This is a genomic window from Methanolobus sp. ZRKC4 (assembly GCF_045291305.1).
In the GTDB taxonomy this organism is placed as follows: domain Archaea; phylum Halobacteriota; class Methanosarcinia; order Methanosarcinales; family Methanosarcinaceae; genus Methanolobus.
The window spans coordinates 2765589-2820567 of record NZ_CP146983.1 but is presented as its reverse complement, the minus strand read 5'-3'; the positions used below and the strand labels follow the sequence as shown (position 1 = coordinate 2820567).

The 54979-nt window shown below is 42.1% G+C and carries 68 protein-coding genes, 3 tRNA genes and 6 pseudogenes (2 of these 77 only partly in view); 57 read left to right on the top strand and 20 right to left on the bottom strand.

Translation table 11 applies throughout. From position 1 onward, the window contains the following. Positions 1 to 866: the 3' portion of an ADP-dependent glucokinase/phosphofructokinase gene (locus V7O67_RS13930; RefSeq protein WP_406670296.1), read on the top strand. 505 nt of this gene lie to the left of the window's left edge; 866 of the gene's 1371 nt are visible here — the last part of the coding sequence; the start codon falls outside the window, past its left edge; it ends in the stop codon at positions 864 to 866. Positions 867 to 868: 2 nt separating this feature from the next. Continuing rightward, positions 869 to 1705: a DNA-3-methyladenine glycosylase family protein gene (locus V7O67_RS13925; RefSeq protein ID WP_406670294.1), complete on the top strand. Its 837-nt coding sequence runs from the start codon at positions 869 to 871 to the stop codon at positions 1703 to 1705. A gap of 28 nt (positions 1706 to 1733) precedes the next feature. Here the strand turns inward: V7O67_RS13925 and cca are convergent, their stop codons facing one another. The 3 genes from cca to V7O67_RS13910 all read right to left on the bottom strand — a co-directional run bounded on the left by cca (position 1734) and on the right by V7O67_RS13910 (position 5708). Then, positions 1734 to 3080 (bottom strand): CCA tRNA nucleotidyltransferase, encoded by a 1347-nt coding sequence (gene cca / locus V7O67_RS13920; protein ID WP_342304278.1) that lies wholly within the window; start codon positions 3078 to 3080, stop codon positions 1734 to 1736. A 92-nt stretch (positions 3081 to 3172) separates the two neighbouring features. Continuing rightward, the gene (gene proB, locus V7O67_RS13915) at positions 3173 to 4297 is read right to left on the bottom strand and encodes a glutamate 5-kinase (RefSeq protein WP_406671488.1); all 1125 of its coding nucleotides are present in this window, start codon (positions 4295 to 4297) and stop codon (positions 3173 to 3175) included. A gap of 58 nt (positions 4298 to 4355) precedes the next feature. Beyond that, entirely contained in the window at positions 4356 to 5708 is a 1353-nt protein-coding gene (locus V7O67_RS13910) for a glutamate-5-semialdehyde dehydrogenase (RefSeq protein ID WP_406670293.1), read from the bottom strand. A 475-nt stretch (positions 5709 to 6183) separates the two neighbouring features. On the opposite strand from V7O67_RS13910, the gene iorA reads away from it, so the two are divergent. From iorA to V7O67_RS13880, 6 genes are all read left to right on the top strand, one after another. Further along, positions 6184 to 8013, top strand: coding sequence for an indolepyruvate ferredoxin oxidoreductase subunit alpha (gene iorA, locus V7O67_RS13905; protein ID WP_406670292.1), 1830 nt, complete (start codon positions 6184 to 6186; stop codon positions 8011 to 8013). Further along, positions 8010 to 8606 (top strand): indolepyruvate oxidoreductase subunit beta, encoded by a 597-nt coding sequence (locus tag V7O67_RS13900; protein ID WP_406658129.1) that lies wholly within the window; start codon positions 8010 to 8012, stop codon positions 8604 to 8606. Before iorA ends, V7O67_RS13900 begins: the two co-directional genes overlap by 4 nt. A 223-nt stretch (positions 8607 to 8829) precedes the next feature. Next, on the top strand, positions 8830 to 9441 hold the full coding sequence (locus tag V7O67_RS13895; protein WP_342304282.1) for a hypothetical protein: 612 nt from the start codon (positions 8830 to 8832) through the stop codon (positions 9439 to 9441). Between the two features lie 78 nt (positions 9442 to 9519). Continuing rightward, positions 9520 to 9927 (top strand): hypothetical protein, encoded by a 408-nt coding sequence (locus V7O67_RS13890; protein ID WP_342304283.1) that lies wholly within the window; start codon positions 9520 to 9522, stop codon positions 9925 to 9927. A 16-nt stretch (positions 9928 to 9943) separates the two neighbouring features. Next, positions 9944 to 11023, top strand: a complete 1080-nt coding sequence (locus V7O67_RS13885; protein ID WP_342304284.1) for a PASTA domain-containing protein — start codon at positions 9944 to 9946, stop codon at positions 11021 to 11023. A gap of 5 nt (positions 11024 to 11028) precedes the next feature. Next, positions 11029 to 11274, top strand: a complete 246-nt coding sequence (locus V7O67_RS13880; protein WP_342304286.1) for a hypothetical protein — start codon at positions 11029 to 11031, stop codon at positions 11272 to 11274. 51 nt (positions 11275 to 11325) lie between these two features. Here the strand turns inward: V7O67_RS13880 and galU are convergent, their stop codons facing one another. Beyond that, a complete protein-coding gene (gene galU, locus V7O67_RS13875; RefSeq protein WP_406670291.1) occupies positions 11326 to 12189 on the bottom strand; it encodes a UTP--glucose-1-phosphate uridylyltransferase GalU in 864 nt (287 codons plus the stop codon). Between the two features lie 466 nt (positions 12190 to 12655). On the opposite strand from galU, the gene V7O67_RS13870 reads away from it, so the two are divergent. From V7O67_RS13870 to V7O67_RS13685, 38 genes and pseudogenes are all read left to right on the top strand, one after another. After that, entirely contained in the window at positions 12656 to 12787 is a 132-nt protein-coding gene (locus tag V7O67_RS13870; RefSeq protein ID WP_406670289.1) for a hypothetical protein, read from the top strand. A 73-nt stretch (positions 12788 to 12860) separates the two neighbouring features. After that, positions 12861 to 13874 carry a 50S ribosomal protein L3 gene (rpl3p, locus tag V7O67_RS13865; protein ID WP_406670288.1) on the top strand — a complete coding sequence of 338 codons (1014 nt, stop codon included), beginning with the start codon at positions 12861 to 12863 and terminating at the stop codon, positions 13872 to 13874. Between the two features lie 5 nt (positions 13875 to 13879). Next, positions 13880 to 14641: a 50S ribosomal protein L4 gene (gene rpl4p, locus V7O67_RS13860; protein ID WP_406658126.1), complete on the top strand. Its 762-nt coding sequence runs from the start codon at positions 13880 to 13882 to the stop codon at positions 14639 to 14641. Further along, positions 14638 to 14886, top strand: coding sequence for a 50S ribosomal protein L23 (locus tag V7O67_RS13855; protein ID WP_406658125.1), 249 nt, complete (start codon positions 14638 to 14640; stop codon positions 14884 to 14886). Before rpl4p ends, V7O67_RS13855 begins: the two co-directional genes overlap by 4 nt. A gap of 11 nt (positions 14887 to 14897) precedes the next feature. Further along, positions 14898 to 15611 carry a 50S ribosomal protein L2 gene (locus tag V7O67_RS13850; protein WP_406658124.1) on the top strand — a complete coding sequence of 238 codons (714 nt, stop codon included), beginning with the start codon at positions 14898 to 14900 and terminating at the stop codon, positions 15609 to 15611. 16 nt (positions 15612 to 15627) lie between these two features. Next, positions 15628 to 16041 carry a 30S ribosomal protein S19 gene (locus tag V7O67_RS13845; RefSeq protein ID WP_406658123.1) on the top strand — a complete coding sequence of 138 codons (414 nt, stop codon included), beginning with the start codon at positions 15628 to 15630 and terminating at the stop codon, positions 16039 to 16041. Positions 16042 to 16051: 10 nt separating this feature from the next. Next, a complete protein-coding gene (locus V7O67_RS13840) occupies positions 16052 to 16507 on the top strand; it encodes a 50S ribosomal protein L22 (RefSeq protein ID WP_406658122.1) in 456 nt (151 codons plus the stop codon). After that, positions 16507 to 17430 (top strand): 30S ribosomal protein S3, encoded by a 924-nt coding sequence (locus tag V7O67_RS13835; RefSeq protein ID WP_406670287.1) that lies wholly within the window; start codon positions 16507 to 16509, stop codon positions 17428 to 17430. Before V7O67_RS13840 ends, V7O67_RS13835 begins: the two co-directional genes overlap by 1 nt. After that, positions 17430 to 17633 carry a 50S ribosomal protein L29 gene (gene rpmC / locus V7O67_RS13830; RefSeq protein WP_406658120.1) on the top strand — a complete coding sequence of 68 codons (204 nt, stop codon included), beginning with the start codon at positions 17430 to 17432 and terminating at the stop codon, positions 17631 to 17633. The genes V7O67_RS13835 and rpmC overlap by 1 nt, the downstream gene beginning before the upstream one ends. A 1-nt stretch (position 17634) precedes the next feature. Then, positions 17635 to 17946 (top strand): ribonuclease P protein component 1, encoded by a 312-nt coding sequence (gene rnp1, locus V7O67_RS13825; protein WP_406658119.1) that lies wholly within the window; start codon positions 17635 to 17637, stop codon positions 17944 to 17946. 5 nt (positions 17947 to 17951) lie between these two features. Continuing rightward, positions 17952 to 18281: a 30S ribosomal protein S17 gene (locus tag V7O67_RS13820; protein WP_406658118.1), complete on the top strand. Its 330-nt coding sequence runs from the start codon at positions 17952 to 17954 to the stop codon at positions 18279 to 18281. Then, positions 18278 to 18676, top strand: coding sequence for a 50S ribosomal protein L14 (locus V7O67_RS13815; protein WP_406658117.1), 399 nt, complete (start codon positions 18278 to 18280; stop codon positions 18674 to 18676). The genes V7O67_RS13820 and V7O67_RS13815 overlap by 4 nt, the downstream gene beginning before the upstream one ends. A gap of 10 nt (positions 18677 to 18686) precedes the next feature. Further along, a complete protein-coding gene (rplX, locus tag V7O67_RS13810; protein ID WP_406658116.1) occupies positions 18687 to 19040 on the top strand; it encodes a 50S ribosomal protein L24 in 354 nt (117 codons plus the stop codon). 8 nt (positions 19041 to 19048) lie between these two features. Continuing rightward, complete coding sequence (locus V7O67_RS13805; protein ID WP_406658115.1) at positions 19049 to 19759, top strand: 30S ribosomal protein S4e; 711 nt, start codon at positions 19049 to 19051, stop codon at positions 19757 to 19759. A gap of 4 nt (positions 19760 to 19763) precedes the next feature. Further along, positions 19764 to 20261, top strand: coding sequence for a 50S ribosomal protein L5 (locus tag V7O67_RS13800; protein WP_406658259.1), 498 nt, complete (start codon positions 19764 to 19766; stop codon positions 20259 to 20261). Continuing rightward, positions 20261 to 20413, top strand: coding sequence for a 30S ribosomal protein S14 (locus tag V7O67_RS13795; protein WP_135390009.1), 153 nt, complete (start codon positions 20261 to 20263; stop codon positions 20411 to 20413). Before V7O67_RS13800 ends, V7O67_RS13795 begins: the two co-directional genes overlap by 1 nt. Positions 20414 to 20423: 10 nt before the next feature. After that, the gene (locus V7O67_RS13790) at positions 20424 to 20816 is read left to right on the top strand and encodes a 30S ribosomal protein S8 (protein WP_406658114.1); all 393 of its coding nucleotides are present in this window, start codon (positions 20424 to 20426) and stop codon (positions 20814 to 20816) included. 15 nt (positions 20817 to 20831) lie between these two features. After that, positions 20832 to 21364 (top strand): annotated as a pseudogene (locus V7O67_RS13785) (50S ribosomal protein L6). Between the two features lie 9 nt (positions 21365 to 21373). Beyond that, the gene (locus V7O67_RS13780; RefSeq protein WP_406670285.1) at positions 21374 to 21763 is read left to right on the top strand and encodes a 50S ribosomal protein L32e; all 390 of its coding nucleotides are present in this window, start codon (positions 21374 to 21376) and stop codon (positions 21761 to 21763) included. Position 21764: 1 nt separating this feature from the next. Further along, a complete protein-coding gene (locus tag V7O67_RS13775; RefSeq protein WP_406670283.1) occupies positions 21765 to 22223 on the top strand; it encodes a 50S ribosomal protein L19e in 459 nt (152 codons plus the stop codon). 2 nt (positions 22224 to 22225) lie between these two features. Then, the gene (locus V7O67_RS13770) at positions 22226 to 22747 is read left to right on the top strand and encodes a 50S ribosomal protein L18 (RefSeq protein ID WP_406658110.1); all 522 of its coding nucleotides are present in this window, start codon (positions 22226 to 22228) and stop codon (positions 22745 to 22747) included. 8 nt (positions 22748 to 22755) lie between these two features. After that, on the top strand, positions 22756 to 23388 hold the full coding sequence (locus V7O67_RS13765; protein WP_406658109.1) for a 30S ribosomal protein S5: 633 nt from the start codon (positions 22756 to 22758) through the stop codon (positions 23386 to 23388). A gap of 2 nt (positions 23389 to 23390) precedes the next feature. Continuing rightward, positions 23391 to 23852, top strand: coding sequence for a 50S ribosomal protein L30 (locus V7O67_RS13760; RefSeq protein WP_406670281.1), 462 nt, complete (start codon positions 23391 to 23393; stop codon positions 23850 to 23852). 5 nt (positions 23853 to 23857) lie between these two features. Continuing rightward, a complete protein-coding gene (locus tag V7O67_RS13755; protein WP_406670280.1) occupies positions 23858 to 24295 on the top strand; it encodes an uL15m family ribosomal protein in 438 nt (145 codons plus the stop codon). Positions 24296 to 24430: 135 nt separating this feature from the next. Beyond that, positions 24431 to 25909 (top strand): preprotein translocase subunit SecY, encoded by a 1479-nt coding sequence (secY, locus tag V7O67_RS13750; protein ID WP_406670278.1) that lies wholly within the window; start codon positions 24431 to 24433, stop codon positions 25907 to 25909. Positions 25910 to 25933: 24 nt separating this feature from the next. Next, positions 25934 to 26581, top strand: coding sequence for an adenylate kinase (locus V7O67_RS13745; protein ID WP_406670276.1), 648 nt, complete (start codon positions 25934 to 25936; stop codon positions 26579 to 26581). 21 nt (positions 26582 to 26602) lie between these two features. Then, a complete protein-coding gene (locus V7O67_RS13740) occupies positions 26603 to 27229 on the top strand; it encodes a DUF106 domain-containing protein (protein ID WP_406670275.1) in 627 nt (208 codons plus the stop codon). Beyond that, positions 27230 to 27757 carry a (d)CMP kinase gene (gene cmk, locus V7O67_RS13735; protein WP_406670274.1) on the top strand — a complete coding sequence of 176 codons (528 nt, stop codon included), beginning with the start codon at positions 27230 to 27232 and terminating at the stop codon, positions 27755 to 27757. It begins immediately after the preceding gene. Positions 27758 to 27772: 15 nt separating this feature from the next. After that, positions 27773 to 28774, top strand: a complete 1002-nt coding sequence (locus tag V7O67_RS13730) for an RNA-guided pseudouridylation complex pseudouridine synthase subunit Cbf5 (RefSeq protein ID WP_406670272.1) — start codon at positions 27773 to 27775, stop codon at positions 28772 to 28774. A gap of 8 nt (positions 28775 to 28782) precedes the next feature. Continuing rightward, positions 28783 to 28866, top strand: a tRNA-Ser gene (locus V7O67_RS13725). A gap of 303 nt (positions 28867 to 29169) precedes the next feature. Continuing rightward, positions 29170 to 29451, top strand: a complete 282-nt coding sequence (locus tag V7O67_RS13720) for a hypothetical protein (protein WP_342304314.1) — start codon at positions 29170 to 29172, stop codon at positions 29449 to 29451. Between the two features lie 350 nt (positions 29452 to 29801). Then, positions 29802 to 30248 carry a 30S ribosomal protein S13 gene (locus tag V7O67_RS13715; protein WP_406658094.1) on the top strand — a complete coding sequence of 149 codons (447 nt, stop codon included), beginning with the start codon at positions 29802 to 29804 and terminating at the stop codon, positions 30246 to 30248. 15 nt (positions 30249 to 30263) lie between these two features. Continuing rightward, the gene (locus tag V7O67_RS13710; RefSeq protein WP_406658093.1) at positions 30264 to 30830 is read left to right on the top strand and encodes a 30S ribosomal protein S4; all 567 of its coding nucleotides are present in this window, start codon (positions 30264 to 30266) and stop codon (positions 30828 to 30830) included. Between the two features lie 4 nt (positions 30831 to 30834). Continuing rightward, positions 30835 to 31218, top strand: coding sequence for a 30S ribosomal protein S11 (locus V7O67_RS13705; protein WP_406658092.1), 384 nt, complete (start codon positions 30835 to 30837; stop codon positions 31216 to 31218). Between the two features lie 20 nt (positions 31219 to 31238). Beyond that, positions 31239 to 32036 (top strand): DNA-directed RNA polymerase subunit D, encoded by a 798-nt coding sequence (locus V7O67_RS13700; protein WP_406658091.1) that lies wholly within the window; start codon positions 31239 to 31241, stop codon positions 32034 to 32036. A gap of 48 nt (positions 32037 to 32084) precedes the next feature. Next, positions 32085 to 32172, top strand: a tRNA-Leu gene (locus V7O67_RS13695). Positions 32173 to 32243: 71 nt separating this feature from the next. Beyond that, a tRNA-Leu gene (locus V7O67_RS13690) sits at positions 32244 to 32331 on the top strand. Positions 32332 to 32972: 641 nt separating this feature from the next. Next, a pseudogene (locus tag V7O67_RS13685) lies at positions 32973 to 33311 on the top strand (ATP-binding protein); the annotation flags it as partial. Between the two features lie 84 nt (positions 33312 to 33395). Here V7O67_RS13685 and V7O67_RS13680 read toward each other — a convergent pair. Further along, positions 33396 to 34799 carry an ATP-binding protein gene (locus V7O67_RS13680; protein ID WP_406670270.1) on the bottom strand — a complete coding sequence of 468 codons (1404 nt, stop codon included), beginning with the start codon at positions 34797 to 34799 and terminating at the stop codon, positions 33396 to 33398. A gap of 208 nt (positions 34800 to 35007) precedes the next feature. Beyond that, positions 35008 to 35352, bottom strand: a complete 345-nt coding sequence (locus V7O67_RS13675; protein ID WP_406670269.1) for a hypothetical protein — start codon at positions 35350 to 35352, stop codon at positions 35008 to 35010. A gap of 67 nt (positions 35353 to 35419) precedes the next feature. On the opposite strand from V7O67_RS13675, the gene V7O67_RS13670 reads away from it, so the two are divergent. Further along, the gene (locus tag V7O67_RS13670) at positions 35420 to 35767 is read left to right on the top strand and encodes a hypothetical protein (RefSeq protein ID WP_342304321.1); all 348 of its coding nucleotides are present in this window, start codon (positions 35420 to 35422) and stop codon (positions 35765 to 35767) included. Positions 35768 to 35902: 135 nt separating this feature from the next. On the opposite strand, the pseudogene V7O67_RS13665 reads toward V7O67_RS13670, so the two are convergent. The 4 genes and pseudogenes from V7O67_RS13665 to V7O67_RS13650 all read right to left on the bottom strand — a co-directional run. Then, positions 35903 to 36487 (bottom strand): annotated as a pseudogene (locus V7O67_RS13665) (IS5 family transposase); the annotation flags it as partial. Next, positions 36483 to 37504: pseudogene (locus tag V7O67_RS13660) on the bottom strand (IS630 family transposase). The pseudogenes V7O67_RS13660 and V7O67_RS13665, both read right to left, overlap by 5 nt. A gap of 221 nt (positions 37505 to 37725) precedes the next feature. Continuing rightward, positions 37726 to 38670 carry an IS5 family transposase gene (locus tag V7O67_RS13655; RefSeq protein WP_342303665.1) on the bottom strand — a complete coding sequence of 315 codons (945 nt, stop codon included), beginning with the start codon at positions 38668 to 38670 and terminating at the stop codon, positions 37726 to 37728. A gap of 75 nt (positions 38671 to 38745) precedes the next feature. Continuing rightward, positions 38746 to 39087 (bottom strand): annotated as a pseudogene (locus V7O67_RS13650) (IS5/IS1182 family transposase); the annotation flags it as partial. A 43-nt stretch (positions 39088 to 39130) separates the two neighbouring features. Here V7O67_RS13650 and V7O67_RS13645 point away from each other — a divergent pair. After that, positions 39131 to 39451 carry a hypothetical protein gene (locus tag V7O67_RS13645; RefSeq protein ID WP_342304322.1) on the top strand — a complete coding sequence of 107 codons (321 nt, stop codon included), beginning with the start codon at positions 39131 to 39133 and terminating at the stop codon, positions 39449 to 39451. A 13-nt stretch (positions 39452 to 39464) separates the two neighbouring features. Here the strand turns inward: V7O67_RS13645 and V7O67_RS13640 are convergent, their stop codons facing one another. Continuing rightward, entirely contained in the window at positions 39465 to 39806 is a 342-nt protein-coding gene (locus tag V7O67_RS13640) for a hypothetical protein (protein ID WP_342304323.1), read from the bottom strand. A gap of 98 nt (positions 39807 to 39904) precedes the next feature. On the opposite strand from V7O67_RS13640, the gene V7O67_RS13635 reads away from it, so the two are divergent. Continuing rightward, positions 39905 to 40267, top strand: coding sequence for a hypothetical protein (locus tag V7O67_RS13635; RefSeq protein WP_342304324.1), 363 nt, complete (start codon positions 39905 to 39907; stop codon positions 40265 to 40267). 270 nt (positions 40268 to 40537) lie between these two features. Then, positions 40538 to 41002 carry a DUF2111 domain-containing protein gene (locus V7O67_RS13630; protein WP_342304325.1) on the top strand — a complete coding sequence of 155 codons (465 nt, stop codon included), beginning with the start codon at positions 40538 to 40540 and terminating at the stop codon, positions 41000 to 41002. Between the two features lie 211 nt (positions 41003 to 41213). Here the strand turns inward: V7O67_RS13630 and V7O67_RS13625 are convergent, their stop codons facing one another. The 7 genes from V7O67_RS13625 to fpoB form a co-directional block, all read right to left on the bottom strand. Beyond that, positions 41214 to 41597 carry a nuclear transport factor 2 family protein gene (locus tag V7O67_RS13625; protein ID WP_342304326.1) on the bottom strand — a complete coding sequence of 128 codons (384 nt, stop codon included), beginning with the start codon at positions 41595 to 41597 and terminating at the stop codon, positions 41214 to 41216. Positions 41598 to 41617: 20 nt separating this feature from the next. Beyond that, positions 41618 to 42217, bottom strand: coding sequence for a 4Fe-4S binding protein (locus V7O67_RS13620; protein WP_342304327.1), 600 nt, complete (start codon positions 42215 to 42217; stop codon positions 41618 to 41620). 127 nt (positions 42218 to 42344) lie between these two features. Continuing rightward, entirely contained in the window at positions 42345 to 43721 is a 1377-nt protein-coding gene (locus V7O67_RS13615; protein ID WP_406670265.1) for an MATE family efflux transporter, read from the bottom strand. Then, a complete protein-coding gene (locus tag V7O67_RS13610; protein WP_406670263.1) occupies positions 43646 to 44233 on the bottom strand; it encodes a MarR family winged helix-turn-helix transcriptional regulator in 588 nt (195 codons plus the stop codon). The genes V7O67_RS13615 and V7O67_RS13610 overlap by 76 nt, the downstream gene beginning before the upstream one ends. A gap of 371 nt (positions 44234 to 44604) precedes the next feature. Continuing rightward, on the bottom strand, positions 44605 to 45873 hold the full coding sequence (locus V7O67_RS13605; RefSeq protein WP_342304330.1) for an MFS transporter: 1269 nt from the start codon (positions 45871 to 45873) through the stop codon (positions 44605 to 44607). 42 nt (positions 45874 to 45915) lie between these two features. Next, positions 45916 to 46386: a MarR family winged helix-turn-helix transcriptional regulator gene (locus V7O67_RS13600; RefSeq protein ID WP_406670262.1), complete on the bottom strand. Its 471-nt coding sequence runs from the start codon at positions 46384 to 46386 to the stop codon at positions 45916 to 45918. A 103-nt stretch (positions 46387 to 46489) separates the two neighbouring features. After that, on the bottom strand, positions 46490 to 47035 hold the full coding sequence (gene fpoB, locus V7O67_RS13595) for a F(420)H(2) dehydrogenase subunit B (RefSeq protein WP_406670260.1): 546 nt from the start codon (positions 47033 to 47035) through the stop codon (positions 46490 to 46492). Between the two features lie 24 nt (positions 47036 to 47059). On the opposite strand from fpoB, the gene V7O67_RS13590 reads away from it, so the two are divergent. Together V7O67_RS13590 and V7O67_RS13585 are read left to right on the top strand one after the other, a co-directional pair. After that, positions 47060 to 47230, top strand: coding sequence for a hypothetical protein (locus V7O67_RS13590; protein ID WP_406670259.1), 171 nt, complete (start codon positions 47060 to 47062; stop codon positions 47228 to 47230). A gap of 268 nt (positions 47231 to 47498) precedes the next feature. Then, positions 47499 to 47870 (top strand): winged helix-turn-helix transcriptional regulator, encoded by a 372-nt coding sequence (locus tag V7O67_RS13585; RefSeq protein ID WP_406656372.1) that lies wholly within the window; start codon positions 47499 to 47501, stop codon positions 47868 to 47870. A gap of 44 nt (positions 47871 to 47914) precedes the next feature. Here V7O67_RS13585 and V7O67_RS13580 read toward each other — a convergent pair. Next, positions 47915 to 48097, bottom strand: a pseudogene (locus V7O67_RS13580) (integrase); the annotation flags it as partial. A gap of 293 nt (positions 48098 to 48390) precedes the next feature. Here V7O67_RS13580 and V7O67_RS13575 point away from each other — a divergent pair. The 5 genes from V7O67_RS13575 to V7O67_RS13555 all read left to right on the top strand — a co-directional run bounded on the left by V7O67_RS13575 (position 48391) and on the right by V7O67_RS13555 (position 54291). Then, entirely contained in the window at positions 48391 to 48720 is a 330-nt protein-coding gene (locus tag V7O67_RS13575) for a hypothetical protein (protein WP_342304334.1), read from the top strand. A gap of 239 nt (positions 48721 to 48959) precedes the next feature. After that, the gene (locus V7O67_RS13570) at positions 48960 to 51359 is read left to right on the top strand and encodes an adenosylcobalamin-dependent ribonucleoside-diphosphate reductase (protein WP_342304335.1); all 2400 of its coding nucleotides are present in this window, start codon (positions 48960 to 48962) and stop codon (positions 51357 to 51359) included. Between the two features lie 271 nt (positions 51360 to 51630). Beyond that, positions 51631 to 52209, top strand: coding sequence for a flavodoxin family protein (locus V7O67_RS13565; RefSeq protein ID WP_342304336.1), 579 nt, complete (start codon positions 51631 to 51633; stop codon positions 52207 to 52209). 266 nt (positions 52210 to 52475) lie between these two features. Continuing rightward, complete coding sequence (locus V7O67_RS13560; protein ID WP_342304337.1) at positions 52476 to 53345, top strand: DMT family transporter; 870 nt, start codon at positions 52476 to 52478, stop codon at positions 53343 to 53345. A gap of 82 nt (positions 53346 to 53427) precedes the next feature. Next, entirely contained in the window at positions 53428 to 54291 is an 864-nt protein-coding gene (locus tag V7O67_RS13555) for an HD domain-containing protein (protein ID WP_342304338.1), read from the top strand. A 190-nt stretch (positions 54292 to 54481) separates the two neighbouring features. Here V7O67_RS13555 and uppS read toward each other — a convergent pair whose 3' ends face one another. Beyond that, positions 54482 to 54979, bottom strand: partial view of a polyprenyl diphosphate synthase gene (gene uppS, locus V7O67_RS13550; protein WP_406670256.1) — the 3' portion only. It continues 384 nt past the right edge of the window; only the last 498 of its 882 coding nucleotides appear in the window; its start codon lies beyond the right edge, outside the window — the gene reads right to left on this strand; the stop codon is at positions 54482 to 54484.

Genomic DNA, 54979 nt, shown 5'->3' with positions numbered 1-54979 from the left:
ACACTGTTAATTTTTCAGGTGACATCATTTCAGTTCCAAGGGAAAACAGGTTCATAGCAACCTACGATCTTTTAAACTTCCAGCTTCACCTTAATGAACATTTCCGGGATTATTCCATGAAAAATACCGCAGAGATGGATGGAGCTATTATTTCCGGTTTCCACATGTTGCAGGAAGATGAAGAAGGTTCTGAAAAGAACGATTATAAGCTAAAACTGGATACATCCCTAAAGCAACTCCAGAGTTGGAAAGAAGCCAGAAAAGACCTGTATATTCATGTAGAATTCGGTCATTTTTCTTCCGGGAAAATAGCATCCTATGCATTTTCTATTCTGTCTCCTATAGTTGACCGCATAGGGATGAATGAAGATGAACTTGCCATGCTTGCCAGTATCAATGGAATGGACCCAAAACCGATACTCGCAATGGATTCGGTGGCAATTGCAGAATCGGCAATAAAACTTTGCAGTGATTTCGGGCTGTGTAGAATGCTTGTTCACACAAGGGAATTCGCACTTTCAGTATCATGCAGGACAGATGATGATCCAGAAAAAACAATTAATGCAATGGATTTTGGAGCCGGATGTGCTGCTGCTTTTGCATGTTCCGGGAAGCTTACTGACAGGGGAGAGCTGCTCACGATAGCATCCAATATACCGAAAAGTGAGTTTGGAAAAGCAGCATCTTCCAAACTTGCAAAACACATAGAAGAAGAGTGGAAGTGCAGCAACACATGCGGGATACACATGTCTTATCTGGTGACCATAGTTCCGACCCGTATTTGCGATGATCCTGTCTCCACCGTGGGACTTGGAGACACAATATCCTCCGCCATATTCTTAAGGGAACTTGAACTAAAATCCTGATCATGTACACACTTTTTTGTGAAAACTTCAACCTGGATTATACACTGGACTGCGGTCAGGTCTTTCGCTGGGACTACATAGATGACTGGTGGACAGGAGTCGTAAATGGTGAGGTTGCACGCTTGCAGCAGGATCCAAAAAGTGGCGAAGTTCTTGTGGATTCAAAACTTCCGGCCTCTTTATTTGAGAATTATTTCCGCTTCGATGATGATCTTGATACCATTCTGCGGGAGGTTAACAAGGACGAGTTTATGGACGAAGCCATAAAAAAGTACTGGGGACTACGTCTTATCAGGCAGGATCCCTGGGAATGCCTGATATCCTATATGCTTGCAACTGCCTGGAGCATTCCGAACATCAAAAGGGGTATTTCCATGATGTGCAGCAACTATGGGGAGAAAATTGAAGACGGTTACTACAGTTTTCCGAAGCCTTATTCACTAGTCCATGCATGTGACGATGACATGCGGGCCTGTAAGCTTGGTTTCAGAGGAGGTCGTGTTATCAAGGCAGCAAAGCATATAGAGGAAGGGAATCTTGTACTTGAAGATATCTTCGAACTGGATTACAATGTCGCAAAACAGAGATTGATGTTCCTTGAAGGCATCGGGGAAAAAGTCGCAGACTGTATACTTCTCTTTGCATTCGACAAAATGGAGGCTTTCCCTGTGGACACCCACGTGGAAAAAGTTGTAAGAACTGTCTATGGTCACGATGATTTTTTCAACGGCACGGTTACAAAGAACAAAATCGGTAACTGGGGACGCATGTATTTCGGAAGATATTGCGGCTATGCCCAGCAGTACTTTTTTTACCAGAAAAGACTGGAAGGGCTCTGAGCGTAAAAAGAAAAAGCTGTAAATATAATTACTTTTTCTGTTCCCATTTTCTCAGGAATATCCTGAATTCAGATTCCTTTATTTTTGCTATCTCGTTGCCTTCCAGAATTGTGAATCCTTCAGTCACTGCTTCTCCAAGGTGTTTCCCAAGTGAACAGGTTCTCATTCTCTTATTGAAGAGGTGCTTTGCAGTTGAGAACTTTCGTCTGATATCGGCAACGTAGAAGCCATCCTCTATGTAAAGTGAGAATAGTTCATCTGAATCCTGATATTTTTCCTTGAATCCTTGTGCATGTTCACTGACCCATACAGGTGGACCTCTATGTTTTTTAACATTTGGAAGTTCAGATGAGATAAGTTCTAAAAGGATAATTGCATCTTCTTTTGCCCAGTAGCCCGAATTCAATACCTTAAAATCATATTCATCAAGCAAGGCACGGACCGAGTGCTCCATTTTATCCAGTTGAGGATACAGTATGTCATCAACAAGGTCCGGAGCCTTGAAGACAATAGCAACAAACGAGCTTCCCCTTGAGTTCATCATATCGATGATCTCGTTTTCTTTCATAGGTGCCTTTTCTTTTGGGAAGAAGAAATCTTCAGAAGGTTCTTCCGTGTATAGTCTACAGACGTCGATGAATTGTGCAAATTGATTCAGGGAAAGTGCAGCAGCCACATTTCTCTTCGGGTCGGTGGGGTCTATGACAATAAGAGGGTCTTCGTGCTTGACTGTTCCATGTTCCAGCATGTCGATGGTGAGTCCCGGTTTCCAGTTGCATGCGTTTCGCATTGTGTTGCGGAATGAACCGTAGTGTACTATCAGAAGTTCAGTGAGATAACCTGAGAATCCCTGTGTCCGAAGCTCAGAGCCATAGGTTCCGGTGCCTTTCATAAACTGTTTCATGATCAGCACATCATCTTCGCGACCGGGAATGCTCATCTTGATGAATTCATTATGAAAAGGTGTTCTGTCAACGGCAGACTTGATCATGGAGGCGGAATCAACGGCAAAACAGGGGACAAGGTCAACGTCGAAACCTCTGTAATTCATGTTGAGGTAAGGATGTTCTGCATAGCGTTCCTCAATGTTCTTTCCATCCTTTGCAACTTCCCTGGCAATGAGAAGCCCGTTAACTTTCAGTTCTTCCCGACTGGTACTTTCCGGGAATGCAATAAAAATATCAAGATCATGTGTGCCTGATATCCAGGTATTTCTGGCAGCAGAACCAACAAGTTTAGGGATGATATTCTTTATTCCCAGTTGTTTTGCAGCAGTAATTACGTTTGATAGCAGTTCGGAAGCTACTTCCTGTAACTTCTCTTTTTCTTCAGGACTGGGTTTTATCCTGTCAAGTACCTGTTCTTCCAAAGTCATTTTAGATCTCAATTTGAAATATGTATATAGGGAATCAATTATTAAAGATTAATGAACATTTATGAAAAAATAAACAGGATTAGTAAATAGATTCAGCAAATCCCTATATTCTCCTTTTTTATGACATGGTTGTAGTTTTTATAGCCAAGAATATCGGCTATCATGTTCGTGTGCTGACCTTTGATTTTTTCCAGCTCTTCAGAAGTATAATCCGTGATTCCCTTGGCAAAGGTCTCTTCATTACATTTTATCTCTATGATGTCTCCCCTGTCAAAACTGCCTTCTACATTGAGCACGCCCGAGGGAAGAAGGCTCATGCTGTTAAGGATAGCATCCCTGGCACCTGCATCAACTTCCACTGAACCGCATGCTTTGGAGAGAAGTATCCATCTGATCCTGTTCCTGTGTACTTCCTGGTTTGCAACGAACAGGGTACCTATTTCCTCGGCATCCAGAACCTTTTTGATAATGTTCTCGACATTGCTGTTGGCAATTACCATATTGCAGCCGGCCATGTAACATATCTTGGCGGCTTCTATCTTTGTTCTCATCCCGCCAACTCCTTTCATGCTGGTCGGGCTGCCGCCGTAACTTTCTACTTCGGGAGTGATCTCATCTATGATACTTATGAAATTGGCATCGTTATTGCGTTTCGGATTCTTGTCATAGAGTCCGTCGATATCGGAAAGAACTATGAGAAGATCAGCTTCTATCTTGCTTGCAACCATTGCAGAGAGTTTGTCGTTGTCTCCGAAGGTGGCTTCTATTTCGTTGACAGAGGTTGGATCGTTCTCATTGATGATTGGAATGACACCGTAGCTGAGCAATGTGGATATGCTGTTTCTCAAGTTCAGGTATGTAAGCCTGTTAGAGAAAGATTCGTATGTCAGGAGAATCTGCGCAATTTTAAGGTTATGTTTGGCGAAGGAATTGCTCCACTCCTGCATAAGCACACTCTGTCCGACCGCAGCACAGGCCTGCCTGACCGGAATTTCCCTGGGTCTGCTGTCAAAGCTGAGCATATCGATACCTATGCCGATTGCACCTGAGCTTACGAGGATGACTCTCTTGCCTGTCTCGTGCAGTTCAGCCACTTGTTGCGCCATGCTCTCCATAAATTGACGGTTAAGCTTGCCGTCTTCGGTATTGATGGATGATGTGCCTACTTTTATGACGATCTTGTTCACATCATTGAAGAGCTCTTTCCTGTCGGTCAAAAGTGTTGCTCCTGTTTTTCTTACTGCCTTATTGATTTCTGTACGGCTCTTCTTCTTCTTATCTGGAAAGGGCATTTGATGCCGTCTTGTTGAGCCTGCGGTGGGTGAACTTCCTGGCTTCGGGGCCTGCATAGTCTGCTACTTTGTCACCGTTGCCAACAAGTATGTATTTGTATATCAGTAGTCCTTCCATGCCCACCGGACCCCTTGCATGAATCTTGTTAGTACTGATACCTACTTCCGCACCTTTTCCGTACCTGAAGCCATCTGCAAATCTTGTTGATGCGTTTATCATTACGCTGGAAGAGTCTACAAGGTCTGTGAAATCCTTTTTCTTGAATTTGTTTTCGGTGATGATGGCGTCTGTATGATGTGAACCATAGGTGTTGATGTGTTCTATTGCTTCGTCCATTGACCCGACTATCTTTATGGAAAGAACAAGATCGTTATATTCGGTACTCCAGTCTTCTTCGGTGGCCCTGAGAATGCTTTTCAGGAAATCGATCATTTCAAGGCTGTCATAGGACTGCTCGTCGCAGCGCATTTCCACACCTGCTTCGTCAAGCATCTTTGCCATTGTAGGAAGGAACTTTTCTGCAACTTTCTCATGCACAAGCAATGTCTCCATTGCGTTACACACTGCAGGGTACTGGACTTTGGAATCAAAGCAGACATCGTATGCCTTTGAAAGGTCTGCGTTGTCATCAACATAAACATGGCAGATACCGTCTGCATGTCCGAGGACAGGTATCTTTGTGTTGTCCTGCATGTATTTTACGAATGCATTGGAGCCCCTTGGAATAAGCAGGTCAATATATGCATCCATGCTGAGGATGTCGTTGACCTCTTCTCTTGTTTCCATCAACTGGAACGCACCTGCTGGCATACCTTTCACAGACTCAGCAGCTTCATTCAGAAGATCAAAGATTACACGGTTGGAATTGAGTGCTTCGCTGCCACCCTTGAATATAGTTGCATTCCCGCTTTTCAGGCAAAGAGACATAACCTGTGGAACTACATCGGGACGAGCTTCGAATATTACACCGATAAGCCCAATTGGGCAGCTTACCTGGTAGAGTTCAAGCCCCTGGTCGAGTTCAAGTGCTTCGATGGTTTCACCAACAGGGTCTGCCAGCTCAATAACATCACGGATTCCGTCTATCATTCCGCTGATCTTACTGTCACTGACCTTGAGCCTGTCCACAAGTGCCTGGGAAAGCTCGCCTTTTCTTTTCAGTTTTTCTGCTGTTTCGACGTCTTTCTGGTTTGCCGCCAGGATTTTTTCGCGATTATTGTCAAGTGCCTGTGCCATCGCTTCAAGAGCGGTATTCTTTGTTTCTGTATTGACACTTGCGAGGATGATGGATGCCTTCTTTGCCTCAATGACCTTTTCTTCAATTTCCGTAACCATGAAATAAACCACCTTGGGTTTTTAAAAGAGTGATGTAAGTATTAAGTGTCTCTATTATATAGTATAGTGATATTGCACATTGTTCTTTGGTTTTATAGTTATCGATTATAGTTGACTGCCTAGAGTTCGGTATTTTTGGATTTAATTTGTAACTATTCAGCCTGATAAAAACGCTATCAATAACAATCTTGACAAAAAGTTGAAACGTAAATTTCATTCGGATCATTTATTTTGATTGTTGCTATTGATTGCTTTTTTGATTGTTCGATTGTTAGTGAGCAGACATCTCTATTTCGATGAAATCAGTACCAATAGGCAAATCGTGCCAGGCTGAATAGTTACTTTAATTTTAATGTTCAGCGAATTTTTGTCTTTGTTTTATCAAATCACCATCTCCCTGCAGTATGTTAACACATAACATTCTCTTAGATATCTTTATCAATAATCGTTAAGTATACGCTGGCAGGAGATTCTTATGAGAAAACGCGAGTATATGCTGGGAAACGTTGCAATTGCACGCGGTATCGTTGAAGGGGGCGGACAGGTCATATCCGGCTATCCCGGAACCCCGTCGTCAGAAATCATCGGTACACTGGCAGGAATGAAAGAAAGGGACTTTTACGTAGAGTGGTCGGTCAATGAGAAGGTTGCCCTTGAGGTGGCAGCCGGTGCCGCGATGGCAGGTGTGCGTTCAGTTGCAACCATGAAACATGTTGGATTAAACGTTGCAGCAGACCCCCTGATGACTCTTGCATACACAGGTGTCAAGGGTAGTATGGTCATCATTGTTGCGGATGATCCTTCATGTCACTCATCACAGAACGAGCAGGACACCCGCAGGTATTCTCAATTCTCACTCATCCCCTGTCTGGACCCTTCCACGCCACAGGAAGCAAAAGATATGATGGTTTATGCACTGGAAATATCCGGTAAATTGCAGATGCCTGTGATCTTCAGGCCCACAACACGTATATCGCATGGTAAATCCGATGTGGAACTGGGACCTGTGAATGAGGACCGGCCTGAGGCTGGTTTCCAGAAAGATCTGGAGCGGTGGGTCATGGTTCCGAAAAATGCGAGGATACAGCACCCTCGTTTGCTTGAATTGCAAAAGGACATTCTCGGTGAACTCGAGGATTCTCCCTGGAATGAGCTGGATCTTCGTGAAGATGCCAAAACAGGTGTCATAGCATCGGGAATTGCTTCTGTTTACGCTGAAGAGGCCATTATAAAGCAGGGTATAAATGCATCATTCCTCAAGATCGGGACTTATCCGCTGCCTGACAAAAAGATACGCACCCTTATGGAAAACTCCGACCGCATAATCATTTTTGAGGAAATGGAGCCGGTCGTCGAGGAACAGGTAAGGATAATTGCACAGGAAACAGGTTCCTGTGTAGAGATTGTTGGCAAGATGCAGGGTCCTGTGCCAAGGATATTCGAACTGAACACTGATATCTGCGCAGACGTCCTTGCAGAAGTTCTCGGACTTGAAAGGAGTGACGTTCCGGCTGATGTCGGAGAGGATTTTGATTACGATGCTTGCAGGATCGAGCTTCCTATGCGTCCTCCTGTCATGTGTCCGGGCTGCTCTCACAGGTCAACTTTCCATGTCATGAAGAAAGTATATGGAAAAGATGCTATTTTCCCGAGTGATATCGGTTGCTATACACTTGGTATACAGAGCGGTACCGTTGATACCACTCTCTGTATGGGTGGAAGCATAACCGTTGCAAGCGGGATGTACCAGGCCGGGGAGAAAAAACCAATATGCTGTTCCATTGGTGATTCTACTTTCTTCCACACAGGTATGAACGGTCTTCTCAATGCTATCTATAATAAAGCTGACATTACGGTAACCATAGTAGATAATCGCACAACTGCCATGACCGGACACCAGCCAAATCCCGGAATGGGAAAGACGGCTACCGGTGAGGAAACCGTGGAAGTTTCAATTGAAGCTCTATGTCGGGGACTTGGTGCTGAATTTGTAGAAACCGTTGATCCATATGACCTTAAGCAGACAGAAGAAGTATTTAAAAGAGCAAAGGACTACAAGGGAACTTCTGTTGTAATCACAGAGCAGCTCTGTGTCATTGATGCAAAGCGTGCAGGAATTCGAAAGAATCCGTTTATCATTAATACGGAGGAATGTGTTGGATGCAGGATATGTGTTAACCTTGGTTGTCCGGCAATTGAATTTGATACGGAATCCAAAAAAGCATCTATTAATTCTATGTGCACTGGCTGTGGAGTATGTGCTCGCTTGTGTAAGTTTAATGCAATTACGGAGGTGAAGAAATGAGTGCTGAAGGAATCTCGCAATTTGATCTTGTCATTGCCGGTGTGGGCGGACAGGGTACTATCCTTGCATCTGATATAATCGGTAAAGCTGCAGTGAGGGAAAATCTGTCAGTACGTGCAGCAGAAACTCATGGTATGGCACAACGTGGTGGTTCAGTAGTCAATCATGTCAGAATCGGATGTGAGTTTGGTTCCATGATTCCCGTAAAGGGTGCTGACGTATTGCTGGCTCTTGAACCAAGTGAATCTCTCAGGTATCTGGAATACCTTTCCGATGATGGCGTGATCATAGTCAACACCGAACCGATACTTCCGGTGACAGTTACCTCAGGACTTTGTACATATCCTGATGTTGATTCTATCATCGCAAGACTCAAGCAAAACCATGAAGTCAAGGAATTCAATGCAACAAAACTTGCAAAAGAAGCGGGAAATCTGCAATCCATGAACGTTGTAATGGTTGGTGCAGTCTCAAATTACCTGCCGATACCTGTTGAAACTATGCTGGAATGTGTAAGGGAACTTGTCCCCCCGAAAACTATCGATATCAATGCCAAGGCCTTTGAGATGGGAAGGTCTGTAATACAGGGATAATCTAAGATTATCCTGTCTTCATTTTCTTTTTTAGGTCTTTATTGGATCTCATATTTTCTACTCATGTTTTATTTGTAAATTTATTTGTCTTTTGTACATAGTTCTATCGATTTATGGGCCAAAAGTTAAGAATTATATTTTTATAATAACATTAATATTTTTGACAAAGTCTATATGGTATACTGTTCCATTATATATTGTATAAAAAATTTGGAGGGATTTTATGGCATCTGTTGGTCAAAAACTATTAGATGTTCCATTTGGGGACATGATAAAAGAAATGGCTTTTGCTATTGCAGAGGGGCAAACTGCTCTGGACATTAATTCGATTAATGTTGCGCAGGCCCTTGCAGAGACTGAACTGGAAGCTGGGAGTGTAATTCTCTATATAGAGGAGACGGTAGATGAGGATGGGAACGTAACTGCTACTGATGTAGTTACCAATGATCAACCCATGTCCTTACTTACATATGGTCTTGAACCTCGTTTCTATGAATTCACCGAATCTGTTATTGAAGTCAAAATGACTATATCAATGAAGAAGGAGTATTCAACAGAAAGGAAATATGGTAGAGAGTTCAAGTTCACCAACCAGTCGAAAATAAGTGGAAGCTACAAGTCCGGTGGTCTTGCAGGTCTTCTATTCGGTAAATCTAAGGTAAGCTACGAAAACACAACTAATGTTGCATACACATCGACTTATGATGCAACATATAAGTCAAAGTATACCTTCAGTGAATCAGGTACCAGTCTTCTGCGTACAACACTCAAACCAGTGCCACCACCAGAGAGAGCTATCCCAACCGTCAGGGTCAAAGAGAGTTCCTCAGAGTAAGGCAGGTATATGTGAATCAATGCAGTGATATCTGCATTGACAATTTATTTTTAACAGAATATTGAAGGAGATTATACTTTGCCATCCAACAGTAGCGAAAGTATTGAAGAGGTTCTTGTCAGTCCGCTTTCAACCATATTAAGTGAAATGGGTAAATCCATTGCACAGACACAAAGGGCACTTGACCGTAATTCCATTGACACACAAATAGAACTTTCAACTGATGAAGCGCTTCAGGAGTTCGATCTTGAAGCCACCTGGTATCACATACCTGAAGTTGATATCGAACTTAAAATGGCCCTGTCCATGAAGTATGAGGAAGAAAGGGATTCAAAAAACCGTATACGTGGGTACAAACGGGTCCTTAATGCAGCACCTTTGAATGCTTCTTACAAATCACTAAACTCATATGATGTAGAGGGTTCAAGCGTTCTTAAGGCGAAAATAGTATCAGTTCCTTCTTCTTCAAGGATAGTGGAAGAGTAATGAGTGGAGGGGTGGAATGAGCGATATTACGGAATTAAGGCAGAATATTGAACGGTTAAATAAGTCAACAACTGCTGCATTAAAAAAACAGAGCTATACTCTGCTCCAGAAGAATATTGTCGGTATAGAATCTGAACTGGGGGCTGTCCAGAGGGAACTGGTGTCTAAAACAGATGTAGTGGATGAGTTGAAAAAAGAAAACCTGGTCCTGAAACAGGATTATGCTATCCTTGACAACAGGGTTCAGGAAATTCTTAAAGAAAAAGCTGAAAGTGATAAGAAACTGGAACAACTTTCACGTACAAGGCCTGAGTTATCTTCTGCAAACCTCGTTAAAGCTTTTCGTGATTCCCTTGTGCAGATGGATGAGTCTATAAATTCAGAGTCCTCAAGGGTGGATTATAACGTAAGTTCTATGAACATCAAACTCAGGACCAATATAGCTGTGAAGGACGATGAACTACGTTTCCAGCTTCCAAAGGCAGACGATGTTATTCCTGCAGACAACCTGAGTGAGGTCGAATTCACTATAAATTCATCATCAAAAGAACGCATATTCTCTGATTATATTGATGTGCCTGATGTTGTAGGGTTGGATATGGACCTTGCAGTATCTATAATAAAGGCTGCTGGTTTTGTACAGGGCGAGGTAATTGAAAAAGACAGTTCTCTTGGACAGGCAACAGTACTCTCTCAGATACCCTCTGGCAGTTCGGTTGCAAAAGCTGGGGATGCTGTGGATCTGGTCATCTCAAAGATCACTTCAGTTGAGGTGCCAAATATTGTAGGTATGAATCTGGCTTCTGCTCAAAAAGCATTGGAAGCTGGCAAGCTTCATTCCGGAAAGGTGACTGAACAAACTGATGCTTTTAATGTCGGTAAGGTTCTCAGTCAGTCCGTAGCTGCCGGGGAGTATGCAGATATTGGAAGTGCAATTGATCTTGTGGTAGCCACTTCTAAGGTAGAGTTCACTGCGGTTTCAGGTATAACTGCAAAGCCTGTAGTCACAGGGACTGTGAGGAATGTCAGAGCGGTGTTATCCGACAGGCAGGCCGCCAGAATATCGTCAGTCAGGAAGTCCACTTCCGGGAACTAAGTTGCATGCCTGTGGAAACACATATTATAAGGGTTGCCGATAATGCAACCCCTTCTCAGGTAGAAGGTATTCTAAAAGCCCTTGTTGGTGTGGGTGGGCGTGTTGAGGTTGTTGCAAACAAGAGCATAATTGCCACTTTCAATGGTGACTATGCAGGTTTGATAAAGGGAAAACCCGGTGTCCAGCTTGTTGGAGGGGTTAATTTCGGGGGCAGAACTATCAGGAAAGTTGTGAAACGCAGCTCTACATAATTGTATGCTTCATTTTGCAATGAAGTTATCAAAGGCAGTGGGAAAATATGATCACAGATTTATATCTGTGATATGTTCTTCGATTTGCTCTCTCATATCTTCATTGTTGAGGGCGAAATCAATGATGGCCTTTACATATTCTACCTTGTCACCGGTATCGTATCTTTTACCCCTGAACCTGTAAGCATATATCATCTGTTCTTCATTCAAAAGACGTATGGCATCTGTGAGTTGTATTTCGTTGCCAACTCCCTTTGCTGTCTCTTTTATGCAGTCAAGTATCTCGGGTGTGAATACATATCTTCCGATAGCGCCGATATTGGATGGAGCTTCTTCAGGCTTTGGTTTTTCTACGATGTCATCAAGAGTATATAGCGAGTCATCAAGTGCTTTGCCTTTAATAATGCCATAACTGCTGATTTTTTCTTGAGGAACCTCTTCTACAGCCAATGTGGAACGTCCGTATTTAAGGAAGTTGTCAATCAGTTGCTTGGTGCATGGCTCCTTGTTAACGATAATATCATCACCAAGCAGTACGGCGAAAGGTTCGTCATTGATGTGTTTTTTCGCTGTGTAGATTGCGTCACCAAGTCCTCTTGGTTCCTTCTGTCGTATGTAGTGGATGTCAACCATGGAAGAGATATCCTGCACAATCTTCAACATGCTCTCTTTATTCTTTTCCCGTAGATGGTGCTCCAGTTCAGGTGAATCATCAAAGTAGTCCTCTATGGATCTTTTGCTTCTACCGGTAATGAATACTATATCATCTATCCCTGATGCTATGGCTTCCTCTACTACATAGTGAATTACCGGTTTATCTATTATCGGAAGCATTTCCTTTGGCATTGACTTTGTCGCCGGAAGGAATCTTGTTCCAAGCCCTGCAACGGGTATTACAGCTTTTTTGACTTCCACTTTTAAACTCCTTTTACTGTCTATATGATCTGGTTTTTGTCCGTTTCTTAAAGTTTTTCCGGGAACTTTCTGTATATATCCCTTTTATACTTTTAATAATCTTCTTAACTTTTCATATGGGTTTGATCTCATTGGGTAGTATTATATTGTAGTTTGTAGTTGTTGTGTAGTATATTATCATAATACGGTCCTATGCTTTTCCTTTGCATTTGGATTATGGTTTTCTGATGCTTTATATTGGTTTATTTTCTACCATTTGCTTGCAAAGGATTTATATACAATATGTCCGTTTAAAGGCGCACGTTAGATTCCATTGAAATATGGATATTTGGCTGAATTAAACTTACAGTGCGAAAAAGTCGGATTTAACATGAAGTATAGGGCCTCTTCAAGAATGCCCGCCGTGCATAATATAGTGCACAAGAATGCAGAGATGTTTAAATCTTTTCGAGATGACCACTCAGTAATGCCTTTGGGCATACTAAGGTCCGTTGATGACTGGAAGGGCATAAGGGTTGGCGTTGAATGCGTACCATGTGGGTACGTGGAGTCCGCTAATATCATATCTACTTCTTTTTCATTAGTGGTTCCTGCCTGACTTTCTCGCGTAATAGGTCTTGCAAAATTGCATTGACCTGTCAAGAAGAAAATGTATAATCAGGAGAATAAGAATGGCAAAAGGACATAGACCAAGACGAGGATCACTCGCTTTCAGTCCGCGCAAAAGAGCAAAAAGCCACATCCCAAGATTCAACTCATGGCCAGAGTCAGCAGGAGAACCTAAACTCCAGGACTTTGCCGGGTACAAGGTGGGCATGACTCACGTGCTATTGGTTGATGATGTGAAGAACAGCCTGACAGAAGGCATGGAGATCTCTGTACCTGTCACAGTTGTGGAGACACCTGCTATTCATGTCGCTGCTATCCGCGCTTATAATAATACTGTTGACGGTGAGAAAGCTGTTGCAGAGGCTTGGAGCTCCGAACTCGATGAAAGTCTTGGAAAGACCATCAAGTTACCAAAGGAATCCAATACAGATGCGGCTCTGGAAAAAATTGGCAGCCTGATAGAAGAAGGCAATGTTTCTGATATCAAGGTTATAACCTACACTTTACCAAAGAACCTTACCGGTGTTCCTAAGAAGAACGCAGATATCATGGAAACCGCAGTTAGTGGATCTGATATAAAGGCAAAGTTCGAGTATGCAAAGTCCTTACTCGGCTCAGAAATAAAGCTCAGTGACGTTTTTGATGAAGGTACATTTGTGGACGTGGCAGCTATTACCACAGGTAAAGGTACACAGGGACCTGTCAAAAGATGGGGCATCAACCTTGCAAAGAACAAGCATTCCCGTCAGGGAAGTCTCAGGCAGGTAGGAACTCTTGGTCCTTTCCATCCGGCACGTGTTAGCTGGAGAGTACCACAGATGGGTCAGATGGGTTACCACCAGAGAACAGAATACAACAAGCGTATCCTTAAAGTGTCCACCGATGGTCAGGAGATCAATCCTGAAGGTGGTTTCCTGAATTACGGACTTGTTAGGGGAGATTATATCCTGCTCAAAGGGAGCATCCCCGGACCCTCCAAGAGGCTTGTAAGGCTCAGAGATCCGATGAGGTCTAAGGCAACTGCAATGGGTGAACCACAGCTCCTTCATGTGAGCACACAGTCCAAACAGGGGTGAAGTGAATGGCCACAGTAAATATTATAGATTTATCCGGTAACAGCAAAGGCGATGTACAGTTGCCTGCAGTATTCGATGAGGCATACAGGCCTGATCTTATCAAGAGAGCTGTTCTTGCAGCACAGGCAAACAGGCTGCAGCCCTACGGTACCAAGCTGTATGCAGGTATGGAGACTTCCGCTCATTCATGGGGTTCAGGCAGAGGTGTCGCGCAGATCCCAAGGATAGTAAATGGCAGTCGTGCAGCAAGAGTTCCTCAGGCTGTCGGTGGTAGAAGGGCACATCCTCCTAAGACCGAAACAGACAGGACTGAGAAAGTAAACAAAAAAGAAAGGCGTATGGCAATCCGTTCAGCAATAGCATCAACAGCTAATGCAGATGTTGTCAGAGGACGTGGTCACCAGTTCGATGCCCAGCTTCCACTGATTGCTGAAGATGCACTTGAAGGTCTTGAAAAGACAAAAGATGTTGTCAGTTTCCTGCAGGCTGCAGGTGTATATGATGATGTCCTTCGTGCAAAGGAAGGCAAGAACATCAGGGCAGGAAGAGGAAAGCTTCGTGGCAGGAGATACAAACACAAGAAGAGTATCTTGATCGTAGCGGCAAATGATACTCCACTTTTCAGGTCAGCAAGGAATCTTGCAGGCGTGGATGTAGTATCAGTTGATTCCCTGAATGCAGAGGTCCTTGCACCCGGAACTCATGCCGGCAGGTTGACCATATGGACAGAATCCGCATTATCCAACCTGGAGGGAATGTTCGAATGAACGTTGTCAAATATCCATTCATTACTGAAAAAGCAATGATGCTTCTGGAAGATAACAAACTCCAGTTTATTGTTGATTCCCGCGCAAACAAGAATCAGATCAAAGCCGAGGTCATGAAGATGTATGGCTTCCCCGTTGCTTCGGTATGTACTATGAGCACAATGAAAGGCATGAAGAAAGCCATAGTGACCTTTGAAGGCACAGAAGCTGCCCACGAGATCGCTACAAGGATAGGTCTGATGTGAGGTGAAATAATATGGCAAAAAGACTCATATCACAGAACAGGGGTCGCGGTTCTCCTACTTACAGGGCACCTTCACACAGGTTTAAGGCCTCAATGAAACATCCTCGTGTAGACGAGAATGATACCGTATACGGTACTGTGCTTGAGGTTACACACGATCCGGCCCGTTCCGCACCTGTGGTGAAAGTTTCCTTTGATAATGGTGAGGAGCGCCTGATCCTTGCACCCGAAGGTATTGCAGTGGGTGAAAAGATCGCATGCGGAATTTCCGCTGAAGTAAAACCAGGAAACATCCTGCCATTGGCAGAAATCCCTGAAGGTGTTCCTGTCTGTAACATAGAAGGCAAGCCCAACGATGGCGGACAGTTCGCACGTGCTTCCGGGACATACGCAACAGTGGTATCTCACGAGCGTGGAAAGACTATCATACAGATGCCTTCTGGTGAGATGAAATGGCTGAATCCAAGATGCCGCGCAACTATTGGTATAGTCGCAGGTGGCGGCAGAATTGACAGGCCTTTCCTCAAGGCAGGTAAGAAGTATCACAAGATGAAGACAAGAGCTGCAAAATATCCCCGCGTAAGCGGAGTCGCCATGAACGTAATCGACCACCCCTTCGGTGGAGGTAACAGGCAGCACCCCGGAAGACCAACAACGGTCAGCAGAAATGCACCTCCGGGACGTAAGGTGGGCCAGATTGCAGCACGCAGGACCGGAAAGCGTTAAACCGGAGGCTTAAAGCATGGCAAGAAAATCATCATCCAAATTACCAAAACGAAAAGGTGAATATACATTCCGTGGCAAAACGGTTGAACAACTTAAGTCCTTGAGTATTGAGGAGTTCGCTGAGCTTTTGCCTTCCCGTGAACGCCGTACTATCAAGAAAGGATTCACAGAAGGCAGAAAGCAGGTCCTTCAGAACCTTAAGGACGGCAAGGATAACGTACGTACCCATTACAGGGACCTTATCATATTCCCTGATATGGTGGGTAAACACATCGAAGTATACAACGGTAAAACATTTGTGGCAGTAGAGATACAGCCGGAAATGATCGGACACAGGTTCGGAGAATTCGCACCAACTCGCTCAAGAGTCAGTCACGGAAGTGCAGGTGTCGGAGCGACCCGTTCAAGCAAGTTCGTTCCACTGAAGTAAGGTGATCTGTATGGCAAGAATTGGATACTCAATAGAATTTGACCCGAAGACCTCTGCCAAAGCAATGGGTGCAGAGCTTCACATATCACCTAAGAAATCCCGCGAGGTTGGAAGCGCAATCAAAGGAATGCGTACCGAAGTTGCCCAAAGGTACCTCGAAGATGTTATCGAAATGAAACAGGCAGTTCCCTTCAAGAGACACCACGACGGTGCAGGACACAGAAAAGGTCCTATGGCAACAGGCAGATACCCTGTTAAAGTTGCAGAGGCCTACCTTAAGATCTTGGAGAACGCAAAGAGCAATGCTGAGTATAAAGGGCTTGAACCTTCGCAGATGTATATAGTACATGTTGCTTCAAAGCGTGGACGTGTCATACACGGAATGAGGCCAAGGGCTCGCGGACGCGGAAGTCCCAAGAATACGGAAACTGTAAACATCGAGATTATTTTGAACGAGGTGCGCTAATGGCAATAGAGAAGAAGTTTGTCCAAGAAGGCTACGTGAAAGCCTCAATGGATGAATATTTCGCAAAACAACTCAGCAGGGCAGGTTACGGTGGCATGGAGATCAACCGTACTCCAATGGGTACACAGATAACAATATACGCCGAAAAGCCCGGAATGGTTATCGGTAAGGCTGGTAAGGTCATTCGTAAACTTACCAGGGATATTGACAGGATGTACAACATCGACAATCCTCAGATCGATGCACAGGAGGTCAGAAAGCCTGAACTCAATGCTCAGATGATGGCTTCACGTCTTGCTTCCTCTATAGAGAGAGGCTGGTACTTCAGAAAAGCAGGCCACAATACCATGAGAGCTATCATGAACTCTGGAGCACTGGGTTGTGAAATTGTCATCTCCGGAAAACTGACCGGTGCAAGGTCAAGGGTCGAAAAACTCGTAAATGGCTATATCAAACACGCAGGAAAACCTGTAGACGATATTGTTGATGAGGGTTTTGCGACTGCTGTAAGGAAGCTCGGAACCCTTGGCTGCAAAGTAAGAATTATTCCTCCTGGCGCAGTACTACCCGACTCTTTTGATATTAGAGAAGTCGTAGAGGCCGATGTGGTCGAAGCTGTTGCACCGGAAGCTGCAAAGGCTGACATCGCTGAACTCGTAGGCAAGGAATCAGAAGGTGAGGTTGCTGACGAGGAGGAAGTAGTAGAAGTTGCCGAAGTCGCGGAAACAGGAGTCACTGAAGAAGCTTCAGCTGAGAAAGTTGAAGAAGAATCCTGTGCAGATGAGGCATCTGAATCTGATGATTCAATCCCTGACGAAAATCCCGGGGCAGAACAAAGGCTGGTTGATGGTGTATGGCAACACAAACATGAAGGTTACGATTACTGGCATCCTATCGCACGTGTTCATAAGGAGGAGAAGTAATGGCAGTTCTTCGGTTGAACGAGATAAGGGACATGTCCCCTGACGAAAGGATGGACGAACTTGACAAGATGAGAGACGAACTCATTCGTGAACGTGCTCTTTCATCTGCAGGAGGAGCTCCTGATAATCCCGGAAGAATCGGGGAACTGAGGAGAACCATTGCCAGGATCAAGACCATCCAGAGAGAAATGAAGGAGATCTGAAGTGGAAATCACTCCTTCAAAACTAATATTCCACGAATTAATTGGATTAGTAGTTGAAGTTGTAGAAGCTACTAACCCAACACTGAGCAATATACGCGGCAAAGTGGTTGACGAAACAAAGAACATGATAATTGTTCAAACAGAGGCAGGTCTTGAAAAAATGGTTCCAAAAATGGGCACGACCTTTGTGTTTCGGATACCCGCCCAAATTTCGGGCAAGCATGCTGAGAGGCATGTAAAAATAGAAGGGAACCTTCTGCTCTCACAACCCGAGAACAGAACGAAGAACATTAGGAAAATACGCATGAGGTAATAATCATGGCAAAAGATATTGGATTGGATGTCCCGACTCCGGAAAAGGAGTGTAATGACATTAATTGTCCATTCCATGGAGAACTGCCCGTTCGCGGACAGGTCCTTGTAGGGACCGTTGTAAGCGATGATATGGACAGGACCGTGGTCATCCAGCGCAAGCATGAGATGCTTATCAAGAAATATCAGAGATATGAGAAAAGGCAATCTAAGATCCATGCACACAATCCTTCCTGCATAGATGCAAAGGTAGGAGATGTTGTGACGATCGCAGAATGCAGACCGTTGAGCAAGACTAAATCATATGTGGTGATCAAGGCGGAGGCTCAGGCATGAGGGGTATCAGGTCAAGTATCCCCCGTGCTTTGAATGCCGGAGCACAGATCGACTGCGTGGACAATACAGGTGCCCGTGTGGTTGAAATCGTATCTGTCAAGGGATACCGTGGTGTCAAGAACAGGCACCCAAAGGCTGGTATCGGTGACATGTGCGTTGTGTCTGTGAAAAAAGGTACTCCTGAGATGCGCAAGCAGATCCTTCTGGCTGTTGTAGTCCGCCAAAAGCAGGAATTCCGTCGTCCTGATGGCCTGAGAGTCTCATTTGAAGACAATGCAGTTGTTATTGTTGACAAAGATGGTGTCCCAAAAGGAACCGACTTCAAGGGTCCTGTGGCAAGAGAAGCAGCTGAAAGGTACCCAAAAATTGGTACGACGGCATCTATAGTTGCATGAGGTGTGAACAATGGTATCAAATCAGCCAAGAAAGCAGAGGAAAGCAAGATACAACGCTCCTCTTCATGTAAGGCAGAAGTACATGGGTGCTTCCCTTTCAAAGGAACTACGTGAGAAGTACGGTTGCAGATCTGCAAACGTAATAGTAGGCGATACTGTAAAGGTAATGCGTGGAGACCACGCAGGTAGTACAGGTAAAGTAGAGGCTATTTCCCTGAAACATGGAACGATTGTTGTTGAAGGGGTCAGCGTGTCCAAGGCAGACGGAACAGAAGTTGCAAGACCTGTGTATCCTTCAAACGTGATGATCACATCCCTTGAGATGAAGGATGACCGCAGAGAAGCAGTTATCAGCAGGAAGTAGGTGATTCTGTGGGTAAACATCAAAAGAGAATATCTGTACCAAACAGCTGGCAGATATCAAAGAAATCTAATAAGTGGATCACTGCTACAAGGCCTGGTCCACATCATAAAGAACAGAGTATCCCTTTGGCTATAGTACTAAGGGATATGCTGGGTGTAGTTGACAATCGTGCAGAGGCAAAGCGCGTACTCTCAGAGGGCAAGATACTCGTCGACGGTGTAGTCAGGAAAGACCTGAGATTCCCTATAGGGTTACTGGACGTAGTATCCATCCCGGATGAGAATGTATCTTATCGTGTCTTGTTGGATCGTAAGGGAAGGCTTGAACTCCACAAGCTCGAAGACTCCGATGTAGACAAGCTTTGCAGGATCAACGGCAAGACGGTTATCAAGGGTGGAGCCATACAGCTCAACCTCAGTGACGGTTCAAACGTCCTCGGATCCAACGATTACAATACAAAGGATTCAATTATCCTTTCACTACCTGATAAGAAAGTAGTTAAACACATCAAGTACGAAGTCGGCAATCTCGCAATGATCGTCGGTGGTAAACACACCGGTGAGATCGGTACTATTAAAGAGATCAACACTGTCCGCAGTTCAAGGAATAACACGGTTTCAATATCCGGTGACTATGACTTTGAGACAATTGAGGATTATGTGGTAGTTATCGGCGAGAACGAGCCTGAGATCAAACTCGGTGGTGAGGTAGTTGAGTAACGTAATGAGGACGCCTGTTGTCGAAAAGGTTGTAGTCCATATGGGTGTTGGAGAAAGTGGTCAGCATCTTGTGGATGCTGAAGGTATACTTGGAGAGGTTACAGGACAGAAGGTCATCAGAACTTACTCCAAGAGAACCCTCCCTGCTTTCAGCATTAAGAAAAATGAACCTATCGGATGTAAGGTGACTCTCAGAGGCGAAAGTGCTGAAAAATTCCTTACTATTGCACTCGGGATCATCGAGAACAGACTTCGTGCTTCACAGTTTGACATAAATGGCAATGTGGCTTTTGGTATAGAAGAACACACCGACTTCCCCGGAATGAGATACGACCCTAACATCGGTATCTTTGGAATGGATGTCAATGTAGTTGTTAACCGCCCGGGCTACAGGATCAGTAAAAGAAGGATTGTAAAAACCAAAATCCCTACGTCACACAGGATAACAAAGGATGACACAATTGCCTTCTTCAAAGACAAATATTCAGTGGAGGTTATCTAATGGTTCAGACCACAAAGAACTTCGGCCGGGGCGCACACGAATGCAAAAGATGCGGCAGGAAACAGGGACTTGTCAGGAAATATGATATTTACCTTTGCAGGCACTGCTTCCGTGAGATTGCCCACGATATGGGATTCGAGAAATATACGTGAGGTGAGATAAATGGTATTATTAGATCCGCTTGCTGATGCTTTATCCACTATTAAGAACGCTGAGGCTATAGGTAAGAGTTCCTGTACGATCCAGCCTGCTTCAAAGCTCATCGGAACTGTACTGAAGGTCATGCAGTCCCGCGGATATGTCGGCGAGTTTGAATTTATAGAAGATGGTAAGGCAGGTATTTATAAAGTAGAACTTGTTGGTAGGATCAACAAATGTGGTGCTATCAAGCCACGTTATTCAGTAGGTGCTGCAGATTTCGAAAGATGGGAAAAGCAGTATCTTCCCGCAAAGAACTTCGGTACACTTATATTGACCACATCGATTGGTGTAATATCACAGTACGAGGCTCGTGAGAATAACGTTGGTGGACAGTTACTTGCTTATGTGTACTGATGGAGATGGGATATCATGGCAAAAGAGATCAAAAAAGAGATCCCTATTCCCGATGACGTCACTGTTACGTTCGTGGGCCAGCTCCTGACAACATCAGGGCCAAAAGGCAAAAACGAAAGGACTTTTTGGTACCCAGGCATCAATATCGAGGTTGCAGGTTCTGAGGTTATTGTGGACTCATCAGTCACAAAAAGACCCAGAAAGCGATGGTAGGTACCTTTGCTTCGCATATCTCCAACATGCTGAAGGGTGTAACAGAAGGTTTTGAATACCGTATGAAAGTTGTTTACTCTCACTTCCCTATGCAGGTGAAGGTAGAAGGAAAGAGGCTTTCAATAGGTAACTTCCTTGGTGAGAAGAAAGCAAGGTCTGCAAATATCCTTGGTGAGACAACTGTCAAGGCAAGTGCTGATGAAGTAATTGTCTCAGGCATCAACAAGGAAGATGTTGGCCAGACTGCCGCCAATATTGAACAGGCAACAAAGATCAAAAGGTTTGATCCGCGTATATTCCAGGATGGAATTTACATAGTGGAGAAGATAGTGTAGGTGATTTGAATGGAAGGAAAAATCAAACGCCTCTTTAAGGCAAGAAAAGTCCAGAAGGGTAAAAAACCCGTATTCAAAAGGACGGACTCCCACAAGTACAAGCGCTTGGATTCAAACTGGAGACGCCCAAGGGGTCTTCGGGGAAAACAGCGCAGGCATTACAAGGCAAAGGGTGCCCTTGCACAGGTAGGCTACGGTAGCCCAGTTGCTGTAAAAGGCCTGCATCCATCAGGATATGCAGAAGTCCTTGTATTCACAGTTGGACAACTTGATGTTGTGAATGCAGCTGAGGAAGCTGTCAGGATATCTGGAAAGGTTGGCGGAAGGAAGAAATCAATTATTCAGGCAAAGGCTTCTGAGCTTGGTATCAAAATCCTGAATCCTCTGAGGAGTGAGTGAGATGACCGATCTGACTAATCAGAAAAGGATAGCTTCCGAAGTACTTGGTTGCGGTGTTCACAGGGTATGGCTTAACCCTGAAGCTGCAGGTGATATTGCAGTTGCTATCACAAGGGCTGACATACGTGAGCAGGTTGAACTCGGTAACATCAAGGCAGAACCTGTAAAGGGTGTAAGCCGTGGTCGTGCAAGAGCAAGGGATGCCAAGCGTAAGTACGGACACCGTAAAGGACACGGTAAGAGAAAAGGTAAGCAGGGTGCACGTAATCCAAGCAAAGAACAGTGGATGAAAAAGATCCGTGCTCTTAGAAAGAGACTCAAAGAGCTACGTGCAGACGGTTCACTGGACAAATCCACCTATTGTAAGGTATACCGCAAGGCAAAAGGTGGCGAATACCGTAGTGTTGCTCACTTGGAAGCACACCTGGAGTCCGAGAAGCTCATTAAGCACGAGGAATAATCATGGCGACAGGACCCCGATATAAAGTCGCCTTCAGAAGGCGAAGAGAAGGTCGCACAGACTACCACTTAAGGCTAAGGCTTCTTCTTTCAAAGGAAGATCGTGTAGTTGTGCGCAAGAGCTCAAGACATATGCAGATCCAGCTCGTTGCTCCAAAGCCTGAAGGGGATGTTACCCTTTCATCTGCTGTTTCGACTGAACTCAAGAAGTACGGATATGACGCATCCACAGGTAATACAACGGCTGCGTATCTTGCCGGCCTTCTGTTTGGTTACAGGGCACAGAGCAAGGGATTCGAATACGGTGTTCTTGACCTGGGACTCCAGGCAGCATCTCCCGGATCACGTGTATATGCAACCCTGAAAGGCATTGTAGATTCCGGATTTGAGATTCCTCACAATCCGTCAATATTGCCTTCAGACGAGCGCATAAGAGGAGAACATGTAGCAGAGTATGTGGAAGGATCAAATCTGCCTGAACTGTTCGATGCAGTTAAGGAAAAAATCTCTGCTGACTTCAATTAGGTGATTATATGGCATATGAATATGAAGAAGAATGGGTTCCGCAGACAAGGCTCGGAAAACTCGTTCATGAAGGGCAGATTACTTCCATGAATGAGGCAATCGATTCCGGTCTTCCGGTAAGGGAATCCAAAATAATCGATATTCTGTTACCTGATCTCGAAGACGAGGTGCTCGATATAAACATGGTCCAGAGGATGACTGACTCCGGACGTCGTGTTAAGTTCAGAGCAACTGTCATCGTAGGAAATGGTGATGGTTTTGTAGGTCTTGGACAGGCAAAGGATGTTCAGGTTGGTCCTGCTATCAGAAAAGCAATCGACAATGCCAAGATCAATATCATAAAGGTCAGGCGTGGTTGCGGTTCATGGGAATGTGCATGTGGCCGCGCACACACAGTACCATCTGAGGTAAGAGGAAAGGCAGGCAGTGTTATTGTAGAACTCAAGCCTGCTCCACGTGGACTTGGTCTTGCTGCAGGTGACACTGCAAGAAAAGTACTTGAGAAAGCAGGTATCAAGGATGTGTGGACCCGAACTGAAGGTACGACCAGAACTACCCTGAACTTCGCAAAGGCAACTTTTAATGCACTTCACAATACCGGTACTGTAAGGCAACCTATCCAGCTTGAGGAGGAGGCTTGAAAATGTACGCTCTGATAAGAGTACGTGGTAACGTGAATGTCAGGGGATCTATTGAAGATACCCTGAAAATGCTCCGTTTGCACAGGGTAAATCATTGCGTCCTTCTCAGTGACAACCCTCACAACAAGGGAATGATCCAGAAGGTCAAGGACTATGTGGCATATGGTGTTATTGATGCTGCTACTCTTGAAGAGATGCTCACAAACCGTGGCAGACTTGAAGGTGATTTAAAACTTACCGAAGAGTATGTAGCTGAGAATACAGACTATGATTCCATCAAGGCATTGGCACAGGCTATCCATGACGGCGATGTCACAGTGAAAGATGTTCCAGCTCTGAAGCCGGTATTCAGACTTCATCCTCCAAGAAAAGGCCATTCAGGCATAAAAAGGACTGCACAGCAGGGTGGTATACTCGGTAACAACGGTGAGGATATCAATCTCTTGTTGAAGAAAATGAGGTGATCTGGATGAAAAAATGTAACACCAAGAAATTCAGAGGTTCACGCACCTGCGGTGGAGGTACCAGTAAGAACAGACGTGGTGCCGGAAACCGTGGTGGAAGAGGTAAAAGTGGTGAAAATAAGCACCATGCAACTCTTGCACAAAAAATGGGATACCAGCGTGGTCACCAGAAGGGATTCAGCCGTCCGCTGAAGATCATCCGTGATACTTCCATTGTTAATGTGGGAGAGCTGGATGAACTTGCAGATCAGCTTGTTGAGGATGGTTTTGCGGAACTCAAGGATGGCGCATATGTCATTGACCTTGCTGTTCTTGATATAGACAAGGTACTTGGTACCGGTAAGGTGTCAAAGAAGTTTTCCATCACTGCGGCTGAATTCTCTGCAAGTGCAAAGGAAAAGATCGAAAGTGCAGGTGGATCCTGCACTGAACCTGAAGAGTAATGCCTTTTGGCATTACATATTTATTCTTATATTTTGTGCAATTAAAGGGTGCATATTTATTAATGTTAAAATCTATTAAGGTGTACTTTATAACCTAATAATTGCATGGATTTTTCCATTCAAAGGGTGGAATTAATGAGTCTTAAGGAAAGTTTAAAACCAATTTTTAACAGATTGCCTGCGGTTTCAAGCCCAGAAGGGCATGTGCACTTTAAAAACAAGCTGACATGGACGCTTGGTATACTTGTGCTCTATTTTGCGCTGGCTAATGTGCCGTTGTTTGGATTGTCCCCGGATTCGATCGATCTGTTCGAGTCCTATCGAGCATTCTTTGCGGGAGCGTCGGGTTCTTTGATGCTTCTTGGTATAGGTCCTATAGTCACTGCTTCCATCGTACTGCAATTGCTTGTCGGTGCTGATGTTATCAAGCTCGATATGTCCAATCCGGAAGACCAGGCATTTTTCCAGGGTGCTCAGAAGGCGCTAGTTTTTGTTATGATAGTCCTTGAGGCTCTACCACAGATAGCCGGTGGCTACATACAGCCGGATGCAGCACTTGCGGCTACATTAGGTGTTAGTGCAAGCCTTATTACAGCCATTATATTCATTCAGATCTGTATCGGAGGTGTCTTGGTTCTCTTCATGGATGAAGTGGTTTCCAAATGGGGCATCGGTTCCGGTGTGGGTTTATTCATTGTTGCAGGTGTGTCCCAGCAGATCGTAACGGGTCTGTTTAATTGGACATCTGATTCAAGCGGTTTACCTACCGGATTCTTCTTTAAGTGGATATACATCGTGCAGAATGTGGAAGCAGATTTCTTATTCTCAGGCGATGGTATAATGTTCATGCTGGTAAGTGGTGGTATACTTGCATTGCTAAGTACTATAGCTATCTTCCTTCTCGTAGTATATGTGGAGAGTACTCGTATTGAGATACCTCTGGCCCACAGTGCTGTAAGGGGTGCAAGGGGCAAATTCCCTGTAAAGCTGATCTACGCTTCAGTCCTTCCGATGATTCTTGTCAGGGCACTTCAGGCCAACATACAATTAATCGGAATCGTACTGAGCAGCAGAGGAATTACAATCTTCGGGGAATATGTAGGTTCAACTCCTGTTAATGGTATTATGTATTATCTTTCTCCTATTCAAAGCCCGTATGACTGGGTACCCTCGCTTGTAACAGCGACCTTCTCTTCATATGGAGTCGCTGCTCCTGCAACCTGGCAGATTGCCCTTCATGTGCTGGTTGATGCCGTGTTTTTGATAGTAGGTGGTATCATATTCGCTCTCTTCTGGATCGAGACTACTGGAATGGGTGCAAAGCCTACTGCAAAGAAGATATTTAATTCCGGGATGCAAATTCCCGGTTTCAGGAGAAATATAGGAAGCATCGAGAAGGTGATGCTAAGATATATCCCGAAGGTAACGGTTATCGGTGGTGCTTTCATTGGTTTCCTGACACTGGTTGCCAGTATGCTCGGTACGCTTGGAGGTGCAGGAGGTACCGGTCTTCTGCTTGCTGTCAGTATAGTATACCGCCTCTATGAGGATATAGCATCCGAGCAGATGATGGAGATGCATCCGATGGTGAGGTCTTTCTTCGGGCAGGAATAATTCATAATTTAGGTGTTGATAATAATGAATGTTGTATTGTTTGGTCCTCCGGGTGCAGGAAAAGGCACCCAGGCCAAGGAATTGTCACAGAAATATGACATTCCTCATATTTCTACAGGTGACATTCTCAGGGCAAATGTCCGTGAAGGTACCGAACTTGGTCTCAAAGCAAAAGAGTATATGGACAAGGGTGAACTTGTTCCTGATCAGGTTCTTATAGGTCTCATAAAGGACAGGCTGGAAGAGCCTGACTGTGCGAACGGTTATCTTCTGGACGGTTATCCAAGAACTATTCCTCAGGCGGATGCGCTTACAGGAATTCTCAATGAAATTAACAAACCTCTTGATTCTGTTATCAATATGGGGGTAGGCGATGAAGAGCTCGTAAAAAGACTGAGTGGACGTCGCAGTTGCAAATGTGGTGAAAGTTACCACATTATGTTCAACTCTCCAAAAGAGGAGGGTGTCTGTAATGCATGTGGTGGGCAACTCTACCAGCGTGATGATGACAGGGAAGATGTTATCAGGCAGAGGCTTGCTGTTTATAATGATAAAACTAAACCTTTGATCGAGTATTATGATAATGCCGGGCTTCTTGTTAATGTGGATGGCGCAGGATTAGTTGATTCTGTTCTTGCTGACATCTGTAAGATTATGGACCAATACAAATAAACCATCAAAAGAGGCTATCCCTTGGTTACAGAAACATTCAAGAAACAGCTGAATAAATTTTTGCTGGCATTTGGTATTTCATTGATGCTGGGTATTGTTATCCTGGGCGAGGATTTCAGGAATTCCCTCGGACAATCCGTTGGTTTTCTTATGGATCCTCTTGTGAATCTTCTGGGAGCAAGTAATTTTCATATTGTCCTTTTCATAATGGCATCGATAACTGCACTTTATGCATCACTGATTCAGAAATACACCATGGACTGGGAACTGATGCGCTCTACCCAGGAAAAGATGCGTGTGTTCCAGAAGCAGTTCAGGGAAGCCCAGCTTTCAAATAACACTTCACTTATGAAGAAGATGGAATCTGAGCGTACCGCGATGATGTCCGAACAGATGGAGATGTCGAAGCAGCAGTTCAAACCCATGGCATATATCAGTATAATATCGCTCCCCTTGTTCATGTGGGCGTATTATTTTATTACATTGCCAGAGCACGGAGGTGCTTCATTCGTATTTCCGTTCTGGGGTGAACAGCTTTTGACAGATACCATCATCGGTCCTTTCCAATACTGGATATTCTGGTATTTCATCGCTTCTCTTGCGGTAAGTCAGTTGATCAGAAAAGCATTGGATGTCGGTGGAATTTAATTGCTGCTGACTATCAGTGGTCTTCCGGGCAGTGGTACTACCACTGTTTCCCGTATCCTTTCGGAGAAGCATGGGCTCGAGATGATATCAGCAGGAGAGGTATTTCGTTCACTTGCAAATGAATACGGAATGACTCTTGCTGAGTTTGGTGAACTGGCGGAATCCGACGATTCAATTGACCTCAAAATAGATGAGCGCCAGAAAGAAATTGCCAATACAAGAGACAACGTGATCCTTGAAGGACGGCTTGCGGGCCATATGGCGAACAAGGCACTCAAGATCTGGATAAAGGCTTCAGTTGATGTTCGTGTAGGGAGGATTGTCGCAAGGGAAAGTGGTTCTTTTGAATACAAGCTCAGCGAAACAATTGAACGTGAGGCCTCAGAGTCTGTCCGGTATAAAACAATTTATGATATTGACATAAGAGATTTGTCTATTTATGATCTTGTGATTGATTCTGAAAAATGGGATCAGTATGGAATCGCAGATATTATTTCCTGTGCAATCGACAACAATTCTTATTTCTGATATTTGGCGGGTTCTATGAATTCTGGTATCTTACCTTCGGAATATAAACGTGAATTAGTACTTAAGGCAGAAGCGAAAACCAGTCCTTTCTATGGTTGTTCTCCTTACGATCGACCGATTAGGCAACACATCGAGATGGGAGTTGTGAACCTTGACAAGCCACGAGGTCCTACCAGTCATGAGGTTACTGCCTGGGTCAAGGATATCCTTGAGTTAAGTAAGGCCGGACATTCAGGCTCCCTGGACCCTGGTGTGACCGGTGTCCAGCCTATCATGCTCGGAAAGGCTACAAAGGTTGTTTCTGCCCTGCGTCTTTCGGGCAAGGAGTATATCTGCCTGATGCGTATGCATGAGCCTGTCCCGGAGAAGAAGGTGCGTCGCATCTGTAAGCAATTCACCGGGCCAATTTTCCAGATGCCACCTGTGATTTCTGCTGTTAAGCGTGAGGTACGTGTTCGGATGATTTACTACCTCGAGGTGATAGAGGTAAAAGACAGGTCTGTGCTGATGAGGGTCGGATGCGAAGCAGGAACATATCTTCGTAAACTCTGTCATGATATCGGTAATGCACTTGGTTGTGGAGCTCACATGCAGCAATTGCGCAGAACAAAAACGGGTCCTTTCGGGGAAGATTCCCTCGTAACCCTGCACCAATTGAAAGATGCCTATGTTTTCTGGAAAGAAGACGAAGATGAATCCTACTTGCGTAAATATATAAGGCCTATGGAAGAGGGTCTCAGTCATCTTCCGAAGATTATTGTCCGTGACAGTGCTGTTGACGCAGTATGTCAGGGTGCGGCATTTGCAGTTCCGGGTATAGTAAGCCTTGACAAGAATATCAGCAAAGGTGATGATATTTGTCTTTTCACCTTAAAAGGAGAGGCTGTGGCATTATGTACTGCATTTATGGATACTGGGGAAATGCTTGAAAATGAGCATGGGATTGCAGCAGTGACCGAAAGAGTAATAATGGATGCTGGCACTTATCCGCAAGGCTGGCACAGCAAGCCAGAATAATCACGCGTGCCGAGGTAGTCTAGCGGTAGGGCGCAAGCCTGGAAAGCTTGTGGGGCATCCGCCCCTCGGGAGTTCGAATCCCCCCCTCGGCGCATAATTCTTTTTTGATTTTTAATTACTCTATGTTTCATTTCAACTATATGTGGATAAGTGAAGGTATGTGACATGGGATATTGTGCAATTGCAGCAGAAGATTACTAATCCCGGGCAACAAATTTACGATTCACGTCATTCTCAAAGAATGAGCTGTCATTTTTTTATTCAGTCTATGTTTTCAGCAGACATAATTTCCAAAGGATGTTTTTAAGCAACTACCTCAATTGAATCTATAACAATATAATTGGACATTACTTGAGCAACTGTCCTATGGATATGTGTGCGAATAAGGTGATACGATGGATGATCAAAAAGTATTCAATCTGAAATCAAATATGGATGTAAATTACGATGGGGATGCGTTAGTGATGTGTCCTGAGTGCGATAGTGAAATCAATGTGGCTTTTTCCAATATAGTTGATGAAAGCCTGGTGCTTGGTGAATGTATAATATGTCTTCTTTGTGGCGCTAGTTTGGATCAGGTGCATCCATCTAAAGCGACAACTAAAAAAATAGCTGATTATGTAGAAAAAGAAATGCTCAAAGATCTGGAAAAGGAACTTGGTCAGATTTTCAAATGATCGCTATTTATGAAGCGGCAAAAAGTGCAAATGTTTAAACATAAATGTTGGGTGGGTCTTATCGCAAACAATTACTTGAAACAGGTATTTGCATTGATTAAGGGGGCATAATGTGGGATTTCACGCATGATCTTCAAATTCACTTCACAGGAAAGTATTTATATAATTAGTCTATAGGATGTGTTCACTTGTATTGCTATTTTCTGTTGCATGGATTGTGCAAATAAGAGCAATAGTATATGCGGGTAAATTATTCTATTAATCTTTAGAATTGCCTAGCCCTTTACAGGGTGTGTCGAAACTTTGTTTCGAGGCTACAGGACGATTTACGTCCTTAAGGAGGAAATTTAATGGCAGACGAAGAAATAAGACATCTTGTCCGTATCATGAATACTGACCTTCAGGGTAGTCAGCCTGTAATAAATGCGCTGACTGGCATTCGTGGTATAGGGATGAGGACATCAAAGGTTATTGTAGAAAGCACCGGCATTGACCCGAAAGCGGTCATAGGATATCTCTCAGATGAAGACATTGCGAAGCTCGATGAAGCTATCGGCAACTTTGAGACGAAAATGCCAAAATGGATGCTTAACAGGCAGATGGACCCACTGACAGGGGATGACAAGCACCTCCTTGGACAGGACATTCTCCTTACTTTCAGGGAAGACATAAACACTCTCAAGAAGATCAGGGCATACCGTGGTCTCAGGCATGAGAGAGGTCTTAAGTGCAGAGGTCAGAGGACAAAATCCACCGGCAGGCGTGGTTCAACCATTGGCGTAAGCAAGAAGAAGTAATACTAAGGTGATTTTATGGGATATCCAGGTAAAAAAAGAAAGAGTTATGATACTCCAAAGCACCCCTGGCAGGCAGCCAGGATGGCCGGTGAACTTGAGCTTGTTAAAAAGTATGGTCTCCGTAACAAGAAGGAACTCTGGAAGGCACACAGTGTCCTGAGAAGGTACAGGGCGGATGCCCGCAGGCTTCTTGCAGAATCTGCAGAAGGAGAACTCACAGGTCACTTGAAGACCGAATCTGACCAGATCCTTGCAAGGCTCATTCGCTACTCAATACTTCACGGCGATTCCAATGTTGATGATATTCTTGGTCTGCAGACCGATTCCATTCTGGAGCGCAGGTTGCAGACACAGGTCCACAGGCTCGGACTAGCACGTACTCCAAAACAGGCCAGGCAGTTCATTACTCACGGTCACATTGCGATTGATGGTAAGAGGGTTACAGTTCCCGGTATGCTTATATCAAAGGACGAAGAAATGCGCATAGACTATTATGGCAAATCACCGCTTACCAGCGAAGGGCATGCAGAAAGGCCTGCACAGGTTGCTTCATCTGTAGCAGGAGTAGCAAAGGAGGAATAAATTCATGGCTACAAACGGAATCTGGGGCGTTGCTCACATCAAATGCTCATTCAATAACACTATCATCACAGTGACAGACATCACCGGTGCGGAAACATTAGCCAAGTCTTCCGGTGGAATGGTTGTAAAAGCTGCACGTGATGAAAGTTCACCTTATACTGCCATGCAGATGGCAAGCCAGCTTGCAGATATACTCAAGGACAAGGGAATCGAAGGAGTTCACATCAAGGTGCGTGCACCTGGTGGGAACAAGCAGAGAAGTCCGGGTCCTGGAGCACAGGCTGCAATCAGGTCATTTGCAAGGGCAGGTATCAAAATTGGAAGGATACAGGATGTAACTCCTGTGCCACATGACGGAACCCGTCCAAAAGGCGGAAGAAGAGTATAATCTAAAGCGGATACTGACTCATGACAATGGAAATAGACGTACTGGAGATATCTGAGAGGTCTGCAAAATTCGTATTGTCTAATGTAAGTGCGGCCTTTGCGAACGGTATAAGGAGAGCTGCTCTCTCCGATGTACCTACACTTGCAATTGACGATGTCAATATATACAACAATACGTCTGTCCTCTTTGACGAACAGCTTGCATTAAGACTTGCTCTTATTCCTTTAACTGCAAACATGGATGACTTCGTGCCCATGCAGGAATGTAGCTGCGGTGGTTCTGAATGTCCTGGATGTAAAGTTTCCCTGACGCTCAGCGCTGAAGGACCAAAAATGGTATACTCGGGTGACCTTATTTCCTCTGATGAAACAGTGCGCCCTGCAGATCTCAATGTACCCATAATTGATCTGAAGGAGGGCCAGAAGGTCGTGCTTGAAGCTATAGCTCATGTGGGTTATGGTTACGATCATGCCAAATGGCAGGCAGGTGTTGCTTGTGGATATAAGAACATGCCTGTTGTTACATTCACAAACTGTGACAAATGTGGTGCATGCATTCAGGAATGTCCTCAGGATATCATTAAAATGGGACCTGAAAAGGCTGAAATCTCAGACGAAGATATTCTGAAATGTATACTCTGCAAACTCTGTCAGGAAAAATGTGAGATCAATGCGATTAAAGTTTCCCAGGATGAAACTTCTTTCATTCTGACTATGGAATCGGACGGCTCTTACACTATTCAGGAGTTAATTATAAATGCAGGGACGAACATTAAGGACAAAGCCGCCCGGATGGGGGAAATCTTAGATTCCCTGTGATCCGGCCAGGAGATTTTTCTCCTGAATATTTATTTGATCTGCACTTGTGCGGGGGTTGCCCAGCCAGGCCAAAGGCGCTAGGTTGAGGGCCTAGTCTCGTAGGAGTTCGTGTGTTCGAATCACACCTCCCGCACCAAACTTTTCAACATGTATATCTTTAGTGAATGTTCTTTCACTTAAATCGACAATTCCATCAGCAATTCTTGTGCGGGGGTTGCCCAGCCAGGCCAAAGGCGCTAGGTTGAGGGCCTAGTCTCGTAGGAGTTCGTGTGTTCGAATCACACCTCCCGCACCATACGTTTTTTACGTTAATTGTTTGATCAGTGGTTACTTTTTTGGTTAATGTTGGTATTTATTGTTATATCTTTTGTGAGGGTTTTGCTCAGCCAGATTAGAGATGTTAGATTTCGGACTTGGTTTGCTGAAGGTTTTTGTATTCGAATCAAACCTCTTGCGCTAGTATTTTGGGATCTGGGTAACTGTAAAACACCGAACTTTAATCAATAGTCTATAAAGTATTTTAATTCGAAAGAACAAAACTATTATTTTATTCATTATATCTGTTCTTTAAAAATTATTTAAACTGATTAATTGAATAAACATTAAATTGTAAAAAGACAATAATCTGTAAAATAGTATATAGAAGTTGAAACAATTGGCTCTGTAGAAAGCCTATTGAAATCACTATCTGTAGCTAATATTAGACAAAACGATCACCATTCAGAAAAATATACAGAAGTTTTATTGACTTCTACTATTGTTTGAATTTTAGAGGATTTCTACAGAGTCATAAGTCGGAAAAATGATTTTTTGCTATTTTTTGAGTATCAAGATCTACTGTACTACATCAACCAGCAGAAATGTATATAATATAGACTCCTGATACTTAGGATTATGAGTCTATTTATCAATCGCACCGAATAATTAGAATTTCTTGAATCCGAATATTCCCGTGATTCTTCATCACTGATCGTAATATATGGAAGAAGGCGTGTTGGTAAAACAGAACTTGTGCTGAAATTCATGGCTGGAAAATCTTCTGTCTATTATTTGTCCCAGAAACTTGACCTTGAGCATCAGGTAGAGGACTTTCTTGAAAAGACATCCGAACAACTTGGTATTTACCAGCCAAAGATCACTAAATGGGATGCTGCATTGAAATTCATTGCAGAGCAGACCAATGAAAAACCTGTAATTATTATCGATGAAGTACCATACCTTATAGAAGGCAACAAAGCTTCAATGTCTGCATTTCAGGCTGCATGGGATTATTGACGGTAGTTCCAACAGGGGACGTAATTCATCCACCGTTTGAAAACGGTGGTCTTCTTACTCCAACATGATAAAAAATATGTGACCTTACAGGAGATCCTCCAGTTCCCATACAAGAAATCCTTCATCTTCAAGCAACTTCCTGTCCTCTATGTTTCTTGCAGCGATCCCTACATTGAAATTCATGCCAGATACATCGGTAATCAGTTCTATTTTCTCTGAAGTAGAGTTGAGGATGCGTCTTGCTTCATCCCTGGTAAGCTCCTTATTCTTTATCTCAATTGCCATAACCTCACTTTTTTCACGGTTTATTGCCAGTATATCTATCTCATCTCCTTTCCTGTTCCACCAGCTTCCAATTTCAGGATATTCGGAAATTAGCCTGCTACTTATCAGCTCTCGGATCATATCCTCAAATAATTTCCCGGTGTAGCTCTGCCACTGCTGTAGAACATTTTCCATTATAGGGTCATATTTACCACCCATGTACTGGCTCAATGCAGAATATATGAAACGGCCATAGAACCTGAAAAAATTATCCTTGAGGAAATATCTCCCTCTCTTACTCTTTTTTGGGCTGTCTGTAACGGGTATCCTATACTCAACTATCCCGAGCAGGTCCGCAAGGTCATAGAAATAATGTGAAAGAGAGTTTGAAGATACGTGTGTCATCTCCGATATTTCGCTTTTGGAACATTTACCTTGAGATATAGCAGATATTATCTCATAATAGGTAGAGTGTTCCTTGCCGAATTCTTCGATAAGGATATCCCTAACCTCATCTTTGAGCGGTGCAAATTCGTTGAACACGAGCTTTTCGAGTGCATCAAGGAACCCGGTACACTGATATTTTTCAAAAAGGCGGTAATAGTAGATCGTTCCTCCAAAAAGGAAATACAGGTCCAGTTTTTCCTGCATATCCGTGATCTCTATTTCATCAAGCATGGCAAAGGTCTCGTGAACCGTGAAAGGACGAAGTGTCAGTATGTTGTCCGCCCGCTTAAAGAGTGGAGCTTTCTCCTCAATGAATATCTTTCTTATCATACCGATGGAAGAACCCGATACGATGAGAAAGACCTTGCAATCATCAGACTTCATATCCCAGTATCTCTGGAGCTGGGTAATAAAGGAAGGATATATCTTAAGGAATCTCTGGAACTCATCGATGGCTATCACTATATCCCTGTCATAGGATGTAATGAACCTGAGAAAATTCTCAGGTTCCTTAACATTTATGTAATCAGGTAGTTCAAGTTCTTCCCTGAGCATCCTGTCGAACTCGTCCATGAGTATATCTATGCTCTTGTTACTGTCCACAAACAGGTAGAGTGCTTTCCTGTCCCTGCTGAACTGTTTGATAAGCTCGGTCTTCCCGACCCTTCTTTTGCCGGTTATTACGAGGAAGGACGGTTTGCTTTTGTCGAGGAGGGACATTAGGGAGAGTTCTTTCTCCCGGTTGTAGAATTCCACAATGATTATTTTTGTAATCATTATATTTATAACCATTGATGATCGAGTGCGATATGAGAGCAAAGCCCTCAGCATCCTTCTGGTCAATGGTTACACTTTAAATTTCATGCAGGATTGTTTAAAATATGATCGATTTTGAATCAATGCGATTTAACGCAGTGCAACCAACACGCCGCAAGCGGCGCTTTGCTGTTGAAATAGTAAAAGATAGTGATGACGTAAAAATAGATCACCTCAATAACCACTTCCACAGAGGCACGAAACTGATGCCATCTTCTTCCTTTTCAATATCTTCTGTCAGGAGAATAAGTTCTGCATCATTGAGCTTGCTAAACTTGTGCAGACCCTCAGTTTCCCTTGGGTCGATGTCATTAGTATATGAGACGTCTATGGACTGGAGTTTGCCACCCTCGCTTCTGGCAACAAGATCCCTCTTTTTCCCCATCCAGTAATAGACATCGCAGTTCCTTCTCTTAAGCTCAATGAAGTCACAACCGATATTTATAAGCTTCAAATTATCAATGTCTGAGCCTTCACACCCACTCAAGCGTAGCGCTCTCACTACAACTGCCATTGCAAGCAATGGGCAGTATCGCTGCTGTGCATTAAGCAGTAAAAAAAATAACGGGTGCCGTTGTAATATGGAAAATGAATGCCCCTCATGTGGTTCTGATAAAGAATATCCCGAACATCTTCTATGTAAGTATTGCTACTATCGAGGTACTGTAGGAGCTGCGAAATTCTTATTATTGCAAACTATGAGGGATAATGGAAATAAATACTTGACCGTCGATGAACTTACTGAGCTTGTAAATCAGAACCCACACAAAAAACATAAGGTGACAAGAAGTGCCGTATATAAGATACTTCATCGTTATTCCCGCTATTATGAACAGGCCAAGAAAAGAAGGCGAGGATATCTTGTACTAAAAAAGAGATTCCTCGAAAGAAAGGCCAGAGGGGAAGACCGCAGATTAAATATAAGTTGAGTTCTCGTCTATCAAAAAGGGTTGATTATTATGCTATGCGATGGAAAATGGTTTTTCCGATCAACAAGCGTGTTAACAAATGGAAAAATTTCAGAATGACTCAGGAATATTCTAGGAGGGCAAGAGGGATTGACGTTAAGTTGAAAAAAGAGAATATGAGGGCTCTGTAGAAATCCTCATTTGAATAATAAAAATAACCTTGACATACCTGTCAAGGTTATGGACTAATATCTTGAATTTGACTTCTTTCACTTGATTCCAATACTTTTTTGCCCTAATCGCTTCCCCATATTTCCTTTTCAGAACGGAGAACATCGTTTCAACCAGGTTTCTGTTATGATACAATGCTTTGTCAAATTCCCATACCATTTTTCTGCGATATTTGCCTCTGATTCTCTTCCTTTTTCTTTGTCTCAAAGGAATCATAGCTATCGAATCTAGTTGTTCTCTTGTTAGTGAATGTATGTCTTCTGAATCATAACCTTTGTCCATTACATAGTACTTTGATCTACGAGTTTTGTGGCATTGCTTCAGTAATTTCATTGCATGCTTTGCATCATGCACAGGCTTATCTGATATCTTGAAACCAGTAACAATGAACTTTGCAGTATCAATAGAGATACTTGTTTTCAGGAAAGATCTTTGTTTCTTTCCTGTTCTCCAGGAATAATAGTAACTACAGTGGCCACTAGTAAACCCACTTGAATTATAGTTATTAACTTAACATTTTCAACTTATTATCCAGAAATGTCTCAATCCATTTTCTTGCGAAGCTAATCTTCGATGAACAATCAATAAACTCCTCAGCAATCAGATTTTTCATATGATCCAGATCTTTCACAAAATTGCGAGAAATAATTCTTTTGACACTTTTCCAGATGAATTCGATTGGATTCAAGTCGGGTGAATATGGAGGTAAATAGACCAATTCAATATCATTTGCCTGTGCAAATTCCACTGTATATTTTGCTCGATGTGATCTAAAATTGTCGAGAATAATTACGATTCTCTCTCCCATGTTATTGTTTTTAACAGCTGATAAAAACGAACATACATCCTCCTTGGTTGAATGTTCTTTGAAATCAATAACAGAATTACCATTCAATGCATAAAAACCGAAGGAGTTTGCTTTTATCCTGGTTGTGTTTTTGAAGATGGCAGGTTTATTGAAAGACCATAAACGAACCGTATTTGATGTTGTTTGGGGAGATGATTCATCAAGAAATCCGATAACGCAATCATCATCGATTAACGGTAAGTTTTTTTTAAACAATCTTCTGCATTTTGTGGTCTTCGATAATCATGCGCATATGGTTTGGCATGATGCATGCCAAACTTCTTCAAGATCACTAGTATTTGCTTAATGGTGTATTGAACCTTAAATTCATTATAAATGAGTTCCTGAACTTCTTTTGTAGACCAATCATCTCTTTCATGTAACATGTCCCTTAGTTTTTCTTTTTGATCATCAGTGAGTTTGGAAGGACATCCTCCTGAAAACCTAGGCTTTAATCCTTCATATCCGTCTTGATTCCACCGCTCTTGCCATTGATATGCAACGGGTTTTGATATCCCTACAAGTTTAGCTGCTTCATTAACAGAAGCTCCTTCATAACGATGTTTAACAAAATATAAACGTTGTAGAACTCGTGTGTCTTTCTCTAATGACTTAATATGTTTAAGCAATTCTTCTGATGAAAGATGATGCTTTATCGGAATTTGTTCGGGTTTAGCCATACAGTATTGTTATACTCAATTAGTATTAAAAGTTTGGTTAATAACTATAATAGCAGTAATCTCTATCTGCTCTCCGCGTGAATAGAATAGTTTTAGAGGATTTCGATATTCCCTCATTTTAGATCATTAAAGTATTCAAACTCAATTATATCCTCTCATTTTTTATCATTTTGTTTAATTTCTCTTCATTAATCCTTATTTTTAGTATAGCTCCCGCTATCCTAAATTACTCCTTTGGTTTTTAGTGTCCTCAATTGATGCAGATTAAAACAAAAAGCTGTCATCAACATTTTTGCATTCACTCTTTCTACAGTTGTAACAAGAACCTTTCTGGTTTTAAATATTTCTTTTGTCACTGCATACACTCTTTCGCAAGGGACTCTTTTCACACTTATTCTTTCATTTCTGAGGATATCCATTATTCCTAAAGGATGTCCTCTTACAGCTCGTTGCATTGTTGCTGCAAAACCTTTTGCTATTGCTCCAAAATATCCTTTATCTCTATACACCACTTCACCCTTTTCAGACAGATCAACCTGTGAATCGTGAAGTGATGCAGTTGTTGTCTCAAATCTTCTGATTAGTTCATAATCCTTATCAATAATTGTATGAAGTTTGTATCCAAAGTGAGATTTACCATTTTTCTTAGTCCAGGTTCCATCTTTGCTTCTTCTTGTTTTCGCATCTTTTCCTCTGAGTACATCTGCTTTTGCATGTCCTGGATCTGAGTGAATAAAAGTTGCATCCTGGATCATTCCTTTTTTAATCTTCAAACCAAGAGCATCAAGCTGATTCTGCATTTCATCCCACACCGCTTTTTCTTTACCATTGTCGATAATTCTCTTCCTGAATGACCAGACAGTTGTACTGTCTGGTACATATTCAGGAAATCCCAGGAATTTCCTAAAGGATATCCTGTCAATACACTGCTTTTCAAGCTCAGCATCAGAAAGACCATGCCATTGTTGCAGAACAAGCATCTTGAACATTACAATAACATCAGCTTCAGGCCGTCCGCCTGAAGCTGTTCTGTTTATGTACATTGACTCCAGAATAGGGCGAAAAGGCTTCCAATCTACTAAATATTCAATTTCAGCAAGCTTATCTCCGACAGATTGGAGACGCTTATATTCTTCATTTAAGGCAAAATCAGTAAAAGAATCCATAATAGTAAATTTGCTTTGCTATTATTTAAATTTTATTAAATTGTATGAGTATTGATGGTAGTTTCTCGAAATCCTCTTTAGTGTTTGCTGCAATAATCCAGTGAAGTAGATATATTTAATTCTTGTAATGAATTTATGCAGTGTAGTAAAATGTGGAACTTTTTTTAATCCAATTCTTGCTTTAACTTTATCCATCACTTCTACAAGTTCAACAATATCTCTATAATCTTCATCAAGATATTCTTTTAACAAAACCAATGTCAATAGCTGGTGCTGAGTATATTTTCTTTTAGAATATTTACAACTGTAAATCTGAAGGTGTGAGTTTCCTGATACAGCTAGCGCTGTATCAACAAACTTTAAGTACTTGTTAGGCAAAACACAATCATCCCCTTTTGTGTTTCTATCGCAAGTAATACTCAGGGGATTTATCCTTTTTAAATTATTATGCTAAAATAAAATGAGAAGTAGGTTTTCTACAGAGCCAGAAAAAGAAAAAAACATATCTGATATTTTAGATAATGTTTGGAACGATGCCAATATAATTAAAAAGAGGTCTGATGAAATTAAGTTTGGAATATCACTTAGTCTTGGCTTAATAGGTGGTGTTGCTGGCGGAATAGAAGGTTCAGGAATAATGTCATTTTTAGGTTATACTTTTTCAAATACAGTGTGGGGGATGCAGGATGAATCAACTAGCGAAAAAATGGCTAAATTTGCTACTCCAAATCACTTAGTATCAATATATGACTTTAAAAAGAAATATGGTTTAAATGATTGAGCGTTCTTTCATTTCAAATTTGCCATATCCACTTCATCACAGCTAGAGTATTCAAATTCAAATTCCCTGTATCATTTATCCTTTTCTGCATATCCCACAATGTAGTCTTTGGAACTCCCATGTCCTTAGCTTCAGATACAGTTATGTTGAGAATCCTCTGCATCTCTTGATCCTTGTTGATGAACTCCTGAGCTTGCTCAACATTCAATTCCTGTTCATCAATATTGTTTGCTTCTTTTCCAATATATACGATAGAATCAGCATGAACGTGTTTTCTTTCCAATACTCCAATATCACCATCAAACTTAGATCCAAGATGATTGGCATACTCAAATATTGTCCTGCTAAGTTGCATGGGAACTATAACAAATGGTAAATGATATATGTTCTTAAAGGGGTCATAATTCGTGGAAAATCATATATATTTATTCAATTGGTGCATGGTTCATCCTTGTGGTTTTTGCAATCATCAATGGGATTATCAGGAATTCTTTTTATGGGAAATTTTTTAGTGAGCTCCTTGCTCATCAAGTCAGTACTGTTATTTTCTGCACACTTATCATAGCATTTTCCTATGTATTCTTCATGTTTTCAGGTGTTACAGGCACTCCGAGAGATTATGCGTATATTGGAATAATGTGGCTTTTTCTGACTGTTGCCTTTGAGTTTCTCTTTGGCTATTACATTGCAGGTCATAGCTGGGAACATCTTCTAACCGACTACAATATATTAAAAGGAAGGATCTGGCTTCTTGTGCCTATAGTCACAGCCTTAGCGCCGTCTATTGTCTACAGGCTGATAAATCACAGCCCATGAGATTCCCATATATACAACCTTTCCCGAACTTTATTAAATACAATTTTTCGTTGTCTTAGTTTAGTAATAGTTTTTAGTAATTTAAGTTCCAAAGACATATCCTATTTAAAACTAATTTACTAATTGTTGATCGATGAAGACTTTGAAGAATTAGAAAGTAAAAACGGGTACGTTCAAAAATAATATCTTGAAGCAAAATACACCTGATAATTCATTGATCAGTTTTTCTTTCCACTGATCTTCCTAACATTTAAAGAAGGGGATTAGAAAATGGCATCAAATAAAGAATCCAATGAACGGGTTTGTATGAAGCTATGTGCGGATTCCACAGCCGATGATATGGAATATATAGCAATGGCAGTACATTCTCTTTGTGGTATTCCAACAACTATTCGCAGTGTTAATTGCAAGGGAATTCTTATGGAAAAAGGAATGGTTGTAGACAGAGGGTACACTGGTCCGATCCTTGAAGAGGTCATAAAGACAAACAGAATTGTCAGAACGAGACCTTTAGAGGGTGTCTATAAAGGAAAGTGTGTTGTAGTCGCTCCAATCAGAGCTAATACAGGTGAAGTTGTTGGTGCTGTAGGTATTGTGGACATTGTGGCATCCCTTGACATTTATTCAATATTCGTGGACTATCCTGAGGTAGTAGATGAAGTAGAAGGAGCAAGAAAAAAGCAAAAAGTTGACCTGTTGAATGAAGTAGAAGAAGCAAGAAAAAAGATGGGATAACGTCACTGCAGAAAATTTGCAATCTCTGATATTTAGGTTTGTGTTATTGAACAGCATGTCTATTTCGTGCCATTCAAAATCAGGAGTTCCACTAGAAATCGCCCTAATCTGCCGGATCTTCTCTGAATCCTGTCTTTCAACAGCATAAGCAGGCTCACTAAAATCAAGAGTTTTCCTTTTCTAAAAAACCATATTGACATCCACTAGTATCTTAATACATGCCATTCTCATTCGCAGATTCTTCCGGGATCATTTGTATGCTGTCCCAGTGTTCGACTATTTTCCCATTATCGTCAAATCTGAAAAAGTCCATTGTAACATATTCTTCGTTATCTGGCCATATTTGATGTGTGTGCAGAGCAACCAGATTGCTTTCTGCTATCGCCCTTACAAATTCGATACTTTTTTCAGGATATTCAGCCTGCATCCTTTCGAAGTACTTGATGAATTCTTCAGTTCCATCATCCACCAATGGATTGTGCTGAATGTATTCTTTGCCCACGTAGAGTTCAGTTGCCTTTCTGGGATTCCCTTCATAGGCCATTTTGTAGAATGCGATTGCATTGTTCTTGTTTTGTTCCAAATTTTGTTCCATTATCCCCACTCCGTTCCTGTCTAAAATTCAAGAGGTTCTTCAATTGCATAATTAGGACATTTTTCGTAGCAGTTACCACATTCAAGGCACAGCGAGCTTTCAATGATGTAAATGTCTCCTTCGTTTATGGCTCCAGTCGGGCATGAATCCTTGCATATTCCACAGGCAATACATTTGTCAGTAATTTTGTATCCGGGTTCAATTGGAGTTTTTCCTCCGAATGCGAATCTTTCACGCTTTGGAGTATTTGTCGAGAGGTCAAAAACTTCACCTACTCCTTTTGGAAGGCAAAATGCTTCCAGAATTTCCCTTGTATCTCCCGGATATATGTGGTTCATGACCGGATTCGCATCAAACATCTTATCTAGGAAACTTCTATCAACAAACTCTATTTTTCCTTTAACTCTTACAGTGACATAATTCTCATCCATGACAACAATGGATATTTCTGGATTAGCTTTTAGTTGCTTGTAGTATGGTTTTCCCCTTGCTGTCAAAAAGTATAGCTTATCGTCTTCATGCAGCATCACATCAACTATCCGAACTTCCGGTATGTTGTTGTTAACAGTTGCAAGCGCTACGGATTTAATGTTTCTCAAAAATTCCAATGGATCATCCATTTCATCACACCATGATCTTTATTGTTAAAATTGAATAGGACAAGTTCTTAACGAAAACTTATCCCTGATATTTGATATTGTTTTCCTTACTGAGCGTAGAAATTACCAGTCGTAATCTCTACTTTCTTCATTCATCAAGATCGAAATGTGGAGTTTGGTGATCCATCACATTTTTTGCAGACAAGGATTTCCAGTAAATCAATCCTGAAAGGATCGCAATAAAAAACTCCACAGATGGTATTACCAGCCAGATCCCCACCCCTCCGAATATTTTTGGAATTACCAATGCGGCAGGAATCAGAAGAACAAAGGCTTTCAGGGATGTTAAGATCAAGGATGATCTGCGATCTTCGGTGGACTGGAAATATTTTAATAGCGCCATGTTTATTGCTGAAAATATGTAGCCAACAGAATAGATTTTCAATGCAGTGCTTGTCAATGAAACAAGCTCTGATTCTGCGGATACATTTACATAGAGGCTGACCATCTGCTCGCTGAATATTGCAATGATGGCAATTATGACAATACTAAGTACAGTTGTTGTTTTCAATGAATACTTTACAATATCATGTATTCTGTTATGTTTTCCATGGCCATAGTTATAGCTTATCAGAGGCTGGTTGGTTTGTGCAATTCCGACAAAAAACATTGCCGACAGCATTGAAGCAGCTCCAACTATTGCAAAAGCAGCTACTCCGGTAGTTCCGTAATATTTAGTGGCCAGAATGTTCATAGTGGCAATGAAAATTGATAATGAAATGGTTTCAATGAATAGGGGAATTGCATTGTGAACTATCCTTGTAATGATCTGCAAATTGAAATTTGGCAACACAAAACGCAAATGCCCCTGTTTTCGGGTAAAATGAATTAATAATACTGCTGCCCCTGTAAATTGAGATAATCCTGTGGCTACTGCTGCTCCGAAGAGCCCCCAGTGAAGTACAAAGACAAAAAATGCATCAAGAGGTATGTTCAGTATACTTCCGCCAAGAGTGCTTAGTAGTGCAAGATTGGGGTTACCGTCATTCCTTACGGCATTTGATAGTGTAATCTGCAAACTGAAGATGAGAATGAAATACAGGATGACTGACAGATATGTCTGCACCATTCCATGTACCTCTTCGGTAGCTCCTATCGCATAGGATATGTCTTCAATAAAAAACAACCCTGCTACTGTGAAGAGGACTGCAATTACGCCAGTTGTGACAAAAACCACTGAAAAAACATTGCTGGCATCCTTGTATTTCTTCTGGGCCAGCATGATGGAAATGATTATTGATGCTCCCAGGGAAAGTGCCAGGATAACTGCATTTATTCCCATTATCAATGGCACACATAAATTTACAGCAGCCAGAGCGGTACTGCCCACTCCTCTGGCAACAATGATACCATCAGCCACAAAATAGACTGCCATTATTAGCATTGAAGCTATTGAGGGAATAGCATATTTCCAGAAAATTGTTGAGATCTTATCGTTTCCAAGATCCATCTTTTTGGCGTCCATATCGATAAGTCCCTTTTCAATATTACATTCGGCACTTTGTTGCAGCTTTCCAGTGGGAACTCCTTCCATTTCCTGTCATTTTTATCATAAGCAGCTTCGTAACTGTTCTGTGCCATTTTGAGAAGCAGTGCCTTTATCTGTGTTTTTTCTTTCTCAGTAAATCCTGAGAAAATAATTTGTTCCATTTCCTGATCGATCCTGATAACTTCCGGGATGATTCTCTCTCCGCTTTCCGTAAGATAAAGCTGCACAGCCCGGCGGTTACTTTCATCGGTGACACGTTTGACAAAGCCTTTATCTTCAAGGACATTTACTGCACGGGCAACACTTCCCTTATCTATGAGAAGTAACCAGGCAATTTTATCCTGTGTCAACCCCTGCTCATACGAAAGTACCATGAGCACGGAGAACTGGCCACCAGAAAGTCCAAGTTCTTTCATTCTGGTGTTAAGCCTCACAAAATTACTGCGATAGGTAATTGAGATTAATGCTCCGATGGGTATATTGTCCATATTTTGCTCCATATAAATTTAGTTGTCCAGTCAACTGTTGACGATGCAACTATGTCTATTTGGTATTTAATGATGTTGATGAGAGTAAGAAATCAGAGATCCATCTCTAAAAAGAAAATAACAAATTTGTGGTGCAGGAGCTTGAACACAATCGCATTGAAGCCAATGAAATAATTGAAAGATATGGTTAGAAGGTTTTTTTAATCGAAACACGAAGGAGATGAGGGAAATGATTCAATATTCGGATTGAATTCAGATAATGAGAAAAAAGCAAAAATGAAGCAAGCAATCAAAATAAAACAATACTTCATCTTGATTTGCTTGATTTCCAGACAATGAATCCATTAAGATACTGAAAAGTAAAATGAGGATTATTCATCCTCATCATAAACAGCATTTTCAAGATGAACAATATCTGTATTTGGTCCCAGAGTAAAATTTTTGCTCTGTCTTAATACTATATTTCCAGCAGGTATAATAATCCCCATAGCAACTCCTGCCAGACCAAAGTATCCAAACGCGCTGGCAAGTGACATACCGTTCCCGAGTAAAGGTTGCATGATTATGGGAGATACAAATTGAGCGAGGAACAATATCGAGGTTAATCCACCAAAGATCCTTCCACGCAGATGCTGGGGTGAAAGCAGACCGATCCAATGGATTAAAGTCGGTTGGATCACGCCGGTTCCTATTCCAGCAAATACAACACCTGCAACAATAGTAGCCATACTACCATTTGCCATTAAGAATAAACCAAGGCCTGTAAACCCAATACCTAAAGCACATCTCATCAGTTCGTCCAGATATTTTGAAATTCGAACCTGACAAAGAGCAGCCACCATACTGGCCATTCCCAAAAGGCCAAGCAAAATACCTCCTATGAGACTGGAAGTAATTCCACTTTCAGTAAAGAGGAATGGTCCTTTTGAAGGTACAGTGAACATAAGTACCATTGCAATGAACATTATAAAATAGACAAATGCTATGGCTCCTATCTTCAATTTACTTTTTGGGTATGTTGTTTCATTTTTACTTACCAGTGTGTGATGTTTTGCAGGTTCCAGCAAGGAAAATGCACCGAACATTATTGGCAAAGCAATCAAATAGATAAAGAATGGATAACGCCAGCTAAATTCAGCAAGTCCTCCACCTCCGGTTTCCAGTATCAAACCACCAAAACCCATGGATGCAGCTTGCATTCCATAAATCTTCTGTCTTTTTGCAGGATCCGCATAATAATCAGTGATCAATGCGGTTGCACAGATCATTATTCCTGCGATCGCTATCCCAAGAACAAACCTTCCCGCAAGAATAGATTCAAGAGAGTCAAAATAAGCTCCTGTAACTCCTGACAGACTGAAAAGGAGAAGGGAAGCTATAAGTAATTTCTTTTTACCGTATTTATCTGCAATGATTCCCATGAACGGGGAACTCAAAGCGATTGCAAGAGAGGGCAAGGTTACCATAAATGACAGGAGGTATTCTGCATTCTCTAAATTGCTGAAATATTGACCCATCTTCGGAAGTGCAGGTGCAACTGCTGCTCCTCCCATAAGAGTGATCATGGAAGCAGCCAGCAGGATAGGTAGTGCTAATTTACTGCTTGAAATAGGGTTTTTATCTATAGCCTGATTTTTCATTATTTTTAATCTCCATTTGGTAGAGGTATAAACTATTGTTGACTAGATTTTTTTAAGTGGAAACTCCTTCCGTTTCTCACCGTCTTTATAAGCAGCTTCATAAGAATTCTGTGCAATTTTGTGGAGTAGTACCTTCGCATGTGTCCTTTCTTCCTCTGTCAATCCTGCCAAAGAAGTATCTTCCAGTTCCAACTCAATTTTGACAACTTTCGGGATGAGCTGTTCCCCTGCTTCCGTAAGATAAAGCTGCACAGCCCGGCGGTTACTTTCATCGGTGACACGTTTGACAAAGCCTTTATCTTCAAGGACATTTACTGCACGGGCAACACTTCCCTTATCTATGAGAAGTAACCAGGCAATTTTATCCTGTGTCAACCCCTGCTCATACGAAAGCACCATAAGTACGAAGAACTGGCCTGCAGAAAGACCAAGTTCTTTCATTTTGTTGTTTATTCTCACAAAATTACTTCGATAGGTTATTCCGATGAATGCTCCGAAAGGTATGTCTTCCATGTGTTGCACCTTTATTGTATACTGTTGTGGCAACAACTGTTGTTCTGGCAATAGTGTATAAACTTGTTATTTAAAGATGGCTGTTGCAGAGAAAGTATATTTCTCAATACTCCGTACCTTTGTCCTTCTTTGCCTCGATTTTTTTCTGTAGTTCAATAAAACCCTGGATAAAGGCTTCGGGCCTTGGAGGACATCCGGGAACAAAGACATCTATAGGGAATATTTCATCCATGTTCTGATGAGTGCTGTAGGATTCGTAGAAAGGACCACCACTTATAGAACAGTCCCCGATGGCCATCACCCATTTTGGCGCAGGCATCTGGTCCCATATCCTTTTCAGGGCAGGGAGATACTTCTTAGTCACATATCCACTGATGATTAGCAAGTCCGCGTGTCTTGGGGAATTACGCGGAATAATACCGAAACGATCAGTGTCGTAGTGAGCAACACCTACGGCAATCAATTCAACACCGCAACAACCCATTGGATTTACTACGAACCACAATGAATTTTTACGGCCCCAGTTGATGACATCCTGAATTTTTGTCTTTTTCAGAAACTCCGCAATGACATTTGAATTAGTGAGTGCTACACCAGGTACATCATCATAACCTATCTGCTCTATTCTTGTTTGATCTAATTCAACCATTTGAGACACTTCCTGTTGGTTAGTGTGGATGTGATATGTTATCCGGATGAATACTCCGGGGGGTATGGAGTCCAGATTTACTCTTTCAAGTGTGTTGCTGCAACAACTGTTGTCATGACAACATTAATGCGAAAGCAGGTATTTAAGGGTATTGTCAGGAGTGAGAAATTGCTAATCGCTATCGAAACCTTTTAATCCAAAGCATTACTTTATGCACTCTGATGAATAACAACTAAGCATTCTGTTCTATTGAAGTTGTTAGCGGTTAATCGAAGATTTGGAGTCCCGGATTTAAATCCACAAAAGGAGGGGGTTCATTGTGAATTCATGTTAATATCTTCCTGGTTTTAAACCATATAAATTCAATGAATTGCCTTATATAATATCAAGGTACACTTAATGCACATATACTTCATACAGACTTAATATATAGCTACTAACAAAAAGTATACTGGATGAGATCATGGTAATCGATAAGAAACTTATCAACATCAGGAATAACAAGGAATACCACTGTCCTGTGGAAGCAACCCTTGATGTAATTGGTGGGAAGTGGAAGCCTCTAATCCTCTGGAAGTTGAAAGAAGTAGAGGTCATACGTTATAACAAGCTGCAACAGAATCTCCATGGTGTTTCTCCGAGAATGCTGACAAAACAGTTAAGGGAGCTTGAAGAGGATGGCCTGATAAATCGTAAGATGTATCCGGAAATTCCTCCGAAAGTCGAATATTCATTAACCGAATTTGGTAAGACCGTTGCTCCCATACTTGAGGCACTTTGTGACTGGGGCAGTGAATACCTGGGAAGGCAGTGTACACTTGGGCAGGATGAATAAAACATTACATTCGATTATTCAAATCTTTGCAACCTTTAATTAGATCATAAATTCCCCGTAATCCCCATGTCCTCTTCATTTGTCCGTTTAACTTTATTCGAGTAATGAGCACTGCCTACTGTAACAGGTGCTCTATCCTGAATATGATCAACACTTTTTTCGATTACACCTTCAGATGCCATTAAGTTAAGGTGCCATCTAAGGATAGTCTTTGAAGAAACACGACTGTTTTTTGACTGCTTAGAGTCTTACTTCTACAAGACAGTGGTATTTTTTGTTGTTTTTTATGTTGGCAAGTTTTTCATAGTTTCTATTGTCACGTGCGGTATACTTTTTGTTAGTAGCTATATAAAAAGTCTGCATGAAATATATGAGCATTAAGTGTATTTTGTATGATTCCATCAACTATATCTTTGGGGTAACCAATATGATAACCGTAGGTTCAGCTTATAGGGACCTAGGCATCGGCTTGCATCGGAAGATGTCAAAAAAGATTCAGAAATGATGTGGTATAAGGGAAATGAAACCAATAACACTAGAGGAAATGCTTGCACTGCCATTGAACAAATTTGTCGATAGGTGCGTGGACTGGTGTGAAGAGTTCAATGATGAACAAACCATGAAAACAGATAAAGAAACACCCTGCTCAGTTCTATTTTGGGTAGTGAATAATCAAAAGAAGTGTTCAAAGGGAAACGTGGCAAATATTGAGCATTGTCCTGTGTGCGATCAACCGGTATGTCCAAATTGTATGAATCATAACGTGCATCAGCTGTTAAGGGTTACTGGCTATCTTTCCACTGTGGCTGGTTGGCTGGAACGCGTCAAAAAAGCAGGGATTGAAGGGTAGAAATAAGAATTTGAGTTCTGCCACTATTTGAATGGTGACTTATATTTGATGCTATGTGGAATACTTATTCAAACAAGTACCAATCAGGCTGAAACTGGTAACTCTGTTCAACATATGGTATTTTTAAAATAATTGTGAGTTTCCATTAGAGTCTGAATATTAAGGATTTCTACAAAGCTGAAGATTGATTGATGGAATGCAAATGATGAAAATTTTATTTATAACTGTAAGGTGAAAAAATGGGAATAACAACTCAATGCAAAAAACTTAGCCCCATTGCTGAAGATATCCTCGGTAAAAGGTATTACCATAAAGGGGAGGATTGGAGCGGACTATGTGAAAGAGTCGCATTTGTAATATCAAATGGTGACAAAGAATTAGCAGATGACTTCTTTGATGTAATGTACAACCTTGATTTCTTGCCAAATTCTCCTACATTGGCAAATGCAGGTAAAGAAGGTGACAGACAACAGCTTTCTGCATGTTTCATATTGCCTGTTGAGGATGATCTGGTTGAAATAATGGGAACAGTCAAAAACACCGCTGTTGTTCATAAAAGCGGTGGTGGGACTGGTTTTGATTTCTCTTCAACCAGACCCAAAGGTTCCCCGGTATCATCAACAAATGGTGTTGCATCCGGTCCTCTCAGCTGGATGAAAATCATCAATGCAACTACAGAAGAGGTCAAACAGGGTGGTATGAGACGTGGTGCAAACATGGGTACTCTCCGTGTGGACCATCCGGATATTCTTGACTTCATCCTTTGTAAGAAGAATGACAAGATGATGACAAACTTCAATTTGTCCGTTGCTGTATCTGAAGTTTTCATGGATGCTGTTGAGAAGGGCGATGATTTTGAACTGGTAGATCCTCATAATAGCGAAGTAGTCCGTATGGATGCCCGTGAGGTATTTGATATCATATGCGAGAATGCCTGGGAATCCGGTGAACCCGGAATGATATTCATTGATACGGTAAATTCCACTAATCCTGTTCCTCATCTCGGTGCGATCAAATCATCAAATCCATGTGGTGAGTTCTATTTCATTCCATTCGGTGTATGTAATCTCGGTTCAATAAACCTGGTCAATATGCTGAAACCTACAGAAGATGGACTTTATGCAATTGATTTTGACCGTCTCAAGAAGATCACTGAAATTGCAGTCACATTCCTGGATAAGGTTATTGATGTGAATCATTTCCCATTACCTGAGATCCATGATATGGCACACAAGACCAGACCTATTGGATTAGGTGTCATGGGACTTGCAGACATGTTGTTGTACATGAAATTACCCTATGACAGTGATGCGGGTCGTGAAATGGTTGGGAAGGTCATGAAGTTCATTGATAACGCTGGATGGGCTACATCAAACATGCTTGGTCGTGAATTCGGTACATTCCCTGAGTTCCAGCAAGAAAACCTTCCATCACAGAAGACACCAAGAAATTGTCAGATCACAACAATAGCACCAACAGGTACACTTGCAACATTCGCTGGTGTATCATTTGGAATTGAGCCTAACTTCAATTTCGTGTATAAGAGGAAGATTATTGATAGCGAATTCATTCAAGTCCATCCACTCTTTGAGAAGGTGGCGAAGGAAGAAGGTTTCTATTCTGAAGGACTGATGGAAATACTCAGGACAACTCCATCTCTGCAGATGAGAGATCTGACTGAAGTTCCGGACCATGTGAAGGAATACTTCATCACAGCTTTCGATGTTTCACCTGAAGACCATGTGAAGATGCAAGCTACGGTCCAGAAGTATGTTGACAACGCCGTCTCAAAGACTATAAATCTCCAGTATGACGCTACATCTAAGCAAATTGGAGAATTGTATATGATGGCCTGGAAACTCGGATGTAAGGGTCTTACAGTCTATCGTGATGGCTCCAGGGACGACCAGGTGATCGTTGCTGCAAAAGAGTCAGATGCGGACGATATAAAGCTCCTTGAAATATGCGGAGATACAGATTTTGAAGAAGCTGATATTGAAGAAGATATCGCTCCTACTCAGATCGATATCATGAATCCTGATACACTCGCTTTTGCAATGGAAGGTTTATCTCCTGAAGAGAAGTCTGAGCTTCTTCAGAGAGTAAATCTCTTCAGATTGGATTACAATACAGAAATCGACTTGCATCCAAAGGAAACTGTAAACGGTAGAAGGATAAAGTTCACAACCGGATGTGGTGAATTATATTGCAAATCGTTCGAGAATCCAATAGGGGATGGTAATGATGCAATTCCTTGGGAGCTGTTCATGACCACTGTTGGTGGTGGATGTAAAGCTCATTCTGCTGCACTTGCGATCACTGTGTCACTTGCATTGCAGGGAAGAGCAAATATCAAAAGCCTTACGCATCATTGGAGTAAGATCCAGTGTGATGCATGTAAAGGCCGTGATACTGATGGTAAGTCATGTCCTTCGATCGTGGCCAATTACATCAGATCATTGACCAAAGAGTCGGTTACCGGTACAACAGAAAAGACGATCAACAAACCAAGGATTGCTCAAGAAGTCACTAAAGTACAGACATCATTGAAGGGTGTTTGTCCGGAATGTGGTGAAGAGATAAGGCGCATTGATGGATGTAGAAGTTGTTCAGCATGTGGCTGGACAAGGTGTGATTAATGTCACATCATCTATTCTTTGATAAAACGTGTGCGTAAAAAGACTGTTGACAAAACAAATTTGTTTACAATCTTAATTTAGCATTCTTTGATAAAAATTGAGGCCATAGTTTTCGGTAAATTTCAGCAAAACCTCCATTATCTCACTATACTATACTTTTTGTTAGTGACTATATAGTAAGTCTGTATGAGGTATATGTATATTAAATGTGTTTTGAAGCATATAATGCAATTCATTAGATTTGTATTGTTTAAACAATGAAGGTATGCAAATGAAAGTAGTCGCTATAAACGGAAGCCCACGTAAAGAGGGGAACACAGCAGCCATGTTGAAAGAACTCACGTCTAAACTCGAATCAGAAGGCATCGAGACCGAAACTATCACCATTGGCGGAAAGAAGATTCATGGCTGTACAGCATGTATGAAATGCTTTGAGAATAAGAACAGCAAATGTATTTTTGATGATGACGGCATCAATGAATGCATCGCGAAAATGAAGGAAGCTGATGGTATAGTGATTGGTTCACCTACTTACTTTGCAGATGTCAACACAGAGACCAAGGCACTCATAGACCGTGCAGGATTCGTGTCTATTGCAAATGATCAATTCTTTTCCAGAAAAGTCGGTGCTGCTGTGGTAGCAGTTCGCAGGGCAGGTGCAGTACGTGCCTATGATACCATCAATCACCTGTTCGGCATTACCAACATGTTCGCCGTGGGTTCAACTTACTGGAACATTGGTATCGGTCTGAACCCCGGCGATGTCGAAGATGACGCTGAGGGTATGCAGACCATGGATAATCTCGCCTCCAACATGGCATGGTTGTTGAAGAAGATTAATTCCGAGTAAATAAAAATAGAGGAATTGGCAATAAAATGAGAATCACTGGAATATTGGGGGAATGTCATAACGACATTTTCTCTGTGATTCTTTAATGTCAAAAGCCTTCCCATGTATCAAATGTTTCTGAATTCCTTTCTTTTCTTCCTTCGCCCCATCTTCTATATCATTCTAATTTGATGGAAGCTGTATGAATTCATATTACAAAACAATTATATAGGTGCAAACATCTCCAATGCAATTCTGATATGGACGATTCATGAAGATGAAGAAAAATGGATGATCGAAAAAAAGGAATACTTTACTTACTGATAGTTGCTGCAATGTGGGGTTTTTCTTTCATTGCCACAAAAGTGTTGCTTGATTATCTCAATCCTGCAATCATTGCATTTGCTCGTTTCTTGATTGCGGCCATTCTCCTGTTAGCTATTTCCCGGGAACGAGAAAATTATACCCAAAATGAGATTAAGTATGTAGTACTTGCAGGTTTTCTTGGTATTACCTGTTACTACATGTTTGAAAATGTGGCACTGACATTCACAACAGCTACCAATTCATCACTTATAGGTGCTACTATACCTATTTTTTTCATTATGACTGTCGATATAATCAGAAAGAGGCTATCAAACCCAAAAAAATATTTTGGTGCATTTATTGCTCTTTTTGGAGTAAGTCTGCTGATACTGAATGGGAAATACAATCTTAACCTGAATCCTCTGGGGGATTTCCTTATGTTTGGGTCAGTCTTTTCATGGGTATTTTATACCCTTATCATAGAACGTATGAGTTCAAGGAACTTACTCATTGTTTCCCGGGATCTCACATTAGCAGGTATGGTCTTTCTCCTTCCATTTGTATTCTATGAAGCACAGACCCTAAAGATATGGACATTCACTCAAAATGACCTTCTGATAGTTCTCGCTGCTCTCATTTATCTTGGTGCGTTCTGTTCAGCACTGGGATTTTTCTACTGGAACAAAGCTATACATCTTGCTGGATCATCTACCTCAACTACTGCTCTCTACCTTATTCCATTTGTAGCGATTATAGGGGACAGCATAATAATTGGAAATTTACCAAATATCTATGTAATAACAGGGGCAGTTTTTGTAGTTGCAGGTGTCTACTTTTCTGAACATTCCTGATAGAGGCGATATACTAATAAATGCAAAGCATATAGGCAAAGACCTGTAAAGTTAGTATGCACATCAATGCGGAGTTATCATCATGAAAATACGTGAGCTTATCAGCCATCATTCCACCAGCACTGAAAAAAGAGGAAACGGGATTACAATCCATACGATCAATGTTTCCGAACCTATAGAAACACCCGAACGATTCAGCTATCTGGATTTCCTGTCCGAGGAACCGTCCAGAAGGATCTGGGCAAGTGACCAATACAGGACGATATTGATAGAGATTGATGGTGAACTAACCGCTTACGAACATGTGAGACTGGCAAACTACAGGATCCAGTTAGATGGTCTCAAGGAAAAATACGAAGAAGAAAAGGTGAAGGGTCTGCAAGAACTTGCTGATGCATTTACGTTCGCCAGCGATGAACACAAAAGCGGTGTAAGGAAGTCAGGTACTCCATACATATCACATCCAATGGATGTAGCATCCATCCTTCTCAAAGAAAATGCGTCATATGAACTTGTTATAGCAGGATTGCTACATGACATCGTTGAAGATACTGACGTTGATATTGCAACAATATTAGTTAAATATGGCCAGCAGGTTGCTGATTACGTGGACGCTGTTACCGAACCTGAAGAGCTAAGACAGCCTGCAACTGGTGACAAGACACAAAACTGGAAAGAACGAAAGGAATACACCATCAGAAATATGGCTAGGGCAAACAGCGAGATAAAACTCCTCTCATGTGCAGACAAGCTCGCCAATATCAGAGACCTTATCAGTGATATAGGGATTCAGGGAGAAGGGTTCTGGGACAAGTTCAATGCACCTAGGGAAGAACAGCAATGGTACTATCGCTCAATGCTTGAAGCATTTGCTACAGGTCCCCAGAACATCACAGAGACCCGTGCTTATCGTGATTTCAAGGAATGTGTGGACAACCTGTTCTGAATTGAAAACTACATTCCAAATAACAGATTGCTTATTGTAAGCAATCTTCTTATTCATTAAATCCTGAAATTCTTCAGTAAACTTCTTAGCTCCCGAATATTTCAATCTCGAAGCATAGCTTTCAGTTTAGGTCAATACCTGATTCTGATCCGGCAGCTTACCTATAAGTAAAAAACAGTCAAAAGACACTTCAGTTCTTGACCTTGGAATGATGCCTTACTTCTTCAATTTCAGCTTTTCCAAGGGCTTTTAAAAAGTGCGCGGCGCGGGTAGTTGTATGCTGGTGTCTTTCTCTCACACGGGCCTGATAGATGCGTATGGAGCGAAGGAAATCTATCTTACGGAACTCCGGCCAGAATGGTGCGCAGAAATATGCTGCACATTCGTTTCCATTAGCCTGCCATGGGAGGAAATTGGATACTCGTTCATCTCCGCCTGTGCGTATGACCAGGTCCACATCAGGTAGTGCTGAGCCATTTGAAGGGTACAGGTGCCCGGATATGGTATCTTCATTGATATCTTCAGGTTCCAGTTCTCCGGCCTGGACCTTGCCAGCAATTTCCTGTACCGCCTGAACAATTTCCTGTCTGCCGCCGTATGCTATTGCAACATTGAGATTGAATTTATCATACACTGATGTTACAAGTTCAACATTCTTGATGGAATCGCGGAGCGGTTCTGGTAATTT

Excerpts from the sequence above, each read along its gene's own strand:
- V7O67_RS13845 (WP_406658123.1), top strand. The coding sequence starts at position 15,628 with ATGGCAAGAAAATCATCATCCAAATTACCAAAACGAAAAGGTGAATAT.
- secY (WP_406670278.1), top strand. The coding sequence starts at position 24,431 with ATGAGTCTTAAGGAAAGTTTAAAACCAATTTTTAACAGATTGCCTGCG.
- V7O67_RS13705 (WP_406658092.1), top strand. The coding sequence starts at position 30,835 with ATGGCTACAAACGGAATCTGGGGCGTTGCTCACATCAAATGCTCATTC.
- V7O67_RS13630 (WP_342304325.1), top strand. The coding sequence starts at position 40,538 with ATGGCATCAAATAAAGAATCCAATGAACGGGTTTGTATGAAGCTATGT.
- V7O67_RS13565 (WP_342304336.1), top strand. The coding sequence starts at position 51,631 with ATGAAAGTAGTCGCTATAAACGGAAGCCCACGTAAAGAGGGGAACACA.
- rplX (WP_406658116.1), top strand. The coding sequence starts at position 18,687 with ATGGTATCAAATCAGCCAAGAAAGCAGAGGAAAGCAAGATACAACGCT.
- V7O67_RS13645 (WP_342304322.1), top strand. The coding sequence starts at position 39,131 with ATGAGAAGTAGGTTTTCTACAGAGCCAGAAAAAGAAAAAAACATATCT.
- V7O67_RS13555 (WP_342304338.1), top strand. The coding sequence starts at position 53,428 with ATGAAAATACGTGAGCTTATCAGCCATCATTCCACCAGCACTGAAAAA.
- V7O67_RS13780 (WP_406670285.1), top strand. The coding sequence starts at position 21,374 with ATGGAAGGAAAAATCAAACGCCTCTTTAAGGCAAGAAAAGTCCAGAAG.
- V7O67_RS13820 (WP_406658118.1), top strand. The coding sequence starts at position 17,952 with ATGGCAAAAGATATTGGATTGGATGTCCCGACTCCGGAAAAGGAGTGT.
- rpl4p (WP_406658126.1), top strand. The coding sequence starts at position 13,880 with ATGGCCACAGTAAATATTATAGATTTATCCGGTAACAGCAAAGGCGAT.
- V7O67_RS13615 (WP_406670265.1), bottom strand. The coding sequence starts at position 43,721 with ATGGACGCCAAAAAGATGGATCTTGGAAACGATAAGATCTCAACAATT.
- fpoB (WP_406670260.1), bottom strand. The coding sequence starts at position 47,035 with ATGGTTGAATTAGATCAAACAAGAATAGAGCAGATAGGTTATGATGAT.
- V7O67_RS13605 (WP_342304330.1), bottom strand. The coding sequence starts at position 45,873 with ATGAAAAATCAGGCTATAGATAAAAACCCTATTTCAAGCAGTAAATTA.
- V7O67_RS13560 (WP_342304337.1), top strand. The coding sequence starts at position 52,476 with ATGGATGATCGAAAAAAAGGAATACTTTACTTACTGATAGTTGCTGCA.
- rpmC (WP_406658120.1), top strand. The coding sequence starts at position 17,430 with ATGGCAGTTCTTCGGTTGAACGAGATAAGGGACATGTCCCCTGACGAA.
- rpl3p (WP_406670288.1), top strand. The coding sequence starts at position 12,861 with ATGGCAAAAGGACATAGACCAAGACGAGGATCACTCGCTTTCAGTCCG.
- V7O67_RS13755 (WP_406670280.1), top strand. The coding sequence starts at position 23,858 with ATGAAAAAATGTAACACCAAGAAATTCAGAGGTTCACGCACCTGCGGT.
- V7O67_RS13895 (WP_342304282.1), top strand. The coding sequence starts at position 8,830 with ATGGCATCTGTTGGTCAAAAACTATTAGATGTTCCATTTGGGGACATG.
- V7O67_RS13765 (WP_406658109.1), top strand. The coding sequence starts at position 22,756 with ATGGCATATGAATATGAAGAAGAATGGGTTCCGCAGACAAGGCTCGGA.
- V7O67_RS13885 (WP_342304284.1), top strand. The coding sequence starts at position 9,944 with ATGAGCGATATTACGGAATTAAGGCAGAATATTGAACGGTTAAATAAG.
- V7O67_RS13710 (WP_406658093.1), top strand. The coding sequence starts at position 30,264 with ATGGGATATCCAGGTAAAAAAAGAAAGAGTTATGATACTCCAAAGCAC.
- V7O67_RS13775 (WP_406670283.1), top strand. The coding sequence starts at position 21,765 with ATGACCGATCTGACTAATCAGAAAAGGATAGCTTCCGAAGTACTTGGT.
- V7O67_RS13795 (WP_135390009.1), top strand. The coding sequence starts at position 20,261 with ATGGTTCAGACCACAAAGAACTTCGGCCGGGGCGCACACGAATGCAAA.
- V7O67_RS13840 (WP_406658122.1), top strand. The coding sequence starts at position 16,052 with ATGGCAAGAATTGGATACTCAATAGAATTTGACCCGAAGACCTCTGCC.
- V7O67_RS13880 (WP_342304286.1), top strand. The coding sequence starts at position 11,029 with ATGCCTGTGGAAACACATATTATAAGGGTTGCCGATAATGCAACCCCT.
- V7O67_RS13610 (WP_406670263.1), bottom strand. The coding sequence starts at position 44,233 with ATGGACAATATACCCATCGGAGCATTAATCTCAATTACCTATCGCAGT.
- V7O67_RS13855 (WP_406658125.1), top strand. The coding sequence starts at position 14,638 with ATGAACGTTGTCAAATATCCATTCATTACTGAAAAAGCAATGATGCTT.
- V7O67_RS13800 (WP_406658259.1), top strand. The coding sequence starts at position 19,764 with ATGAGGACGCCTGTTGTCGAAAAGGTTGTAGTCCATATGGGTGTTGGA.
- cca (WP_342304278.1), bottom strand. The coding sequence starts at position 3,080 with ATGACTTTGGAAGAACAGGTACTTGACAGGATAAAACCCAGTCCTGAA.
- iorA (WP_406670292.1), top strand. The coding sequence starts at position 6,184 with ATGAGAAAACGCGAGTATATGCTGGGAAACGTTGCAATTGCACGCGGT.
- V7O67_RS13680 (WP_406670270.1), bottom strand. The coding sequence starts at position 34,799 with ATGATTACAAAAATAATCATTGTGGAATTCTACAACCGGGAGAAAGAA.
- V7O67_RS13850 (WP_406658124.1), top strand. The coding sequence starts at position 14,898 with ATGGCAAAAAGACTCATATCACAGAACAGGGGTCGCGGTTCTCCTACT.
- V7O67_RS13675 (WP_406670269.1), bottom strand. The coding sequence starts at position 35,352 with ATGGCAGTTGTAGTGAGAGCGCTACGCTTGAGTGGGTGTGAAGGCTCA.
- V7O67_RS13770 (WP_406658110.1), top strand. The coding sequence starts at position 22,226 with ATGGCGACAGGACCCCGATATAAAGTCGCCTTCAGAAGGCGAAGAGAA.
- V7O67_RS13910 (WP_406670293.1), bottom strand. The coding sequence starts at position 5,708 with ATGGTTACGGAAATTGAAGAAAAGGTCATTGAGGCAAAGAAGGCATCC.
- V7O67_RS13790 (WP_406658114.1), top strand. The coding sequence starts at position 20,424 with ATGGTATTATTAGATCCGCTTGCTGATGCTTTATCCACTATTAAGAAC.
- V7O67_RS13625 (WP_342304326.1), bottom strand. The coding sequence starts at position 41,597 with ATGGAACAAAATTTGGAACAAAACAAGAACAATGCAATCGCATTCTAC.
- V7O67_RS13620 (WP_342304327.1), bottom strand. The coding sequence starts at position 42,217 with ATGGATGATCCATTGGAATTTTTGAGAAACATTAAATCCGTAGCGCTT.
- V7O67_RS13900 (WP_406658129.1), top strand. The coding sequence starts at position 8,010 with ATGAGTGCTGAAGGAATCTCGCAATTTGATCTTGTCATTGCCGGTGTG.
- V7O67_RS13640 (WP_342304323.1), bottom strand. The coding sequence starts at position 39,806 with ATGCAACTTAGCAGGACAATATTTGAGTATGCCAATCATCTTGGATCT.
- V7O67_RS13600 (WP_406670262.1), bottom strand. The coding sequence starts at position 46,386 with ATGGAAGACATACCTTTCGGAGCATTCATCGGAATAACCTATCGAAGT.
- V7O67_RS13720 (WP_342304314.1), top strand. The coding sequence starts at position 29,170 with ATGGATGATCAAAAAGTATTCAATCTGAAATCAAATATGGATGTAAAT.
- V7O67_RS13835 (WP_406670287.1), top strand. The coding sequence starts at position 16,507 with ATGGCAATAGAGAAGAAGTTTGTCCAAGAAGGCTACGTGAAAGCCTCA.
- V7O67_RS13745 (WP_406670276.1), top strand. The coding sequence starts at position 25,934 with ATGAATGTTGTATTGTTTGGTCCTCCGGGTGCAGGAAAAGGCACCCAG.
- V7O67_RS13870 (WP_406670289.1), top strand. The coding sequence starts at position 12,656 with ATGCCTTTGGGCATACTAAGGTCCGTTGATGACTGGAAGGGCATAAGG.
- V7O67_RS13655 (WP_342303665.1), bottom strand. The coding sequence starts at position 38,670 with ATGGATTCTTTTACTGATTTTGCCTTAAATGAAGAATATAAGCGTCTC.
- V7O67_RS13670 (WP_342304321.1), top strand. The coding sequence starts at position 35,420 with ATGGAAAATGAATGCCCCTCATGTGGTTCTGATAAAGAATATCCCGAA.
- V7O67_RS13570 (WP_342304335.1), top strand. The coding sequence starts at position 48,960 with ATGGGAATAACAACTCAATGCAAAAAACTTAGCCCCATTGCTGAAGAT.
- V7O67_RS13730 (WP_406670272.1), top strand. The coding sequence starts at position 27,773 with ATGAATTCTGGTATCTTACCTTCGGAATATAAACGTGAATTAGTACTT.
- V7O67_RS13585 (WP_406656372.1), top strand. The coding sequence starts at position 47,499 with ATGGTAATCGATAAGAAACTTATCAACATCAGGAATAACAAGGAATAC.
- V7O67_RS13815 (WP_406658117.1), top strand. The coding sequence starts at position 18,278 with ATGAGGGGTATCAGGTCAAGTATCCCCCGTGCTTTGAATGCCGGAGCA.
- V7O67_RS13925 (WP_406670294.1), top strand. The coding sequence starts at position 869 with ATGTACACACTTTTTTGTGAAAACTTCAACCTGGATTATACACTGGAC.
- V7O67_RS13575 (WP_342304334.1), top strand. The coding sequence starts at position 48,391 with ATGAAACCAATAACACTAGAGGAAATGCTTGCACTGCCATTGAACAAA.
- V7O67_RS13700 (WP_406658091.1), top strand. The coding sequence starts at position 31,239 with ATGACAATGGAAATAGACGTACTGGAGATATCTGAGAGGTCTGCAAAA.
- V7O67_RS13760 (WP_406670281.1), top strand. The coding sequence starts at position 23,391 with ATGTACGCTCTGATAAGAGTACGTGGTAACGTGAATGTCAGGGGATCT.
- V7O67_RS13715 (WP_406658094.1), top strand. The coding sequence starts at position 29,802 with ATGGCAGACGAAGAAATAAGACATCTTGTCCGTATCATGAATACTGAC.